The organism is Marinobacter iranensis (assembly GCF_029207565.1).
Classification (GTDB): domain Bacteria; phylum Pseudomonadota; class Gammaproteobacteria; order Pseudomonadales; family Oleiphilaceae; genus Marinobacter; species Marinobacter iranensis.
This window is the reverse complement of record NZ_JANCMW010000003.1, coordinates 1-55718: the sequence shown is the minus strand read 5'-3', so window position 1 is coordinate 55718 and position 55718 is coordinate 1. Positions and strand designations below refer to the sequence as shown.

General features: G+C 57.8%; 61 protein-coding genes, 2 tRNA genes and 1 pseudogene. 32 read left to right on the top strand and 32 right to left on the bottom strand.

Translation table 11 applies throughout. The features are described 5' to 3' along the window. Window positions 1-31: 31 nt before the first annotated feature. On the top strand, window positions 32-712 hold the full coding sequence (locus NLU14_RS06715; protein ID WP_275705435.1) for a glutathione S-transferase family protein: 681 nt from the start codon (window positions 32-34) through the stop codon (window positions 710-712). 35 nt (window positions 713-747) lie between these two features. Next, the gene (locus tag NLU14_RS06710) at window positions 748-1080 is read left to right on the top strand and encodes a tRNA-binding protein (protein ID WP_275705433.1); all 333 of its coding nucleotides are present in this window, start codon (window positions 748-750) and stop codon (window positions 1078-1080) included. A 183-nt stretch (window positions 1081-1263) separates the two neighbouring features. Here the strand turns inward: NLU14_RS06710 and NLU14_RS06705 are convergent, their stop codons facing one another. Beyond that, window positions 1264-1500: a hypothetical protein gene (locus NLU14_RS06705; protein WP_275705432.1), complete on the bottom strand. Its 237-nt coding sequence runs from the start codon at window positions 1498-1500 to the stop codon at window positions 1264-1266. Between the two features lie 340 nt (window positions 1501-1840). Here NLU14_RS06705 and NLU14_RS06700 point away from each other — a divergent pair, with 340 nt between their 5' ends. After that, on the top strand, window positions 1841-2335 hold the full coding sequence (locus tag NLU14_RS06700) for an SOS response-associated peptidase (protein WP_275705431.1): 495 nt from the start codon (window positions 1841-1843) through the stop codon (window positions 2333-2335). Then, window positions 2248-2511 carry an SOS response-associated peptidase family protein gene (locus tag NLU14_RS06695; RefSeq protein WP_338040785.1) on the top strand — a complete coding sequence of 88 codons (264 nt, stop codon included), beginning with the start codon at window positions 2248-2250 and terminating at the stop codon, window positions 2509-2511. The genes NLU14_RS06700 and NLU14_RS06695 overlap by 88 nt, the downstream gene beginning before the upstream one ends. 203 nt (window positions 2512-2714) lie before the next feature. Here NLU14_RS06695 and NLU14_RS06690 read toward each other — a convergent pair whose 3' ends face one another. The 4 genes from NLU14_RS06690 to NLU14_RS06675 form a co-directional block, all read right to left on the bottom strand. Beyond that, the gene (locus tag NLU14_RS06690; protein WP_275705428.1) at window positions 2715-3269 is read right to left on the bottom strand and encodes a hypothetical protein; all 555 of its coding nucleotides are present in this window, start codon (window positions 3267-3269) and stop codon (window positions 2715-2717) included. Window positions 3270-3340: 71 nt separating this feature from the next. Beyond that, window positions 3341-3433: transfer RNA gene (locus tag NLU14_RS06685), tRNA-Ile, on the bottom strand. A gap of 152 nt (window positions 3434-3585) precedes the next feature. Further along, window positions 3586-3711, bottom strand: a complete 126-nt coding sequence (locus NLU14_RS06680; RefSeq protein ID WP_275705427.1) for a hypothetical protein — start codon at window positions 3709-3711, stop codon at window positions 3586-3588. 543 nt (window positions 3712-4254) lie between these two features. Then, window positions 4255-4530, bottom strand: a complete 276-nt coding sequence (locus tag NLU14_RS06675) for a hypothetical protein (RefSeq protein WP_275705426.1) — start codon at window positions 4528-4530, stop codon at window positions 4255-4257. A gap of 136 nt (window positions 4531-4666) precedes the next feature. Here NLU14_RS06675 and NLU14_RS06670 point away from each other — a divergent pair, with 136 nt between their 5' ends. The 12 genes from NLU14_RS06670 to NLU14_RS06615 all read left to right on the top strand — a co-directional run bounded on the left by NLU14_RS06670 (window position 4667) and on the right by NLU14_RS06615 (window position 12043). Continuing rightward, window positions 4667-4828, top strand: a complete 162-nt coding sequence (locus NLU14_RS06670; protein WP_275705425.1) for a hypothetical protein — start codon at window positions 4667-4669, stop codon at window positions 4826-4828. Then, complete coding sequence (locus NLU14_RS06665; protein ID WP_275705424.1) at window positions 4825-5103, top strand: hypothetical protein; 279 nt, start codon at window positions 4825-4827, stop codon at window positions 5101-5103. The genes NLU14_RS06670 and NLU14_RS06665 overlap by 4 nt, the downstream gene beginning before the upstream one ends. Continuing rightward, the gene (locus NLU14_RS06660; protein ID WP_275705423.1) at window positions 5100-5408 is read left to right on the top strand and encodes a hypothetical protein; all 309 of its coding nucleotides are present in this window, start codon (window positions 5100-5102) and stop codon (window positions 5406-5408) included. Before NLU14_RS06665 ends, NLU14_RS06660 begins: the two co-directional genes overlap by 4 nt. Next, complete coding sequence (locus NLU14_RS06655) at window positions 5405-5671, top strand: hypothetical protein (protein WP_275705421.1); 267 nt, start codon at window positions 5405-5407, stop codon at window positions 5669-5671. Before NLU14_RS06660 ends, NLU14_RS06655 begins: the two co-directional genes overlap by 4 nt. A gap of 331 nt (window positions 5672-6002) precedes the next feature. Continuing rightward, window positions 6003-6299: a hypothetical protein gene (locus tag NLU14_RS06650; protein ID WP_275705420.1), complete on the top strand. Its 297-nt coding sequence runs from the start codon at window positions 6003-6005 to the stop codon at window positions 6297-6299. 20 nt (window positions 6300-6319) lie between these two features. Continuing rightward, window positions 6320-6529 carry a hypothetical protein gene (locus tag NLU14_RS06645; RefSeq protein WP_275705419.1) on the top strand — a complete coding sequence of 70 codons (210 nt, stop codon included), beginning with the start codon at window positions 6320-6322 and terminating at the stop codon, window positions 6527-6529. 9 nt (window positions 6530-6538) lie between these two features. Further along, the gene (locus NLU14_RS06640; RefSeq protein WP_275705418.1) at window positions 6539-6739 is read left to right on the top strand and encodes a hypothetical protein; all 201 of its coding nucleotides are present in this window, start codon (window positions 6539-6541) and stop codon (window positions 6737-6739) included. A gap of 57 nt (window positions 6740-6796) precedes the next feature. Next, window positions 6797-8263, top strand: coding sequence for a hypothetical protein (locus NLU14_RS06635; RefSeq protein WP_275705417.1), 1467 nt, complete (start codon window positions 6797-6799; stop codon window positions 8261-8263). Between the two features lie 2 nt (window positions 8264-8265). Beyond that, complete coding sequence (locus tag NLU14_RS06630) at window positions 8266-8538, top strand: hypothetical protein (RefSeq protein ID WP_275705416.1); 273 nt, start codon at window positions 8266-8268, stop codon at window positions 8536-8538. A 3-nt stretch (window positions 8539-8541) separates the two neighbouring features. Further along, entirely contained in the window at window positions 8542-9699 is a 1158-nt protein-coding gene (locus tag NLU14_RS06625; protein ID WP_275705415.1) for a zonular occludens toxin domain-containing protein, read from the top strand. Window positions 9700-9815: 116 nt separating this feature from the next. Continuing rightward, window positions 9816-11081 carry a hypothetical protein gene (locus tag NLU14_RS06620; protein ID WP_275705414.1) on the top strand — a complete coding sequence of 422 codons (1266 nt, stop codon included), beginning with the start codon at window positions 9816-9818 and terminating at the stop codon, window positions 11079-11081. Beyond that, entirely contained in the window at window positions 11078-12043 is a 966-nt protein-coding gene (locus tag NLU14_RS06615; protein WP_275705413.1) for a phage integrase, read from the top strand. The genes NLU14_RS06620 and NLU14_RS06615 overlap by 4 nt, the downstream gene beginning before the upstream one ends. Before the next feature lie 9 nt (window positions 12044-12052). Here the strand turns inward: NLU14_RS06615 and NLU14_RS06610 are convergent, their stop codons facing one another. The 6 genes from NLU14_RS06610 to rpsU form a co-directional block, all read right to left on the bottom strand. Next, entirely contained in the window at window positions 12053-12388 is a 336-nt protein-coding gene (locus NLU14_RS06610; RefSeq protein WP_275705412.1) for a hypothetical protein, read from the bottom strand. Window positions 12389-12446: 58 nt separating this feature from the next. After that, window positions 12447-13031 carry a DUF6036 family nucleotidyltransferase gene (locus tag NLU14_RS06605; RefSeq protein ID WP_275705411.1) on the bottom strand — a complete coding sequence of 195 codons (585 nt, stop codon included), beginning with the start codon at window positions 13029-13031 and terminating at the stop codon, window positions 12447-12449. Window positions 13032-13175: 144 nt separating this feature from the next. Continuing rightward, window positions 13176-13252 (bottom strand) — tRNA-Ile (locus NLU14_RS06600). Window positions 13253-13367: 115 nt separating this feature from the next. Further along, window positions 13368-15215, bottom strand: a complete 1848-nt coding sequence (rpoD, locus tag NLU14_RS06595; protein ID WP_275705410.1) for an RNA polymerase sigma factor RpoD — start codon at window positions 15213-15215, stop codon at window positions 13368-13370. 181 nt (window positions 15216-15396) lie between these two features. Continuing rightward, window positions 15397-17130, bottom strand: coding sequence for a DNA primase (gene dnaG / locus NLU14_RS06590; RefSeq protein ID WP_275705409.1), 1734 nt, complete (start codon window positions 17128-17130; stop codon window positions 15397-15399). A gap of 153 nt (window positions 17131-17283) precedes the next feature. Next, complete coding sequence (gene rpsU, locus NLU14_RS06585; protein WP_007153483.1) at window positions 17284-17499, bottom strand: 30S ribosomal protein S21; 216 nt, start codon at window positions 17497-17499, stop codon at window positions 17284-17286. Window positions 17500-17738: 239 nt separating this feature from the next. On the opposite strand from rpsU, the gene tsaD reads away from it, so the two are divergent. Next, on the top strand, window positions 17739-18794 hold the full coding sequence (gene tsaD, locus NLU14_RS06580; protein WP_275705408.1) for a tRNA (adenosine(37)-N6)-threonylcarbamoyltransferase complex transferase subunit TsaD: 1056 nt from the start codon (window positions 17739-17741) through the stop codon (window positions 18792-18794). On the opposite strand, the gene plsY is transcribed toward tsaD, so the two are convergent. Next, complete coding sequence (gene plsY, locus NLU14_RS06575) at window positions 18791-19384, bottom strand: glycerol-3-phosphate 1-O-acyltransferase PlsY (RefSeq protein ID WP_275705407.1); 594 nt, start codon at window positions 19382-19384, stop codon at window positions 18791-18793. The genes tsaD and plsY overlap by 4 nt on opposite strands. Before the next feature lie 160 nt (window positions 19385-19544). Here plsY and folB point away from each other — a divergent pair, with 160 nt between their 5' ends. Together folB and folK (NLU14_RS06565) are read left to right on the top strand one after the other, a co-directional pair. After that, entirely contained in the window at window positions 19545-19901 is a 357-nt protein-coding gene (gene folB, locus NLU14_RS06570; protein WP_275705406.1) for a dihydroneopterin aldolase, read from the top strand. Next, window positions 19901-20419, top strand: coding sequence for a 2-amino-4-hydroxy-6-hydroxymethyldihydropteridine diphosphokinase (gene folK, locus NLU14_RS06565; RefSeq protein WP_275705405.1), 519 nt, complete (start codon window positions 19901-19903; stop codon window positions 20417-20419). Before folB ends, folK (NLU14_RS06565) begins: the two co-directional genes overlap by 1 nt. 15 nt (window positions 20420-20434) lie before the next feature. Here the strand turns inward: folK (NLU14_RS06565) and pgi are convergent, their stop codons facing one another. The 10 genes from pgi to dksA all read right to left on the bottom strand — a co-directional run bounded on the left by pgi (window position 20435) and on the right by dksA (window position 32450). Beyond that, window positions 20435-22099: a glucose-6-phosphate isomerase gene (gene pgi, locus NLU14_RS06560; protein ID WP_275705404.1), complete on the bottom strand. Its 1665-nt coding sequence runs from the start codon at window positions 22097-22099 to the stop codon at window positions 20435-20437. A gap of 31 nt (window positions 22100-22130) precedes the next feature. After that, complete coding sequence (gene panC, locus NLU14_RS06555) at window positions 22131-22979, bottom strand: pantoate--beta-alanine ligase (RefSeq protein WP_275705403.1); 849 nt, start codon at window positions 22977-22979, stop codon at window positions 22131-22133. After that, window positions 22976-23770 carry a 3-methyl-2-oxobutanoate hydroxymethyltransferase gene (gene panB, locus NLU14_RS06550; RefSeq protein WP_027830833.1) on the bottom strand — a complete coding sequence of 265 codons (795 nt, stop codon included), beginning with the start codon at window positions 23768-23770 and terminating at the stop codon, window positions 22976-22978. Before panB ends, panC begins: the two co-directional genes overlap by 4 nt. A gap of 119 nt (window positions 23771-23889) precedes the next feature. Further along, window positions 23890-24405 carry a 2-amino-4-hydroxy-6-hydroxymethyldihydropteridine diphosphokinase gene (folK, locus tag NLU14_RS06545; RefSeq protein WP_275705402.1) on the bottom strand — a complete coding sequence of 172 codons (516 nt, stop codon included), beginning with the start codon at window positions 24403-24405 and terminating at the stop codon, window positions 23890-23892. Between the two features lie 2 nt (window positions 24406-24407). Then, entirely contained in the window at window positions 24408-25751 is a 1344-nt protein-coding gene (gene pcnB / locus NLU14_RS06540) for a polynucleotide adenylyltransferase PcnB (protein WP_275705401.1), read from the bottom strand. Between the two features lie 742 nt (window positions 25752-26493). Further along, window positions 26494-27900, bottom strand: a complete 1407-nt coding sequence (locus NLU14_RS06535; protein WP_275705400.1) for a sigma-54-dependent transcriptional regulator — start codon at window positions 27898-27900, stop codon at window positions 26494-26496. 7 nt (window positions 27901-27907) lie between these two features. Continuing rightward, window positions 27908-30868, bottom strand: a complete 2961-nt coding sequence (locus tag NLU14_RS06530; protein WP_275705399.1) for an ATP-binding protein — start codon at window positions 30866-30868, stop codon at window positions 27908-27910. After that, on the bottom strand, window positions 30858-31034 hold the full coding sequence (locus NLU14_RS06525) for a hypothetical protein (protein ID WP_007153470.1): 177 nt from the start codon (window positions 31032-31034) through the stop codon (window positions 30858-30860). The genes NLU14_RS06530 and NLU14_RS06525 overlap by 11 nt, the downstream gene beginning before the upstream one ends. A 49-nt stretch (window positions 31035-31083) precedes the next feature. Continuing rightward, entirely contained in the window at window positions 31084-31956 is an 873-nt protein-coding gene (gene gluQRS / locus NLU14_RS06520) for a tRNA glutamyl-Q(34) synthetase GluQRS (RefSeq protein WP_275705398.1), read from the bottom strand. A gap of 53 nt (window positions 31957-32009) precedes the next feature. Then, window positions 32010-32450: an RNA polymerase-binding protein DksA gene (gene dksA, locus NLU14_RS06515; RefSeq protein ID WP_275705397.1), complete on the bottom strand. Its 441-nt coding sequence runs from the start codon at window positions 32448-32450 to the stop codon at window positions 32010-32012. Window positions 32451-32625: 175 nt separating this feature from the next. Here dksA and sfsA point away from each other — a divergent pair, with 175 nt between their 5' ends. Continuing rightward, window positions 32626-33354 (top strand): DNA/RNA nuclease SfsA, encoded by a 729-nt coding sequence (gene sfsA, locus NLU14_RS06510; RefSeq protein ID WP_275705396.1) that lies wholly within the window; start codon window positions 32626-32628, stop codon window positions 33352-33354. A gap of 39 nt (window positions 33355-33393) precedes the next feature. Here sfsA and NLU14_RS06505 read toward each other — a convergent pair whose 3' ends face one another. Continuing rightward, the gene (locus NLU14_RS06505) at window positions 33394-35022 is read right to left on the bottom strand and encodes a bifunctional aminoglycoside phosphotransferase/ATP-binding protein (protein WP_420845047.1); all 1629 of its coding nucleotides are present in this window, start codon (window positions 35020-35022) and stop codon (window positions 33394-33396) included. Window positions 35023-35102: 80 nt separating this feature from the next. Here NLU14_RS06505 and mrcB point away from each other — a divergent pair, with 80 nt between their 5' ends. Both mrcB and NLU14_RS06495 read left to right on the top strand, forming a co-directional pair. Further along, window positions 35103-37427: a penicillin-binding protein 1B gene (mrcB, locus tag NLU14_RS06500; protein WP_275705394.1), complete on the top strand. Its 2325-nt coding sequence runs from the start codon at window positions 35103-35105 to the stop codon at window positions 37425-37427. Further along, the gene (locus NLU14_RS06495; protein ID WP_275705393.1) at window positions 37424-37999 is read left to right on the top strand and encodes a tetratricopeptide repeat protein; all 576 of its coding nucleotides are present in this window, start codon (window positions 37424-37426) and stop codon (window positions 37997-37999) included. The genes mrcB and NLU14_RS06495 overlap by 4 nt, the downstream gene beginning before the upstream one ends. A gap of 67 nt (window positions 38000-38066) precedes the next feature. On the opposite strand, the gene NLU14_RS06490 is transcribed toward NLU14_RS06495, so the two are convergent. After that, window positions 38067-38972: a DUF4382 domain-containing protein gene (locus tag NLU14_RS06490; RefSeq protein WP_275705392.1), complete on the bottom strand. Its 906-nt coding sequence runs from the start codon at window positions 38970-38972 to the stop codon at window positions 38067-38069. Between the two features lie 221 nt (window positions 38973-39193). Between NLU14_RS06490 and NLU14_RS06485 the strand changes: the two genes are divergently transcribed. From NLU14_RS06485 to NLU14_RS06465, 5 genes and pseudogenes are all read left to right on the top strand, one after another. Beyond that, on the top strand, window positions 39194-39781 hold the full coding sequence (locus NLU14_RS06485; protein ID WP_275705391.1) for an RNA polymerase sigma factor: 588 nt from the start codon (window positions 39194-39196) through the stop codon (window positions 39779-39781). 4 nt (window positions 39782-39785) lie between these two features. After that, window positions 39786-39887, top strand: a pseudogene (locus NLU14_RS06480) (zf-HC2 domain-containing protein); the annotation flags it as partial. Between the two features lie 69 nt (window positions 39888-39956). Continuing rightward, window positions 39957-40496: an anti-sigma factor gene (locus tag NLU14_RS06475; protein WP_275705700.1), complete on the top strand. Its 540-nt coding sequence runs from the start codon at window positions 39957-39959 to the stop codon at window positions 40494-40496. Further along, window positions 40493-40867 carry a hypothetical protein gene (locus NLU14_RS06470; RefSeq protein ID WP_275705390.1) on the top strand — a complete coding sequence of 125 codons (375 nt, stop codon included), beginning with the start codon at window positions 40493-40495 and terminating at the stop codon, window positions 40865-40867. Before NLU14_RS06475 ends, NLU14_RS06470 begins: the two co-directional genes overlap by 4 nt. 141 nt (window positions 40868-41008) lie before the next feature. Continuing rightward, entirely contained in the window at window positions 41009-42322 is a 1314-nt protein-coding gene (locus tag NLU14_RS06465; protein WP_275705389.1) for a tetratricopeptide repeat protein, read from the top strand. A gap of 44 nt (window positions 42323-42366) precedes the next feature. On the opposite strand, the gene NLU14_RS06460 is transcribed toward NLU14_RS06465, so the two are convergent. From NLU14_RS06460 to NLU14_RS06435, 6 genes are all read right to left on the bottom strand, one after another. Beyond that, window positions 42367-43287: a lipase family alpha/beta hydrolase gene (locus tag NLU14_RS06460; RefSeq protein WP_275705388.1), complete on the bottom strand. Its 921-nt coding sequence runs from the start codon at window positions 43285-43287 to the stop codon at window positions 42367-42369. 341 nt (window positions 43288-43628) lie between these two features. Continuing rightward, window positions 43629-44909 carry a glutamate-1-semialdehyde 2,1-aminomutase gene (hemL, locus tag NLU14_RS06455; RefSeq protein ID WP_275705387.1) on the bottom strand — a complete coding sequence of 427 codons (1281 nt, stop codon included), beginning with the start codon at window positions 44907-44909 and terminating at the stop codon, window positions 43629-43631. Between the two features lie 3 nt (window positions 44910-44912). Continuing rightward, on the bottom strand, window positions 44913-45626 hold the full coding sequence (gene thiE, locus NLU14_RS06450) for a thiamine phosphate synthase (RefSeq protein WP_275705386.1): 714 nt from the start codon (window positions 45624-45626) through the stop codon (window positions 44913-44915). Continuing rightward, a complete protein-coding gene (gene thiD / locus NLU14_RS06445) occupies window positions 45614-46375 on the bottom strand; it encodes a bifunctional hydroxymethylpyrimidine kinase/phosphomethylpyrimidine kinase (RefSeq protein ID WP_275705692.1) in 762 nt (253 codons plus the stop codon). Before thiD ends, thiE begins: the two co-directional genes overlap by 13 nt. 38 nt (window positions 46376-46413) lie before the next feature. Next, a complete protein-coding gene (gene hemJ / locus NLU14_RS06440; protein ID WP_275705385.1) occupies window positions 46414-46836 on the bottom strand; it encodes a protoporphyrinogen oxidase HemJ in 423 nt (140 codons plus the stop codon). Window positions 46837-46839: 3 nt separating this feature from the next. Next, window positions 46840-48618, bottom strand: a complete 1779-nt coding sequence (locus NLU14_RS06435; RefSeq protein WP_275705384.1) for a chloride channel protein — start codon at window positions 48616-48618, stop codon at window positions 46840-46842. A gap of 133 nt (window positions 48619-48751) precedes the next feature. Here NLU14_RS06435 and argC point away from each other — a divergent pair, with 133 nt between their 5' ends. The 4 genes from argC to erpA all read left to right on the top strand — a co-directional run bounded on the left by argC (window position 48752) and on the right by erpA (window position 51432). Beyond that, window positions 48752-49789, top strand: coding sequence for an N-acetyl-gamma-glutamyl-phosphate reductase (gene argC / locus NLU14_RS06430; protein ID WP_275705383.1), 1038 nt, complete (start codon window positions 48752-48754; stop codon window positions 49787-49789). A gap of 9 nt (window positions 49790-49798) precedes the next feature. Further along, window positions 49799-50539: a DUF6776 family protein gene (locus NLU14_RS06425; protein WP_275705382.1), complete on the top strand. Its 741-nt coding sequence runs from the start codon at window positions 49799-49801 to the stop codon at window positions 50537-50539. A gap of 1 nt (window position 50540) precedes the next feature. Next, window positions 50541-51017, top strand: coding sequence for a bactofilin family protein (locus NLU14_RS06420; RefSeq protein ID WP_275705381.1), 477 nt, complete (start codon window positions 50541-50543; stop codon window positions 51015-51017). Between the two features lie 61 nt (window positions 51018-51078). Further along, a complete protein-coding gene (gene erpA / locus NLU14_RS06415) occupies window positions 51079-51432 on the top strand; it encodes an iron-sulfur cluster insertion protein ErpA (RefSeq protein ID WP_275705380.1) in 354 nt (117 codons plus the stop codon). A gap of 9 nt (window positions 51433-51441) precedes the next feature. Here the strand turns inward: erpA and NLU14_RS06410 are convergent, their stop codons facing one another. Next, window positions 51442-52539, bottom strand: coding sequence for an anhydro-N-acetylmuramic acid kinase (locus tag NLU14_RS06410; protein WP_275705379.1), 1098 nt, complete (start codon window positions 52537-52539; stop codon window positions 51442-51444). 3 nt (window positions 52540-52542) lie between these two features. Continuing rightward, the gene (locus NLU14_RS06405) at window positions 52543-53964 is read right to left on the bottom strand and encodes a peptidoglycan DD-metalloendopeptidase family protein (RefSeq protein ID WP_275705378.1); all 1422 of its coding nucleotides are present in this window, start codon (window positions 53962-53964) and stop codon (window positions 52543-52545) included. Between the two features lie 306 nt (window positions 53965-54270). Here NLU14_RS06405 and tyrS point away from each other — a divergent pair, with 306 nt between their 5' ends. Continuing rightward, window positions 54271-55473, top strand: coding sequence for a tyrosine--tRNA ligase (gene tyrS / locus NLU14_RS06400; RefSeq protein WP_275705377.1), 1203 nt, complete (start codon window positions 54271-54273; stop codon window positions 55471-55473). The last annotated feature ends 245 nt before the right edge of the window (window positions 55474-55718 follow it).

The following is a 55718-nucleotide window of genomic DNA, read 5'->3' as shown; positions in this document are numbered from 1 at the left end:
AATGAATCACCCCACCACAATGGAGACAGGGATGTATACCCTTCATATTGCCAACAAGAACTACTCGTCATGGTCGTTACGGCCCTGGGTCCTGATGAAGGAACTGGGCATTGATTTCAATGAACAGCTTATTGTGTTCGGTGACGAACCCACCTGGCAGGCATACAGGCGCCTGAGCCCCAGCGGCAAGGTACCCTGCCTGATCGACCAGGGAACAACTGTCTGGGACTCACTGGCGATCACCGAATACCTGGGGGAACACCATGAGGGTGTCTGGCCCGCGGATACCAGGGCCCGTGCCTGGGCCCGCTGTGCTGCCGCTGAAATGCATTCCGGTTTCCAACCACTACGGGAACTTTGCAGCATGAACGTAGGCCTGCGTATCCGCATGAACACCATCAGTGAGGGCCTGCAAAAGGATATCGACCGCATCGACAGCCTGTGGTCCCACGGCCTGCAGCAATTTGGTGGCCCCTTCCTTGCCGGCGAACGGTTTACCGCCGTGGACGCATTCTTCGCCCCCGTGGTATTCCGGGTACGCACCTACGGGCTGGATCTGAGCGATGACCCCGCTGCCTACGTCGATAGAATTCTCGCGTTAGCGAGCATGCAGCAGTGGGAAGCCGACGCCCTGGCAGAACCCTGGCGGGACACCGTGCATGAGGATGTCGCGTTCACCGTTGGAACCCTGCTGGCAGATCACCGACAATAATTATTTTGCTTAATTGCAGCGAGGAAACACCAGGCATGATCAGTTGGGAAGACTTTGAGAACGTAGAACTGCGAATCGGCACTATCATCGAAGTGAGCGAATTCCTGGAAGCCCGCAAACCGGCGTACAAGCTGAAAGTTGATTTCGGCCCGGAGGTGGGCATCCGCAAATCCAGCGCACAGATTACAGACCTGTACGACACCGAGTCGCTACTGGGTAAGCAGGTGCTTGCCGTGACCAATTTCCCGCCCAAACAGATTGGGCCGTTTCGTTCCGAGTGTCTGGTGACAGGTATTAAGACGGAGGAGGGTGCAATAACGCTGGTTAGTCCCGATCATGAGGTCAGTAACGGGCAGAGACTAATTTAAGGACTGGGGGGAGTGGTGGGCCCACCTGGACTCGAACCAGGGACCAAAGGATTATGAGAGCCTTGTAGCGGGTATTTGTAGCACCACATAAAACCACAATTCCCGTTAAAACAGATAGTTCCGTAAGTTCAGAACCACAGGAAACCACAGATAAACGCTAGCGTGTCGACAGTTTGTTGACACCTAGTCGTCACTATCTCCAGGACCTTTCCAGTTGGGCGCATTCCGATACTTTTCCGCGAAAGATCTTTTGCTCCCTGATCCCCCAGGGAAAGGTTTCTGTACCCTTTTTAAGCTTTGCATCCAGCCGCGTTCGTAGGCATTGAATTTATCTGAGCCAGGCGGGTACGGGTTGGCATAGTGCCCTTTCTGGGTGAAGTAGTCGTCCTTGCCTTGACGGATGATGTCTTCATGATCCATTTAGTGAGATCTCCGTTTTCGGTCATCAATACCGCTTGATAGTTTGCAAGATAGTCACCCATGAACTTACCTGTAAAGTGATGCGACAAGTTCTTGGGGGAATCATGCCTTTTTACGTCATCAATCGTAACGCCCAATTGGATACAAATGATCGCGAAGTACATGAGGATAATTGCGGGTGGATCAAGAACTCCGATAACCTAGAACAACTCGGTTTTCACACCACTTGCCACAGTGCAGTAGATGAGGCAAAACGCAGGGGCTATTTTAGTGCAGATGGCTGCCTTTATTGCTCCAGTCCTTGTCATAATAGTTGATAACTAGTTGAAAGGCGTAAGCCATGTGCGGACGCTACAACGTAATCGACGACCCAAAAGTCCAGGATCTACTCGAAATCCTGGGCATTCCCATACGCGTCCAAACCCGCCTCAACATAGCACCAGGTGCAAAAGGCCAGATCGTCTACGAGACAACCCAGGGCAGAACCCTGGAAGACGCTATCTGGTCACTACTCATCGAACCCAAACCCGACGGCAGCGGCTACCGCCCCTCACCCAAATACAGCACCTTCAACGCCCGATCGGGAAGCCTCGGAACCAGCCCGCTCTGGAAAAAACGGTTTCACTCTCAGCGGGCTATTATTCCGGCCAGTGGCTTCCATGAATGGACCGGAGAAAAAGGGCATAAACAGTGCTACAACATCCATCCAGTTAACGGCGCTATCGCCTTTGCTGGCCTATACGAGCTTTGGGACTTCCAAGGCGACATAGTCCCATCATTACCTTGCCATCACACCCCAGGTTCAGCCACATCCACCCAAAGAGCATTCCCCTGATGCTTAAACCGGAAGACTTCGACATGTGGCTCGACCCACACCTGACCAACACAGACCCACTCCAACACCTGCTGAAAACCAGCATCAGGGAACCGTTATTAGTAGAGCCAATAAAGTCACCAGCGAACCTGGAGAAAGCGGAGGAGGGTGAAAGGATCGAAGCGGACGTAGCGTAACCAGGAAATACGGTGTAAGCGTTCTCTCACACTACTTTAAGACAAGTCCTCTAAGAATCAACACCAGGAACAGTAAACTGGCATCGAGCTGTTTGGTCAGGAAGACCGGAGCTCACCGCCGGCAAGGATGTCTGGCAAGCGCGACACCTGCATAGTGGTGTGACTTCAGCGAGAGTTCTGACATGATCTTCAAAAGTGGTCTTTTACTCATAAAACTCTTCTTGGTCGATAGCCTCTTCCCTTTTTTGCTCAGAGGGTTCTTTCGATGTAGTAACAGGCTTGGTGGAATAAACACCTTTCCGTCCGGGGACAGAGAAAACGGCATCTTTCTGAGCCATCCGGTAAAGCTTCGAAGTCATGCTTGTGCGCTTGTGGATCTCTCCTGTTTCTTTGTAGAGTGCCACAATGATCTTGTCTAGAGAGGCCATTCCACCATTTTCATCGATTATTTTCTGAATCTTAAAATCTAGCTTGTCTGATTCAGAAAAGCTCAGTTCTTGGAGGAGTTCTTCTGGCAGGCCTTCGACGTCTTCATAATTTAGCTCAATCTGAGGGGAGTCAAGAGGTGCGGAGCCGCTAGATCCATCCAGCTGTTTCTGGAGAGTCAGTAAATCGTCATACAAGTCGCTAAACTTTTTGGCTGAGCCCAAATGTAGGTTTTTTCTGTACTCTTTGTTGCCAAATTTTTCGGCAAGCTTTTCTTGGATCTGAATTTGTTCCTTGACAAAATCCAAGTGCTTCTCAATAATATCGGTCACAGACTTAGCTCCAGAGCTGAGTTTACAACAGGAGGCTCTCAAGCTTATATCGAGAACCCCGTCATATTATGTGGCGGTAGGCGAGGGATTCGAACCCTCGGAGGTGGGTCTAGCACCTCTTCCGATTATAAGTCGGACGCTTTAAGCCGCTCAGCCAGCCTACCTGTACAACCCGGTAACCGGGATTTTGCTTATAAGATAGGGCTGCCTTGAGAGGTGGCCCTTTCTTATTATTAACTATACATAAGATGCGGGGTTGTTGCAACCCTTCTCAGTAAAATTATTTGATCTCTCTGCTATTAACTTTTGTGACCCGTCACGGAAGTCTCAGTATTACAATTCCCGGGTTTTCCCGCATTTCCCGCATTTCCCGCATTTCCCGCATTTCCCGCATTTCCCGCATTTCCCGCATTTCCGCTATTTCCCCGCATTCCCTCCCCATTGAAGCCTTTGTTCCTCACCACTATCATTTTTCGCATTACACTCCCTTTCCCGTGCAGCTAGTATTATCTCGCTTTCCTGTCATTCCTACTGCATTGCTTTCAGCTTCTCCGATCGTTACTAATTCACGGTCCATCGCTACATCACTATTCTATTCGTCCAACGAATCGTGGCCTCGTTCGTCAATGCAAAACGATCCAATTACCTATTAATGCCCGCATCTTTGGGGAGGGCACATTAGCTTGTAGAGCCTTTGAATTCGGAAATATCGGGAGTCAGACTGTTGATCGGGGGGCAGGTATGCGTAATGAAGCGAGTTTGACATTAATGTCAATCTACCACCGGTGGATGGCTGGGAGCTTATCTATGGAAGTGCTTTCTTTTGCTGAGGCTTGATTCTCCTATTTTATGCTCGGTTGTAGTTTTCCTATAACCATGCCTGAAACCGTCACCACACACTTCGACGGCCAGCCCTTTTATTTTTATCGTTCCCCTCGTCGGTCTCCATACCAGGAACTGGCGATTCTTGCCGCCAGGCTGAAACCTATCCTGTTTTCAGGCTGTGTTCTCTTCTAGCAACTTCTGTTTCGGGATCGATCTGACCGCATGATTCGTCGGTCTTGCCGGTCATAAGCCAAAGCGTGTACTTCGGCCAGGTCTGACAAACCCTCTCCAGTAGATCCCCTCTCGGTATTCGCCCTGTTTGCTCCATCCCTTCGAGCGTTTTTTTCGCAACGCCAATGATCTCGCAGAACTCGGCTCTTCCGCTCGTCTCGGCCTCACGAATCAGTCGAACTTTTTTCGCTAATTCGCTTGACATGTACTTAGTTCCAAGTATCCTTAGAAATAAGGTGTGCCCATATATAAGGTCACCATAAATGAGTGTGTAATTCAGTGTAGCAGAGTGCAAAACAGTGGACGAGCAAAAACAAATCATCTTGCTAGCAACCCCGGTCATGACCCAGGACCGCTACGCCCAGCTGACCGGGCTCACGGAAGGGCAGGTCAGGGGCCAGATCGAAAAGGGCCACCTACCATCCCTAAAGATTGGCCGGGTTCGCATGGTCAACATCGCCGCACTGTCCCAGCAGGCGATGGACAAGGAGGATTGGCAATGACCCCGGCCCTCCGTCAGCGCAAACAGCAAAGCATCCAGTCCGTCGTCAATGTCGCCGTGCACCTCTACAACACCGGCGAATGGGATGCCTACTGCGACAGCATCACCAAACTGCTGGGCATGGCCGACGCCTTCAACGAGCTCGACAACGACCTGTTCAACTTCGCCATGGACTGCGTCAACGCCCTGAGCCGCTTCACGCTCCAGAGCACCGTCACCGATTTTAACACCTGGGCCGCCACCCACGCGGCCGAACACGTGAGGGCACAGGCATGACACACCGGAACCCGAACCCCAGTTTTGCCTTCCAGGGTCCAAGCCCGTCCTCTGCACTCACCCCGGATGCCCTGGAAGGCCTTTTAGACACCCTCCTGCAGCGCCTCAACCACCTGCAGGACGTTCGCACCGACTACCCGTGCGACTACCTGGCCCGCTGCAAAGCCGGCTTTACCGACGCCCTGATCCACGAACTGGAAGCCAGCAACCACCACAGCCCGGCCTTCGATCGCCTGATCCAACTGCGCGACGCCTGGGACTGCGGAACCCTGGACCTTCCCAACGTCACGGAGACCGACCTATGAGCCACATCCCCCCGAGAAAAACCAAACCCGACGACAAGGAACGCCGCTTCTACGTCAGCGCCCCAAGCTCCTGTTACCTCCAGCTGCAACAGGAAGCCGTCCAGAGGGGAACAGATCTCTGGACCCTCGGTGGTGCGGTCCTGCGCTCCTGGCTAGAGGCCGGCTGCCCGGATCTTGGCTTTCAGGCCCAACCCCCTGAACAGCCTTCGAGTCCGCCCCCGTCATCGTCACCACTCGCGCACGATCAGGGGGCCGGACAGTGAGCGCTGCAAGGCTGGCGCGCAGCGCCAGGGCCAAAGGCCCCCTGGCCTTGTGGCGGTCACTGGCTGGTCCACAGTGCGCACAAAGAGTGGTGAGGATGTCGGGGGAGGACGGCCGCCCCTTGATTCCGAGCCATGAGCACAAGAGGCAAGCGGAGCGCGGCAGGCGACAGGGATCGTCACCCGTAAGGGTGGGCACCTTAGTGCCCAGGAGCGCAGCGAGTAGAGCCCGCCCCGGAAGGGGTCGCATCACCCAGTTTTAAACCGCCCGGAGCACCCGGGATTCACAACCCAAGCAACAGCAACACGAAACCAAAACCAGAGGACAAACACCATGGAAAACTACCTGAACCTGATGATCATCGGCGCCACCCGCTACGACATCGACGGCAACCGAGGCGGCTCCCTGTGGGCTTACTCCCCGGCAGAGGCTGACGACGACAACCGCGTCGGCAACGAAGTCATGAAAATCGCCTGCGACTGGAAACACATCGACCAGCTGCGCAACCACGCCGAACGCCTGCCGGCCATGTTCACCGTCAAAGCCCAGATGAAAGCCGGGCAGGGCGGGAAGATCACCTTCAAGGCCCTGGACATGAAACCCCAGGACGTCACCAAGAAAACCGCGTAACCGGAAAAGGAGACTGACCGGTGAGCAAAGCAATCCTGTGTGACGGCGACTGGACACTCACAGCTACTGGCTGGGACTGCACCGGCGCCATCACCCAGGTGGTGTACACGGCCCCCGTCGAGTACACCCCGGCAATGATCGCCGAGGCCATCTTCCATGGCTTCAGCGTGACCTTGCCCTTAATGGCGGTCGCATGGGGCGGCCGTCAACTCCTGAAAATGCTGAAGTGAGGTAATGCCATGAAAAAGCACCTGATTACCCTGGCCGCAATGGCCTTCACCCTGGTAGCCGGCCCCGCCGCTGCCGCCGACTGGTCCACCATGACCGGCGGCCTGGACTTCTCCGGTGAAATCACCGGCGTCATCGCCGTGGTCGGTGTCCTGGCCGGCTTCTACGTGGTCCGCAAAGGCGGCCGCCTCCTGCTGAGCATGATCAAGTAGGAGAGCACCAATGGCAGAGCTATGGGATTGGACATTCTTCATGATGGGGGCCGCACTATGCGTCTATCTGTTCAAGGATGTCTGATCCTGTGGCTCTGCCTCCTTTCAACCGAAGCCTTCTCGGCCTGGGATTATCAATACGGCCGGGACCAGTATCGTTATGGAACCGCCCGCGAATCCTGTGAAGCCTGGCTGACCGACGTCGGCCAGTCCTACGACCATATCGACATGCACGACCCCAGCGAACCCAATGCCGAAGGCCGCTACTCGCAAGGTTGTACCGCTAAGGACCAGTTCGACCGCTTTCTGGCCCAAGTCACCAACTACTACAAGCCCGAACAATGCAACGAAGCTTGGCAACACGAAAAGAACCCCATCACCGGTGAACAACCCCTCGAAACCTGTACCTGCGCGAACGGCTGGGAAGACGCCGGCGAAGACCAGAACCCCCGCTGCCAACTCCCGGACCAGACGCCCGAAGAATGCAAGGAAAACGGCCAGGTGCATAACCCCAGCAACGGCCTGTGCGAACTGGAATGCGAACACGGCCAACTGAACGGCGCCTGCCTGCCGCCGCCCGAAGAACCCAACGAGTGCAACAGCGACAGCCCCGACTACCGCGGCCAGATCGTCCAGGGCTACGGCAAGAGCCCCATCAACTTCTGCGGCGACATCGACCAGTGCTCCGGCGACAAGCCTGGACAGATCGGCCTGGTGAATGGCGAGCTACGCTGCATCGCCGAAGACTACGGCGTCCCCAAGTGCAAAGGTGACTCCATCAGCGTGGTCGATGACTACGGCTTCGTCTGCGAGCCCCTGACCAACAAACCTGAAGAGCCGGAAGAAGAAGAGAACCCACCCAACACCGACACCGACGGGGACGGCGAACCCGACGAATACCAGCGCGAGAACGACCCCGACGCCGTCAACAAGGGTCTCGACAAAGTCGTTGACGCCATCAACGAAGGCAACCGCAAAACCGACACCTCCAACCAACACCTGGGCAACATCGAAAACGCCGTCAAGGACATCGCCAATAACGTCGGCGCCTTAAAGCAAATGGGCGAAAACGGAGAACTTGGCGGCGGTGGAGGCGGTGGCTCCGGAGGTGGCGGCGAAGGCCTCAAGAACGACCAGGGCGAGGATTACCTCAGCGACCTGGCTGACATCAAAGAAAATACCAAGAACACCGCCGACGGCATCGCCGACCTGAACGAACAGTTCGAGGCGCCTGACGAGGGGTTCAACACCGAAGGCCTGCTCGGCATACCGACACTGACCGAAACCGCATCAAGTTTCAGTTCCGCCGTTCTCGGCCATGAACTGATCCAGTCCGTCAGCGGCCTGACAGACATCCCATCGCAAACCACCTGCCCGGTCTGGACCATCCCGGCCACCGATTACTGGCAGGCCATACCGATGAACATCCACTGCGACATCCTGGAAGAATATCGGGGCACCTTCTCCGTGATCTTCATGTTCTTCTGGACCGGCATCGCCATCTACGCATTCCTGAGGGCTTGATCATGAGTGACATACTCCAATCCGTGATTGATTTCTGGATCGAAGTGGTTCTTCTCGTGCCGAGAATCATCTTCTGGGCCGCGTTCGAGGTATTGGAGCTGGCGCTCGACATGCTGCCGCCCATCGACATCGTGGACCCTCAAACGCTCAGCTCCGGCTTCACCGGCGACATGCTGTACTTCCTCACCATCATGGAATTCCAGTACGGACTCGGTGCGGTCACCTCCGCCCTGGTTGCCCGGTTCCTGCTCCGTCGCATCCCGTTTATAGGCTAAGTCATGTCCATTGTCGGATACGCCGGCCTGCCAGGATCGGGCAAAAGCTACGGCGTCGTCGAGAACGTCGTCATCCCCGCCCTGGAATCCGGCCGCCACATCATCACCAACATCCCGCTCAAGCTCGGCCGACTCTCGGACGATTTCCCCAAAGGGCGGGTCACCCTGTTCGACAACAAAGACGCCGAAGACGACCCCGGCTTCTTCGACCTGGAACGCCACCCCGCCGGCGTCATCTGGATCATCGACGAAGCCTGGCGCTTCTGGAAGAGCGGCATGAAAGCCACCAACATCCCCCAGCACGAAAAGGAGTTCTTCACCGAACACCGCCACAACGTCGGCGAGGACGGCCGCACCAACGAAATCGTCCTGGTCACCCAGGACCTGGCCCAGCTCTGCGCCTTTGTCCGGGGCCTGGTGGAAGAAACCTACCGCGCCGTCAAACTGACCGCCATCGGCCAGAAGAACAAGTATCGAGTGGATGTCTACATGGGCGCCGCCACCGGCCAGAAACCCGGCAAACCCATGCGCCAGCTCTACGGCAGCTACAAGCCGGACATCTACCAGTACTACAAGAGCCACACCAGGAACAAAACCGACTTCGCCGCCGGCATGGAAGAGAAAGCCGACGACCGCGCCAACGTCCTCAAGCACCCGCTGATCAAGTTCGGTGTCCCGGCTGCCATCCTGATCATGGCGTTCGGCGTCATGAAAGTCGTGGCCTACTTCAGCACCGGCGAACCCGACACCGAGCCAACACCCGATACACCAACACAACAATCATCAGCGCAAACCGTCCGAACCGCCGACAACACCAGCGCGCGGATACAACCATCCACCCGAGTCCGGGCAACCTCCAACCAGGAAGCCCGCGCCACCCACCAGGTGGCTTTTGAAATCGAACCCGGCTGGCTGCCGGTCTCCGACAAGTGGCGCATCGTCGGCAAGGTCAACGGCGTGTACTGGATCTGGGGCGAGAATGGCACCCGCAAGATCCACAGCCGCATCTGCGCCAAATTCCAGCGCACCGGCGAACCCTACTGCGTCATCGAGGGCAAGCTGGTGACCTACTACAGCTACAAGGAACCCCAGCGCGAAGGGGAACGGACCGAAAGAAGGAGTTACCTGGACACCACATCAACGGAAGGCGACGGCGCGTGAGTGCGAGCGGAGCGACCACCACGCGCCGCGCCAGCGGCAGAGACGTCCCTGTAACACGTCTCATGGAAAACGACGACAGTCGATTTATGACCACAGACAACCACAGAAGGCCACAGATGAAAATCAAAGACTTTGAACGCATGGACATCACCACCGGGGAAATCGGAAAAGGGGATCTGTTTGTGGGTCCCGAAGGTCAGCAAGTGAACCTCCAAAACGTCAACGTCCTCTGGACCGGTGTCGATACCGTAAGACAACTCTTCGAGGGACGATTGAAACCCGAACCCCTGGCCGAAATCGTCACCGCCTACGAATCCAGCTTCGACGCCACCATCACCGTCAGAAACATACCCTTCCGCGTCCAGTCCGGCAGGCGAGGGGGCTTTAAGTACATCCTGCAAAACCGGGAATACGGCTTAACGATCCTGCTCCAGAACTTCTACGCCGAAGCCGACAGCCAGGGCACGCACGTCAAGATCGAAACCTCCCCCAGGTGGCTCTATGAACGTTCCAGCCACCAGATCCACGACGAACTGACCGAATGGGGTATGCACTTCCTCAAGGGCATCAAACCGGTCGGTATCGCCTTACACCTGGCCGTGGATTTCCAGGGCTGGGAACCACCCCAGGACTTCGCCCAACACTTCGTCACCCGTGCAAGAACCATCAGCGTCCACAACGGCATCAGCGACCTGCATTTCAAAGGCCTGGAAGGCAGTACCGTCAACGGACGGGGCGAAACCTACACCTTCGGCAAGGCCAACAGCCTCCAGGTGTGCCTGTACGACAAATCCAAGGAAGTGGACGTCTCCGACAAGCGCGCCTTCATGGAAGGCATCTGGGAATGTGCGGTCAATGAACAATCCTTTCCGGACACCTGCTATGACCCTGAAAAGCCTGTCTGGCGCCTGGAAATAAGATTTCATCACCGCATCGTGAATGAGATCTCCCAGGGCACCCCCGGCATGAAACCGATTTACACCTACATGGATGCTGTCCCGCACCTCACCGGCCTGTGGCAGTACGCCCTTCAGGGCAACCGCTACGAGGTGAAACGGGAATGGGTCCACCCCATCTGGACCAAACTCCGCGAAGACATCGGCTTCGGCTACTCGGCACCCGACCTGATGTACAAACGCGTAAAAAAGGAACCCGGTTGCGGCAACGAAAAGAACGTCTCCCTGGCCTTCGGCAATCTGCTGAGCATATATGCCCGCAACCGGTTTAACGCACGCCAGGCCTGGGATTGCCTCAAGAAATCCGGCCTATGGGAGGATCTCTGCGCCTACTACCGACGACGGGAGATCTATGAAAACGAGCTGTTCCAGCTCGTCCAGGATGGACTCACAAAACGACGACTGCTGACAAAGGTGGCGGCATGATCAGGAAGCTACCATCGGGACGGTGGCAGGTAGACATACAACCAGGTGGCCGAGGCCAGAAGCGCGTCAGGAAATCGTTTGATTCGAAAGCCGATGCTCAACGGTTCGAGCGTTGGGTGATGGCTCGTAACGATGCCGGGGATGAGTGGAACCCGAAAAAAGACAGGCGAACGCTCCTGGAGCTCATCGACCTTTGGTATCTGCATCACGGGCACGCGCTGAAAGACGGGGAATCGAGAAAGCGAAAACTGGTCGCCATCTGCGAAAAGCTCGGGTATCCAAGGGCTGCACAGGTAACCTCGGGAGACTTTGCCGCTTACCGGCTTGTCCGCATCCAGGAAGGCATGTCACCCAACACCCTCAACCACGAACAGGCCTACCTGACAGCCGTATACAACGAACTGATACGCCAGGGCCTATGGAATGGTGAGAACCCTCTGGCAAAGCTCAGGCGGCTAAAGATCGACCAGACAGAACTGGCCTTTCTGGACCAGGAACAAATCACCCGGCTCCTGGATGAATGCAAGGCATCTTCCAATCCATCGGTTTACTACGTGGCTATTCTCGCGCTCTCCACGGGTGCACGTTGGTCAGAAGCGGAAAGCGTAATCCAGGCGAACTTCACCCCGTACAGAGTGACCTACAACGCCACTAAGTCCGGCAAGAGTCGGTCGGTCCCGCTTTCCAAAGAGATCTACAACCAGGTCATCGAAGAGCTGCCATTTCAATCCTGCTACAGCGCCTTCAGGTCAGCATTGGAAAGGGCGGAAATAACATTGCCGAAAGGCCAGTTAACCCACATCTGCCGGCATACCTTCGCCAGCCATTTTGTGATGAATGGTGGCCACATACTCACGCTTCAGAGGGTCCTGGGTCATTCAGATTTAAAGCTGACAATGCGGTATGCGCACTTGGCACCGGACTACCTGAATGAGGTCACAGAGAAAGGGCCGTTAGCCTGAATGATTGGTTCAGGCTGCGGTTTTATCGAGCCCGCGCTTGTAGTGCCGTGTTTGGAAGGGGAGCAGGGCTTTCATAAACGGACGCAGATCGTAATCCAAGCCCCAGGACCGTGCCAGACCATCGACCCGTTCCCGAGACACACGTTCAGGCAGGTTTGCCTTTGCCTCAGAGGCAACGGCCTGTAATTCCTTCTTCTGCGCGGCACTAAGGCAGTTGAACCGGGATAAGCGGTCAACGAGGTAGCCAGCCAGGCGCCGCTCTTCCAGGGGTAACCCCGAAAGCGTAGGGACATAACCCTGGTGCCAGACCTCAAGGGCTGCTTTTACAACCTCTTGGTCTGTCACACGGTTGAGTCCTTTGTGTGCGACGTTGAGTAAGGAATTCATAAAAGATCCATGTTGATCACTTTGTATACGTTTTTATAACGTGAGTGATATTCCCTGTCAATCTATCCATGTTGCCGGGGAAGTACTTACGGGCCTCTTCAGCCCTGTATTTGAAGTCATCGATGGACAGCCCGTGATCAAACAGCGTGTGTATATCATCGATGTCCTGGTCGCCATAGCGCCCGAGTTTTGAGACGGCCAGGTCCACTTTCTGAACCAGGTAGACCCAGATCGGTGAGTCTTCCTCGTTGCGGTTCAGCCAAATGGCGTCTTCCTGGTAATCCTCATGCAACGGTGCGAGGGTCGGAGTGAAATTCGGATCGAATACGATAGATGAAGGACCGGTTTCCGGATCGTCAAAGAAGACTTCATCCAGGGCAAGGACCAGCTCATCCGGCGAAATCCTCTCCATCGCTTCAAGCTCTATATCCAGGTCACTGCTACCACGAGCGTTTGTGTGGAGATGGAGAGCACACCCGCCGAAAATATACGCCTTACAGCTACCAGGCTTGGCCCCTCGATCTTCCAGGAAGTCAGCCAGGTTATCGAACATTTCAAAAATGGCTTTCGCCATCGGTGTGTCAGTGTAGATTTCGCTCATGGGTTCCTCCGGCATTACAGCCGGAAAGCATAACAGAACCTTGGTGGCGGATCGTCTCTGGCAACAACAGAAAAAGAGCCGTTGACGTTTGGTTGACACCTGAGCTGGTGTTGACGGTTTGGGGAGGCGTAAGTTATTGATAAATGGTGGGCCCACCTGGACTCGAACCAGGGACCAAAGGATTATGAGTCCTCTGCTCTAACCAACTGAGCTATAGGCCCTTTCGTCAGCGGATGCTGCTTAAAGGATTGCTTTTCGGGGTGTTGCTTCCGGAAGGGAGCAACAAAGCGGGCGCCATTATACCGGTGAGGGATGGCGCCCGCTACTGTTGTGGTGTTATCCGTTGCCCTGGTCGTCAATGAAGCCGCGCAGGTGGTCGGAGCGGGAAGGATGGCGCAGTTTGCGCAGGGCCTTGGCTTCGATCTGGCGGATTCGCTCACGGGTTACGTCGAACTGTTTACCCACTTCTTCCAGGGTGTGGTCGGTGTTCATTTCGATACCGAAGCGCATGCGCAGCACCTTGGACTCGCGCGCGGTCAGGCCGGAGAGCACGGAGCGGGTGGCTTCGCGCAGGCCTTCGGCGGTGGCGGAGTCGACGGGCGACAGGGCCTGGATGTCTTCAATGAAGTCGCCCAGGTGGCTGTCTTCGTCATCACCGATCGGGGTTTCCATGGAGATCGGTTCCTTGGCGATCTTCAATACCTTACGGATCTTGTCCTCGGGCATTTCCATGCGCTCGCCGAGCTCTTCCGGGGTGGGCTCGCGGCCCATCTCCTGCAGCATCTGGCGGGAGATGCGGTTGAGCTTGTTGATGGTTTCGATCATGTGCACCGGAATACGGATGGTGCGGGCCTGGTCCGCGATGGAGCGGGTGATGGCCTGACGAATCCACCAGGTGGCGTAGGTGGAGAACTTGTAGCCACGGCGGTACTCGAACTTGTCGACGGCCTTCATCAGGCCGATGTTGCCTTCCTGGATCAGGTCCAGGAACTGCAGGCCGCGGTTGGTGTACTTCTTTGCAATGGAGATAACCAGACGCAGGTTGGCTTCCACCATTTCCTTCTTGGCACGGCGGGCCTTGGCTTCACCGATGGAAACGCGGCGGTTGATTTCCTTGATGTCGGAAACGTCCAGGTCCACTTCGGTCTGGATGTTGGCAATACGCTTCTGCAGGCGGACGATTTCGTCGATGCGCTCGGCAATCAGCGGTGCGTAGGGCTTCTTGCCCTTGGACATCTTCTCGGCCCAGTCCAGGCTGGTTTCGTTGCCCGGGAACGACTTGATGAAATCCTTGCGCGGCATCTTGCACTCGCGCACACAGATTTTCATGATGGCGCGCTCGTTTTCACGCACCAGGTCGTTGGTGGAGCGGACCACGTTGACCAGTTCGTCAAACGCCTTGTTGCCGAGCTTGAAGGGTGCGAACACCTGGCCCAGCTCGTTCAGGGCTTCTTGGGTTTTCTTGTGACCACGGCCGTATTTGGCCAGGCACGCGTCGGCGGCATCAAGCTTTTCTTTCAACAGCTCGAAGCGCAGGCGGGTTTCTTCCGGATCCGGACCGCTCTCGGTTTCTTCTTCGCTGTCGTCACCGTCATCGTCGTCGGATGAATCGTCGGAGCTGCTTGACGTGTCCGGGGTATTGTCTTCGTCCATGAACGGCTCGGCGCCGTCCGGGTCGAGGAAGCCGGAGACGATGTCGCTGAGGCGGCCTTCGTTTTCGATGATGCGGTCGTAGGCCTGGATAACGGTGCCGGTGATGCCGGGGAAGTGCGCAACGGCTGCCATCACATCGCGGATACCTTCCTCGATGCGCTTGGCAATGACGATCTCGCCTTCACGGGTCAGCAGCTCCACGGTGCCCATTTCCCGCATGTACATGCGGACCGGGTCGGTGGTGCGGCCGGCGTCGGATTCAACGGCAGCGAGTGCGGCGGCGGCTTCGGCGGCAGCGGCTTCGTCTGCGGTGGAATCGCCGTCGGTCATCAGCAGCGTGTCTGCGTCCGGTGCAACTTCAGACACCTGAATGCCCATGTCGTTGATCATGCGAATGATGTCTTCGACCTGGTCCGGGTCAGCAATGTCTTCCGGGAGGTGGTCGTTTACCTCGGCGTAAGTCAGGTAACCTTGTTCCTTGCCTCGTGCAATGAGGTCTTTAAGACGTGATTTCTGCGAATTGCCTGACATAGACACCCTGTGAACTCGCTGGTAAAAGGAAAAAAGTGAAACAGCCATTATAGCTGTCGCTCGGTTGCTCTGCCACCGGATGGTTAGATGGTGATCAACACTGCAAGTTTCAAGTGCAGTGCCGTTTCCGGCTGCAGTTATTGCGGTTTATGGCCCGCCGGCCCTGTATTCCTGGCGTTGCTCAGTCGTCGTTCTGGCCGGTCAGCGCCTTCAGTTCCTGCCGCTCTTCGGCGGTAAGGTCTGCAAGGCTGCGTTTTTCCGACAGCAACGACGCCAAACGCTGTTTGCGTGCCACTTCCCGGTTCGGGTTCAGCATTTCCCGGGCGCCTGCCAGGGTCTGTTCCCGGGCCGGCACATGTTCAATACCGTCGAACAGGTTGTAGAACTGTTCCCTGGCACGGTTGTCCGTTGCCAGTTGGCGGACCAGGGAGCGCCGGTCTTTAATGGCGTTCTCCAGAATCCAGCCTGCAAAATGGCCGGCCTGCCGGTACTGGCGGCTGCTCCTGCACAGTTCCGTCATTTCACTGGCCATGTCCGGCGCTTCCAGCAGGGCCAGGCAAAGCTGGGTATCCTTGCTGAGTTTTACGTCAATCCGTTGTTCCTGTACCCGGCGCTCGCCGTAGCGGCCCCTGTCGTTCTGCTGGCGGCGGCTTTGCCAGTCACCCCGGTTGTTGCCACACAGCCGCAGCATCTCGTGCCACATGGCATCCCTGAGAGTGCTCCGGGGCATTTTCTTCAGCAGCGGTTCTACCCGCGCCTTCAGCTCGCCCCGGTCTTCCGGCAGCGACAGGTCCAGCCCTTCGCTCTGCCGGTTGAACAGGTAGCGGGAGAGCGGCGTGGCGCCGTCTATGCGCTTCTGGAAAGCCTCCGCGCCTTCCTTGCGCACCAGTGTGTCCGGGTCTTCGCCGTCCGGCATCATCAGGAACTGCAGATGCAGGCCGTCGGTCAGCAACTCCAGGGCGTTTTCCATGGCCTTGTCTGCGGCCCGGTAACCGGCCTGGTCGCCATCGAAGCAGAACACCAGGTGCCGTACCTGTTTCAGCAGGGCGGACAGGCTGTCCTGGTTGGTGGCGGTACCGAGTGTCGCCACCGCAAAGTGAATGCCGTTCTGCGCCAAGGCAATGACATCCATATAGCCTTCCACCACCAGCAGCCTGTCGAGTTGGCGGATTGACTGTTTGGCCTCATAAAGGCCGTAAATTTCGCGGCTTTTATGAAATACATCAGACTCCGGAGAGTTGATGTACTTGGCCTTGTCGTCACCCAGGGTGCGCCCGCCAAAGGCGATGGTCCGGCCGCGGCTGTTGCGGATCGGGAACATCACCCGGTTGCGGAACAGGTCCCGGGGCCGCCCGTAACGGTCGGAGACGGTGCCGGTTTCTACCAGCGGCCCCTGCAGGTCCTTGCTGGCGCTGTCGAACAGCGCCGTTCCCGTGCCGGGCGCATAGCCCAACTGGTATTGTTCAATAATGCTGTCGTCCAGGCCCCTCTGCTTGAGGTAGTCCCGGGCGAATTCGCCTTGCTGGCCCTTCAGGGCGGACTGATAGAAGCTACTGGCATAGTCCAGGGCGTCCGTCAGTGTTCGCGCCTGCTGCATTTCCTGGCGCGCGCTCTGGTCGTAGGGCACTTCCATGCCGGCACGCCGGGCCAGCTCTTCCACGGCGTCGGTAAACCCGAGACCGTCAAACTCGCGGACAAAGCTGATGGCATCGCCATGGGCGCCACAGCCAAAGCAGTGGTAAAAGCCCTTGTCCGGCCGAACGTTGAAAGACGGCGTTTTCTCATCATGGAAAGGGCAGCGGGCCTTGTAGTTTCCGCCGGCCTTTTTCAGGGTGATGCGTGATCCGATCAGCTCGGCCAGGTCAATCCGGTCGAGCAGGTCTTCAACGAAGCGTTGTGGGATCAGTCCACTCATGATGTCTCCGGTCGCGCGAAAAGTGCCGGGGCTGGAAGTACAGCCAAAAATGCCGCCGAAGCCAGGCCTCGGCGGCATTTTGGTATCGCTCTGTGCAGCCTGTGGCTTTACAGGCGATTATAGGCTTGCAGTCAAGCGGCGTCCGGGTAAAGCTTAGTACAGACGCTCGAACTTGCGCTGTTCCCGCTGAAGCTTCTTGAGATGACGCTTGACGGCTGCAGCTGCCTTGCGCTTGCGCACGGCTGTCGGCTTCTCGTAGTGCTCACGGCGACGTACTTCCGACAGAACACCTGCTTTTTCGCAGGAGCGCTTGAAGCGACGAAGGGCTACGTCAAACGGTTCATTCTCTTTCACTTTAACAGCTGGCATTCGAAAATCACCTACCTGATTGATTCGGTTTCTGTTTTGTCTGATCGACCTGTCTGTCAAATCGACTCGATACCTGGTCAGATTGGCTAAAACTCGACCAGTGCTTATTTAAGGCCGGCAATGATAGCCCCTGCCCATGGCCAAGGTCAATGTTTGTTCGATGAAACTGACGGAGGGTTTCGGGTTTCTGCTAAAATGCTCCGCTGACTTTCACCAACGAAGAGTTGTGGCCCTTATTTATGCTGATTCTCGGTATTGAAACCTCCTGTGATGAAACCGGCGTTGCCCTGTATGACAGCGAGAACGGGCTGCTGGCGCACGCGCTGTTCAGCCAGATTCACATGCATGCGGACTACGGCGGGGTCGTGCCGGAGCTGGCCTCCCGCGATCACGTCCGCAAGCTGTTGCCGTTGTGTGACCAGGTGCTGGCAGACGCCGGCAAGGTTCGTGGCGATATCGGGGGAATTGCTTACACGGCTGGCCCCGGCCTCGTGGGCGCGCTGATGGTGGGCGGCTCGGTGGCCCACGCCCTGGGATTTGCCCTGGGGGTGCCGGTGTTGGGTGTTCACCATATGGAAGGCCATCTGTTGGCACCGATGCTGGAGGACAATCCGCCGGCGTTTCCCTTCGTGGCTCTGTTGGTGTCGGGTGGGCATACGCAACTGGTGCTGGTGAAGGGCATTGGTGAATATGAAATGCTGGGTGAATCCGTGGACGACGCCGCTGGTGAAGCTTTCGATAAAACCGCCAAGATGCTGGGCCTGGATTATCCCGGTGGGCCGAGGGTGGCTGCGCTGGCGGAGAAGGGCACGCCGGGGCGCTATCGTTTTCCGCGCCCGATGACGGACCGGCCCGGGCTGGATTTCAGCTTCAGCGGCCTGAAAACCTTTACCCTCAATACCGTGACCGCTGCGGAAAGCGCTGGCGGGCTGGATGAGCAGACCCGTGCCGATATTGCCCTGGCCTTCGAGGCCGCCGTGGTGGATACGCTCACCATCAAGTGTCGCCGCGCCCTGGAGCAGACTGGCTGTAAACGGCTGGTGATTGCCGGCGGTGTGAGCGCCAACAAACGGCTGCGGGCGGGGCTGGAGAAGATGACCGAAAAACTCCGTGCCGGCGTGTTCTACGCGCGCCCCGAGTTCTGTACCGATAACGGCGCCATGATTGCCTATGCCGGTTGCCAGCGTATGAAAGCCGGCCAGCAGGATGGCGACCGGATCGTGGCGGTGCCACGCTGGCCGATGAACACCCTGCCGCCGGTGGGTGAGCCGCGGGCGAATGGCCTTGTAGACTAGAAGCCAGGCTCCCGGCCCTGGGCCATACGGATCAGGTTGTTGCGGTGACGTACCACGATCAGTATGGCCAGAAGGCCAAACAGCGGCAGTGTATCCGGTTCAATCAGCGCACTGATGATCGGGCCGCTGATGATCGCAACGATGGAAGCCAGCGCGGAGATTTTCCAGCGCCACATGACAACTGCCCAGATGGCCGCCAGCATCAGCGTGGTCACCGGCGCCAGTGCCAACCCCGCCCCCAGTGCCGTCGCCACGCCTTTTCCACCCTTGAAGCGATAGAACAGTGGAATCATGTGCCCCGTTACCGCGCACAGGGCCACCATGGCCTGGGAGAGAATCGTCAGGTCCGCCTGGTGGGCAAGCCACACGGGTATCCATCCCTTGGCCGCATCCAGAAACAACGTCAGTGCCGCCGGTGGCCATCCGCCAGTACGATAAACGTTTGTGGCGCCGGGGTTGCCGGAGCCCAGGGCGCGTGGATCCGGCAGGTGCCAGGCGCGGCATACCGGCAGTGCAAACAGCACCGAGCCCGCCAGGTAGGCCAGGGCGCAGAGCAGGACTGTCAGTACCGGATCGCTCAGATAATTCATCGGCGGTGTTCGCTGGCAAAGTGAAAAAGACGCAAAGACGCGTACTGGTCATTTATGAGAAAATGCCGGCCCCGCGACGTAGCAGGTCGGAATTTACACAGTATCCGCTGCCTGCACGTTATTCAATCAGCAAAGAGTGTAAGTCGGGGAGTGCCCTACGTTGACAGATAGTGTACTGATCGAAGGTCTGGCGGTTGAAGCGATTATCGGCGTGTACGACTGGGAGCGGGAGGTCAGCCAGAGGTTGCTGGTGGATCTGGAGATGGCCTGGGACAATCGGGTACCTGCAGCCTCGGACGATGTTAGTGATGCACTGGACTACGCAATGGTCAGTGAGCGGATTTCGGCTTATCTGGTCCAGGCGCAACCACAACTGCTGGAAACCGCCGCTGAGGGCATCGCCAGCCTGTTGCAGGACGAGTTCGGCGTGCGCTGGTTGCGCCTGACCCTTCGCAAGCCCGGTGTTGTGCCGACTGCGGCAGCCGTTGGTGTAAAGATTGAACGGGGGGGCCGCTGATGGCACGGGTATATGTCAGTATCGGCAGTAACATTGACCGCGAGCGTTACATCACGGCGGCGCTGGATGCCCTGGATGGCTGGTTTGATGAGCTGATCATTTCTTCCGTCTATGAGAGCGAATCCGTTGGCTTTGACGGTTCGCCCTTTTACAACCTGGTGGTGGGCATAGACACTGGGCTGAGCGTGGCGGATCTGTCAGCCCGCTTCAAGCAACTGGAAGCGGATAACGGCCGTCGGCGGGATGTACCGAAATTCAGCCCCAGAACCCTGGACCTGGACATACTGACCTACGATAACGAGGTGGGCCGGGTCGATGGCGTGGAACTGCCACGGGGCGAGATTCTGAAAAACGCTTTTGTGCTGCGACCACTGGCGGAAATTGCGCCGGCTGATATTCATCCGGTCTGCGGCGAACGTTACGACGCGCTCTGGCGTACCTATGACCGCGACCAGAAACTCTGGCCGGTGGATTTCACCTGGCGGGGCCGGTTGATTTCCCGGGCCGCTGCCAGATAGGTCACCAGCCTTTCCTCAGGAGGAGTGGTGTGAACGGAACAGCCGGATCAGGTTGTCCGTAGAGCTGTCGCTGGGCTCGGAGCCTTCGGCGGTGTCTACGGTAAGACGGTCCAGGATGCCCTTACCCATCTGTTTACCCAGCTCTACGCCCCACTGGTCGAACGAATCCACGTCCCAGATAATGCCCTGCACGAAGGTGCGGTGCTCGTAGAGCGCAATCAGGGCACCTACGGTTTCCGGTGTCGACTTGTCCATCAGCAGGGTATTGCTGGGCTTGTTGCCGGGGATGACCTTATGGGGCGCCAGCTTGTCGATTTCCTCGGGGCTCATGCCTTCGGCTTTCAATTCGGCTTTTGCTTCGTTCAGGTTCTTGCCGGACATCAGCGCCCGCGACTGGCTCAGGCAGTTGGCGAACAGGGTCACGTGGTGGCTGGCTACTTGGTTGTGGGTTTCCAGGGGGATAATGAAGTCCGCCGGAATCAGCCGGGTGCCCTGGTGCAGTAACTGGTGGAAGGCGTGCTGACCGTTGGCGCCCACGCCGCCCCAGATTATCGGGCCACTCTGATAGGTCAGTGGTTCACCCTCCTGGGTGACGCTTTTGCCGTTACTTTCCATATCCAGCTGTTGCAGGTGTGCGGGCAGGCTGCGCAGGTAATGGTCGTAGGGCAGAATGGTATAAGTCTCGGCGCCCCAGAAGTTATTGTACCAGAGCCCCAGCATGGCCATCACCGCCGGCAGGTTCTGTTCAAGCGGCGTGTTGCGGAAGTGCTGGTCCATGGCGTTGGCGCCGGACAGCAGGGCACGGAAATTGTCCATGCCGATAGTCAGTGCCACAGGCAGGCCGATGGCAGACCATAGCGAGTAGCGCCCGCCAACCCAATCCCACATCGGGAAGATATTATCCTCGGCAATACCGAAGTTGACCGCTTCCGGCGTGTTGGCGGTCACCGCCACGAAGTGCTTGGCGACCTGGTCCTGGCTGCCACCGTTGTTCAGGAACCATTCTCTGGCCACCTTGCTGTTCTCCAGGGTTTCCTGGGTGCGGAAGGATTTGGACTGGATCAGGAACAGGGTGGTCTCCGGGTTTACCCGTCGCAGTACCTCGGCAATCTGGGTGCCGTCAATATTGGCCACGTAGTGGCAGTTCAACTGGCCGTGCCAGTAGGGGCGCAGGGCTTCCGATACCAGTTTGGGGCCGAGGAAGGAACCGCCAATGCCAATGCTGACAACATCGGTAAAGGCCTTGCCGGTATGGCCCTGCCATCGCTTGCTGAGCACGTCATCCACGAACTGCGCCATGCGGTTCAGTGTGGTTTCCACTTCCGGCGTAATATTGGTGCCGTCCACATGAAGGGGGGCACCACTGGTATCTCGAAGGGCGACATGCAACGCCGGACGCTTTTCCGTGACGTTGATGTGGTCGCCACGAAACATCGCTTCGATACGCTCCGGTACACCACAACCCCTGGCCAGCGCCATCAGCTTTGTCACGGTGTCGGCAGTCATGCGGTTGCGGGAATAGTCCAGTGACAGGCCTCCGCCGCTGATAAAGAAACGACTGGCCCGGCTCGGGTCATCACGGAACATGTCCCGCATGTGGGTGTTTTCCAGTTCCGTCTTATGGCTTGTCAGCGCCTGCCACTCGGGCCGGCTGGTGAGTGGAACAGAGCCCTGGGACATAATGGAATCCTTTCTGTCAGTGGGTGGATGTCTAGCGTGTGATAGACAGGTTGTCGATCAGCCGTGTGGTGCCCAGAAAGGCCGCCACCAGCAGCGTCAGTTCGGTATCGTCGGTGTTGGCCGGTTTCAGGGTCAGGCTGTTGGCGATGTTGAAGTAATCCGGGCGCAGGCCCGCTTCAGCCAGCGCCTTGTTGGCTTCCGCTTCCAGTGTGTGGAAGTCGGTGCGGCCCCGCCTGATCTGCTCGGCAGTTTGCTGGAGCGTGCGGTACAGGACGGGGGCCACGGCGCGCTGCTGTTCCGTCAGGTAGCCGTTGCGGGAACTCTTGGCCAGGCCGTCTTTTTCGCGAACAGTGGGGGCGCCAATTACCTCCACGGGTATCATCAGGTCGCGTGCGAGCTTGCGTATAACCGCCAACTGCTGGAAGTCCTTTTCACCAAACACTGCGATATCCGGGTGGACCATGTTGAACAGTTTGGTGACAACCGTGGCTACGCCCTCAAAGTGCCCGGGCCGGCTGGCGCCGCAGTGACCCTCGCTGACCTCTGGAACGACGATCCGTGTATGGCGTGCCAGCCCCTCGGGGTATATCTCATCATTGGAGGGGGCAAACACCAGGGTGCTTCCTGCCGCTTCCAGGCGCTCCTGGTCTTCAATCAATGTGCGTGGATAGGTGTCCAGGTCTTCGGCAGCGCCAAATTGCATGGGGTTCACGAAGATACTGGTTACGACAATGTCGGCGGCCTCCCGGGCCTTGCGTACCAGTGAGATATGGCCCTCGTGCAGGTTGCCCATGGTCGGCACCAGTCCTATGCGCTTGCCCTGCTGGCGATAGCTGCGAAGCATGGCACGGAGTTCTTTCAGTGTATGTACGGTTCTCATGCCTTGAACGTATGCTCCTCGGCGGGGAATGAGCGGTCGCGAACGGCGGCCACGTAAGCTTCAATGGCACCTTTGACGGAACCGGACTCCGCCAGGAAGTCCTTCACGAAGCGCGGTTTGCGGCCGGTGGTCATACCCAGCATATCGTGGACAACCAGCACCTGACCGTCTGTGTCCGCACCGGCGCCGATACCAATCACCGGTGCCTGGACGGCCTGGGTGATACGGGCTGCCAATGGCGCGGGTACGCACTCCAGCAGAATGACATCCGCTCCGGCGGCGACCAGTTCACACGCGTGTTCGATCATTAACTCGGCGTGCTTTTCATCCCGGCCCTGTACCTTGTAGCCGCCAAACTTGTTGACGAATTGTGGGGTCAGGCCCAGATGGGCACACACGGGAACGCCGCGCTCACTGAGGGCATGGATGGTGTCTTTCATCCAGTCGGTGCCTTCCAGCTTGACCATATGGGCCCCGGCGCGCATCAGTTCGGCGGCGTTCTCAAGGGCGGCTTCGGTGGTGCCATAGGTCATGAACGGCATGTCCGCCATGATCAGCGAGCCGCGGTTGCCCTTGGCCACGGACGACACGTGGTACACCATCTGGTCCATGGTGACGGGCAGGGTGCTGTCGTGCCCCTGAAGTACCATGCCGAGGGAGTCGCCAATCAGGATGACATCAACGCCGGCTTCACTGACGATTTGAGCAAAGGTGGCATCGTAGGATGTCAGAACGGAGAAGGCTTCGCCCTTCTGCTTGTAGTCACGCAGAGTATTGATGGTAACAGCCATAGGATCCTTGCCTTGTGGGTGGATGGGCCAGACCGGGCCGGGGGGTGTGCCGGCATTCAGGCCTTTAGGGTAATCCGGGGGTGTGTTCGTGGCAATAGCCGCACGCTGAGCCGTTGGTTTCAGCCGGGCGGGAAGGGCGCCCGCGCCACCGGATTGAGTTTTCTCAGGTTGTTATCCGGGCATTGTTGTCGCAGTTGCGCAACGGTGCGGCCATCCGGCAGTGTCAGCCCGGGCTCAAGGTCCAGAAGCGGTTGCAAAACAAAGTCGCGGTTGGCGAGTTCCGCATGGGGAACGGTCAGGCGTTCGCTGGAGATGGCTTCATTGCCATACAGGAGCAGATCCAGGTCCAGCGTTCTTGGTCCCCAGTGCTGTACCCGCTCGCGGCCATGGGCTTTTTCAATGGCCTGCAGTTGGTCCAGCAGTTCCAGGGCGGAGAGCTCCGTGCGCAACCAGGCCGCGCCGTTTACGAAATCGGGCTGGTCCTGTGGGCCAACCGGTTTGCTGCTGTAGAAGGGGGATTGCGCCACCAGTTCTGTTTTCGGCAGCGCCGCCAGTCGGGCCACAGCTCCAGCCAGTTGCGCGGAAGGGTCGGCCTGGTTGCTGCCGAGCCCAACGAAAGCATTCGTGGCCGCCATGGTCAGGCCTTTTTTGCCGGTTTCTTGCGGCGACGCTTCTTGGGGCCATCACTGCCGAGCTGGGTTAACATGCGCTCCTGGCCACGCTCATCCGCTTCCTGGAACTCGGTCCACCACTGGCCCAGCCCCGGTTCGATTTCGCCGGATTCCTCCCGTACCAGCAGGAAGTCATAGGCCGCCCGGAAGCGGGGGTGTGACATGGTCGCGAAGGCACGCTTACCCTGGCGTCGGGGCAGGCGCATCTGCAGTTCCCAGATTTCCTTCATGGGGCCGGAGAAGCGTTTGGGAATAGAGGTGGCCTGAACCTGGCGGCTGATAACCTTGGCAATGGCCAGGTGCAGGGCCGGCTGTACCGGCTCGCCATTATCCTGGCGTTTGCGCCATTCCGCCTGTAGGGCGGGCCAGAGCATGGCTGCAAACAGGAAATAAGGCGTTACCGATTTGCCCTGGGCGATGCGGGCATCGGTGTTGCGCAGGGCTTTGCGGATCAGCTCGTCCGGTTCGCCGTTGTTGATGGCCTGTACGGTTTCCGGGAACAGGGGCGCCAGCAGGTTGTACTCGCTGAGCAGGTCGTAGGTGGCTTCACCATAACCGGCGGAGAACAGTTTCAGCACTTCCTCGAACAGCCTGGCTGGCGGGATGTGTGTCAGCAGTGGTGCAAGCTCCCGGATCGGGGCCTCGGTTTCCGGTTCAATATCGAAGCCCAGCTTGGCCGCGAAACGCACGGCGCGAAGCATTCGCACGGGGTCTTCCCGGTAGCGGGTTTCCGGGTCGCCAATCAGTCGCATCTGGCGGTTTTTCAGGTCTTCAATGCCGTTGGCAAAATCCACCACTGTGAAGTCGCGTATACAGTAGTAAAGGGCGTTAACGGTGAAGTCCCGGCGCAGGGCGTCTTCCTCCTGATTGCCGTAGACGTTGTCCCGCAGCAACAGGCCATGCTCGCTGGTCCTGCGATCATCATCGTCGTCATCGTCTTCCGCTTCGGCAGCGTTGCCACGAAAGGTGGTGACCTCGATGACTTCGCGGCCGAACAGCACGTGGACGATGCGGAAGCGCCGGCCAATCAGCCTGGAATTGCGGAACAGGCCATGCACCTCTTCCGGGGTGGCGTCGGTGGCGATGTCGAAGTCTTTGGGCTTGCCGCCAAGCAGGATGTCGCGAACGCCGCCGCCGACCAGATAGGCTTCGTAACCGGCGTTGTTGAGCCGGCTGAGTACCTTTTTCGCCGGCTCGCTGATTGCCGAGCGGGAGACGTTGTGCTGGTCCCGAGGGATTTCCTGGCGTTGATAGGTACGGGCTTTTTTCTTCCCGTTTCCTGATACGTATGACAATAGTCGTTTAAGCATTGAATTCCGTTATTGCGCTGAGCAAAAGCGAGAGTTTAACGGTTTAGGCGGGATTTGCACACGTTTGGCGCCATAAGCTGACGAAAACAACCGGTGGAAAGGCGAAAACGGCGGGGTTGGAAAACCGTTGGGCCAGATAATCAAAAGGCGGATCCGTTTGCACGAACCCGCCCTGAAAGCGTTGACGATCTGCATTGTTTTTGTTTTTACCGGGATTTTTCTTCGTTTTTCTACCCCACTGTCAATCCCCAAATACAGGGACCTCAGTAGCGCAAACGGAAAGCTTTGAATACATAGAGCAGTCAGAGACATCGGGCGAGTCATTGGGTAAATGCAGTGCCGCCTGGAAGACGATTCTTCTCTACATCTACAACTCACACGTGCCGTGGGACCACTAAAAAGCAAAGTACCCAAAACACTCAGTTCGCTCACGTTCTGTTTTTGTTTTTGTTACCGAACGTCTTCTACAGCTTTTTGTTCTTGTTGTTGGCGCTGCGTCGTCACTGTTGTTTTTGTTGTTGTGCGCCCTATAGAGTGCAGTCCGTGTGCCAGTTTTTGAAAATTGTTTATTAACAGAAGGTTAGTATTTTTAGGTCTTGTTGCGGGGGCGGTCGTAAGACTTAAGTGTTACTGAGGTCGCGTTTTTTAGATCCTGGGTGTTACCGTCAGGAACACAGGGTAACAACTGAGCGCAAATTCACACTTTTTCCGGTAACACCCCGCGCGCATTACCGGAAACACATCAGTTCCCGGAGCTTTTCTTGCGTGGTATGCCCAGGCGCTGCCGGCGTTCCCACAGGGATTTGCGGCTGATGCCCAACTTCTGGGCCAGCTCGGTTTCGCTCATGCGGTCCTGGTTTTCCAGCACGAAATGCTGAAAGTAGTCTTCGAGGGACAGGTCGCTGGTGGCTTCCGCTTCCCGGGAACGGGGCTGTTCGTTGTTACCGTCCACCAGGGTTTCCGGAATATTGACGTCGCCACCTTCACCATCCAGGTCCAGCAGTGAGGGGGTGATCAGGTCGTTGTCACAGAGGATGGTCGCCCGCTCAATGGCGTTCTCCAATTCCCTTACGTTACCGGGCCAGCGGTGCCGTTCCAGTGTGCGCATGGCTTCCGGAGTCAGGTTCAGGCCGGGCTTACCCATTTTTTCGCCCTGGCGTTGCAGGAAGCGCTGGGCCAGGCCAAGGATGTCCGCCTGCCGCTCCCGCAGTGGCGGTATGCGAACCTGCATCACGTTCAGGCGGTAAAAAAGGTCTTCGCGGAAATCACCGGTTCGGGTCATCGCCTTCAGATTGCGGTGAGTGGCGGCGATCATGCGTACGTCTACCTGGCGGCTCTGGGTGGAGCCCACTTTGCGAATCTCTCCCTCCTGGAGTACACGCAGTAGGCGCGCCTGGGCCTCAGCGGGCAGTTCGCCGATTTCGTCCAGAAACAGGCTGCCACCGTCCGCCGCCTCAATCAGGCCGGTACGGGCTGACACCGCGCCGGTAAACGACCCCTTCTCATGGCCGAACAACTCGGACTCGATCAGGCTCTCGGGAATAGCGGCGCAGTTCACGGAGATTAACGGGCGGGTCGCTCGCGGGCTCATCAGGTGGAGCGCGCGCGCGGCAAGCTCCTTACCTGTCCCGGACTCGCCCTGGATCAGCACGGTGGTTTCTGTTGGCGCCACTTTGCGGATCAGGGTGAAAACCTTCTGCATGGCTTCGCAATGGCCATACATAATGCTGGCCGGGTCGCTGTCCGGATCACTGGCGGTACCACGCTCCATGGTATCAGGGCCGGAAACGGCGGTCTGGGTTGTCCTGGCCAGGATGCCTTCCACAGCCTCAAGCATTTCATCATGGTCGAACGGCTTGGCAATGTATTCCACGGCGCCCATCTTCATGGAGTCCACGGCGGAACGGAGGCTGGCGTAGCTGGTCATGATCAGCACTGGCGTGTCCGGTGCGCGCCGTATCAGCTCGGTGCCCGGTGCGCCCGGAAGCCGCAGGTCGGAAATGATCAGGTCAAAGTCGCCGGGGTCGTGGTTGTCTTCGGCCTCCTCCACCGAACCGGCGTCGGCGACCTCATAGCCGGCATGTTGAAGCAGCTTGCGAACCGCTGAACGTATAATCTCTTCATCTTCTACAATCAGAATGCGAGGCATAACAGTTTTACGACCCTTCGTTCTGGCTGATGGTGTTTCCGGTGTCCGGCTCGTAGGCCGGCAACCTCATACGCACGCGGGTTCCGCGGCCGGAGCCGGCATCAGCCGGACTGTCCACCTGAATGTTGCCGTAGTGCTCTTCAATGATGCTGTACACCAGCGATAATCCCAGGCCGGTTCCCTTGTTGGGGGCCTTGGTGGTGTAAAAAGGCTCGAAAATATGGTCCAGCTGTTCTTTCGGGATGCCGGAACCTTCGTCGGTGACCTCGATAATAGCGGAGTAGCCGTCACGGTTTCCACTGATACGGACTTCTCCACCAATGGGGGAGGCGTCGCGGGCATTGGCCAGCAGGTTGATAAACACCTGTACCAGCCGCTGTTCATCCCCCAGGATCAGCAGGCCGTCCGGGCAGTCGTTGCGGTAATGAATACCCATACCTTTGTCACTGAGGGACAGCAGATTGATGGATTCGTCCACGCAGCGGCGTATGTCCACTGGCTCGTAACGATTGGCGTGGGCATGGTTGCCGGTACGGGCAAAATTCATCAGCGACTGCAGGATGGTGGAAATGCGCCGTGTCTGTTGCTGGATCTGGTCAGCGGTGGACAGGATGTCCGGGTCGTCGGTTTCCAGCTTCAGGTTCTGCGCCAGAGAGGAAATGCCGGTAACCGGGTTACCGATCTCATGGGCTACGCCGGCAGCCAGCCGGCCCACGGAGGCCAGGCGCTCGCTGTGCATCAGTTCGTCTTCCAGCAGGCGGGTTTCGGTCTGGTCTTCCACCAGGATAATGCTGCCGCCCTCGGTGTGGTCGGGGCCGCTGAGCGTCGCCTTGTGCAGGTTAAGCCAGTGGGGCCGGCCCTTCAGGTCGAGGCGGTGCTTGTAGCGGTGAAGATCTTCGCCAATATTGAAATCATCCAGCAGCAGGTGCCAGTGCTCCGGTAAAGCCATCAGCCGGGCACCCACCACATCATCAGCGGTAATGCCGGTAAGTTCCTCCATGGCGTTGTTCCACATCAGTATCTCGCCATCATCACCCACCGAGCAGGCGGGGATGGGCAGGTTCTGCAGGGTCTGCCGATAATGGCGGCGCAGGTTGTCCAGTTCCCCCGCCAGCCCGGTCAGGCGGTTCTGGTAGTCCCCCAGTGCCCGTTCGACATAACGGATATCCTGGGCGGTGCCGCCACTGGCCATGGGCTTGTAGCCAAGGTGCCGTTTGACCAGGTCGCGGGCAACCGCGGGGCCCAGCAGCCCGGAAAGGTTCACCTCCACGCGGTCTCGCAGGCGCCGGAGTTGGTAAGGCCGATATTCCACGTTGGGTAGCTTGAGTTGGGTGAGGGCCTTTTCCACTTCCCGTCGTGCAACACCGAACCCTAACGGCACGGCGAGTTGGCGGATAAAATCGGCAGACGACGTTGCCAGCAGTTCTCTGCGTTGGGGGCGGGAAAGCGCACCCAGGGAGCAGGCCTGGGCCGCGCCGATTTCCTCGGCAGTGCTGCTGCTCAGTACCGATATCAGTGTAAAGATGGTCACGTTAACCGTGAGGCTGACGAAGGTGAAGATGTGCCAGTTGCTGTAATCGGGTACCAGGGGTGCCCCGATGAAATCCAGCAGGTTGGCGGTATGGGAGAAGGGCAGCACCAGCGTGACCACCCAGATCACCAGGCCTGAGATCAGCCCGGCAATCAGGCCGCGACGATTACCTTCCGGCCAGTAGATAACCCCAAGGGCGCCCGGCAGTAACTGAAGCATACCCGACAGTGAAATGGCGCCGAGGATCGACAGGTCCAGGTTCTTGCCCAGGGTTTCGTGGAACAGCAGCGCGGCAAAAATGATCGCGGCAATAAGCAGACGCTTGACCCATTTCAGCCAATGATAGATGTCGCCGTGGTCTTTTGGCGTCCGCAGTGGAAGTACGGCGTGGTTCAATACCATGCCCGCCAGGGCCAGGGTGCTGACGATCATCAGGCCGCTGGCGGCAGACAGGCCGGCAATGTACATCATCAGTGTCAGTGCCGGGCTGCCCAGGGCCTGGGCGGTGCCGATGGCGTAGAAATCCGGGCCTGTGGTGGCAGTCAACGCCTGGCCGCCCCAGAGAATCAGCGGAATTGGCAGGCCAAGCAGCAGCAGGTACAGAGGCAGGCCCCAGCTGGCTTTGGCCAGGGCCTTGGGTGACGGGTTTTCGCTGAAAGTCATGTGGTACATGTGGGGAAGCACCAGGGCGCCAGCGAACGACATCAGCATCAGCGCCCGCCAACTGCCGTCATCGATGCTCATGGTCATGGTACTGACCGGCGTGCTCTGGTCTGCCAGCCAGGTTTCCAGCCCTGCCATGCCACCGAACACGCTGAACAGGATCACTCCGCCCAGGGTCAGCAGGGAGAACAGCTTGACCAGGGAGTCGAAGGCGATGGCCAGCACCAGGCCCTGGTGGTTCTCCGAACCCTGGCTGCGCCGTGTCCCGAACAGCATGGCGAACAGCACCACGATGATGCTGAACAGCACGCTGATCAGCCGGGGTGATGTGTCGGGTGCCAACAGGCTGGCGGACGTTGATACCGCCTGGATCTGCATGCTCAGCAGGGCCAGGATGGCGGTACCGGAACAAATGGTGACCAGGGTGCCCGCCCACTGGCTTCGATACCGGTAGGCAAACAGGTCGGCCAGGGAGGTGAGCTGGTAGGCCCGGCCAATCCTCATGACCGGGTTGAGCAATACCGGTGCCAGCAGGAAGGCGCCACTGATGCCCAGATAGTAGGCCAGGAAGCCAAAGCCGGATTCTGCGGCCATACCCACTGCGGCATAGACTGCCCAGATACCAGCGTACACGCCGAGGCTCAGGGTGTAGACCAGCGGATGCCTGACCCAACTGCGGGGCAGCGCGCCCTTTTCGGTGATCCAGGCGATGCCGAACAGCAGGATCAGGTACAGCAGGCTGGCCAGTAACAGGCCGGGTGCACTAAAACTCATTGGGGTCCCGTCGCCATTCCAGCCAGAAGCCAATGGCAATCAGGCCGGCCCAGATAACATAGGGGCTGTACCAGGCATTCCCCGGTGACGTCCACCAGTCAAGAATGTTGGGCGAGAATATGTAGATGGCCAGAACCAGAAGGAAGACCAGACGGTAGATATACATCAGGCATGATATCCGCACTGTCGTTTGTGGAAGGTTTATAACACGTCGTTCACCGGGCTGTCAGGTGAATCCGCTCCGGTGCCCAGTTGGCTGCTGCCCGGTCGAGCAGGGTACCGATGTCTGATGCTCCTGCCAACAAACGTTGGTTCTGGCCAAGGGCCGCCAGGGCCTGTTTCAGGTTGTCTTCTGCAATCCTGTCGTCCAGTGCCGGGGCGTGGTTCTGCTTGCTGAGCTTCTGGCCGGCGTCATTGAGGACGACCGGAATATGCATCCAGTGTGGCGGGTTGGCTCCCAGGGCACGGTAGATCTGCTGTTGCTGCGCCGTCATGTCCAGCAGGTCAGAGCCCCGGACCACATGGGTGATCCCCTGGTCTATGTCATCGGCCACCACCGCCAGTTGGTAAGCATAAAAACCTTCCTTGCGCAGGATAACCGGATCGTCCAGTTCGGCGCGTACCTGTTGCATCTGTGGGCCCAGTAACTGGTCATGCCATTCGCTTTGTTCGTCCCGAAGAAGAAAACGGACAGCGAACGGCTGGTCCCCGAGCCTGGTGTGGCCTTCACGGCAGTGTTGTGGGTGCCGGCCATCATGTTCCCGAAGTTGTTTGCGTGAACAGGTGCAGCGGTAGGCCAGGCCCTGGTCCAGCAGCTGGTCGATCAGTGTGTGGTAGTGGGCGTGGTGTTCAGACTGGAAGCGAACCGGCTCGTCGGAGCGCAGGCCGTGGGCATCAAGGCTTGCCAGTATTCGCTGGGTGGCTTCCGGGGATTCCCTCAGGGGGTCAAGGTCCTCAATCCGCACCAGCCAGGTGCCACCGCGGCTGCGGGCTTCCAGGTAACTGGCAACGGCGGCGACCAGCGAGCCGAAATGGAGTGGCCCGGTCGGGGACGGTGCAAACCGGCCGCGATAGTGGGAATCAGTCATGGCAGACGGATGCCGGCCCCGGTTGAGGAGCCGACACACTCAGAGGCGTGAGATCAGATGCCAGTCTGGCGCTCGCGGATTTCTGCGAGGGTCTTGCAGTCGATGCACAGTGTTGCGGTCGGGCGTGCTTCAAGGCGGCGGATGCCGATTTCAACGCCACACTGGTCGCAGAACCCGTAGTCGTCCTTGTCGATGCGGTCGATGGTCTGGTCAATCTTCTTGATCAGCTTGCGCTCGCGGTCACGGGTGCGCAGTTCCAGGCTGAATTCCTCTTCCTGGGTTGCACGGTCGCTGGGATCCGCGTAATTTGCCGCGTCTTCCTGCATGTGGTGCATTGTGCGGTCCACTTCTTCCATCAGCTCCTGCTTCCACTGCAGCAGCAGATTCTTGAAGTGCTCCAGCATCTCAGCACTCATGTAATCTTCACCCTTCTTCATTTCATAAGGGGTGAAGTTGGTAAAACGTTCGCGTGGTTGTTCTGCAGTCGTTGCCATTGAACCCGGCCTCATGTTTGTACTTCGCAAGAACGCTTTATTTCCGGCGGCCAGCGAATACCGGCCGGTTGTACCCTGGAAAAAGCATTCGTCCTGAAACGGGAATTTGCGGAAAATAGCAGATTAGTCACAGGGGTGCCAGCCTTGTGATGCCTACTTTTGCATGGAGACCAAAATGAAGTTGCCCGCACCACTGATCGAAGGCCGTCTGATACGGCGCTATAAGCGGTTCTTGGCCGATATTCTGTTATCGGACGGCAGTGAGGTAGTTGCCCATTGCCCGAACACCGGCTCCATGCTGGGGTGCCAGCCGGCGGATGCTCGGGTCTGGCTGAGTACCAGTGATAATCCGAAGCGCAAACTGAAATACACCTGGGAGTTGGTTGAAACGGCGCCGGGGGAGGTGGCCTGCATCAATACCTCGCGGCCGAACGCCCAGGCCCGTGAAACCATTGAACTGGGCGGTATCCCGGAGTTGGCGGGCTATGGTACCTGCAGGGCGGAAGTGCGGTACGGCGCGGAAAAAAGCCGGATTGACCTGCACCTGTCTGGCCACAGCAGCCTTGCCGATGCCTGGGTCGAAGTGAAAAACGTCACCTTGTGTGAGAGCGGCTTGGGTTACTTTCCGGATGCCGTGACCACCCGGGGCCAGAAGCACTTGCGGGAATTGATGGCCCAGGCGAGGGCTGGCGATCGTGCGGTTTTGCTGTTTGTGGTCAATCACACGGGCATCGAGAGCGTTCGGCCGGCTGACCATATCGACAGCGCCTATGGCGAGCTGCTGCGTGAGGCGGCGGCGGCGGGGGTTGAGTTGCTGGCCTACCGGGCGGCACTGTCCGGCCCGGAAGGGCCGGATGGAGATATCTCGCTGGCAGAAGCCGTGCCGGTTATTCTGGAAGCCTGACCGCTAATGCGAAGGCGCCCTCCGCCCTTTGGGGCTCAATCAGGAGTCGGGCAGGCCGAAATGCTGGCGGATGCGGTCGGCGACGGCTTCGGCCACGTGTTCCTGGTCGGTATGCAGATGAACGGTGTGAGCTTTTTCCTCGGTGGTGAGGGGCTCAAACCAGGTTTCCTGCTCTTCCAATAATTCCTCGGTGGCCTCGGAGGCATCGCCCGAGCGTTTGCGAATCCATTCCTTGCGACTTTCCAGTGGTGCCTCGCAGTGAATCAGTGCAAACGGCATCCCTCGGCTCTCGGCAACGTCTGTCAGTAACTCGCGTTCTGCCTGTTTCAGGCAGGCTGCGTCGACAATGACTGGCATGCCGCTGGTCAGCAACTCGCCAGCGAGTTCCGCCAGGCGCTGATAGGTGCGCTGGTTGGCGTCCTTGGTGTACAACTTTTCACCGGTTGCCGACTTGCTCTGGTCCAACGGGCCCAGGCCGAAAAGCCGCTTGCGCTCAACGTCCGAGCGCAGCCGGATCAGCCCCAGTTCCGCAGCCATGGAGGCGCTGACACAGGATTTGCCACTGGCGGACAGCCCTGTGGTGGCCAACAGGTAGGGGTTGGGGATGGCGCTGTAGTCTTCAGCCAGTTGCACGTAGTCGCGATAGCGCTGCATCAGGCCTTCACGGTCTGCGTCGGTCAGCGACGGATTGCCCATGGTGAACAGGGTAATCTTGGCACGCACCATGGCGCGGTAGGCCTTATACAGCGGCAACAGCGGCAGGGCCTCAAAGTCGCCCCGGTATTCCAGGTAGGTGTTCAGTACCAGGTTGGCCAGTTCCGGTTCGCGGCGGGACTCCAGGTCCATCAGCAGGAAGGCCAGGTCATTGATAACGTCGATCCAGCGGAAGGGCTCACTGAATTCAATGCAGTCGAACACCGTGACTTCGCCCTCGTAGACCGTGATGTTCGCCAGGTGCAGGTCGCCATGACACTCGCGGACAAAACCGCCCTCGTAACGCTGTGCAATCAGTGCAGACTGTCGTTCGAAGGTGGTGCGGGTCCACTGCTCCAGGTTGTCCAGTTGCAGCAGCAGCGCCTCGTCGTCGAGCATGGGCCGAATCTGGTCGAAGTTTTCCTGCATGGCCGCCTGCACCGCGTCCGGTGTTCCAAGGGGTTTGCCCGGGGTGACAGGTGGCTGCTTTTCATGGAAATCCGCCGCCTGATGGGCCAGGCTGGTGAGAAGTTCCGGCGTCAGTTTGCTGTTTTCCTGTCGTACATCGAACAGTTCGTTCTGGTCGAACTGGCGCATGCGAATGGCGTACTCGAACGCCTCGCCCTCGCCGCCGATCTCCGGAGCATCTGCCGAACCGGTGATGGGTAACACCTCAAGGTACAGGTTCTCCGCAAGGCGTCGGTTCAGGCGCAGTTCTTCCTCACAAAAACGCTGACGCCGCTCCAACGTTGAGAAATCCAGAAAGCCAAAATCCATGGGCTTTTTGATTTTGTAGGCAAAATCGCCAGTCAGGATAACCCAGGAGATATGCGTCTCGATAACCTGAAAGTCTTTCACCGGATGGTCATACAGCGCCGGATCCTGCAGTGCCAGAATCAGGTTGTCGGAAGTTGCATCGCTCACGGTTCTCTCCTTGGGTTCCTTGAACTCATTGATTTCTATCGCCGCTATCATAACGAGCATAACGGGCAGATTACAGAAATAACACACGGATGATCTGCCTCACCGCGCCCCGGATTCGTTATAATCCGGCCATGAAAAAATCTGCTTCTCCCCGCAAGTCTCCGAAGAAAAGTGCCCGCAAGGGAAAGTCTACCCGCAGGCCCTGGTTCTGGCGGCTGTTTCTGCGTGTATTTTTCGTTGGCATAGTTCTGCTGGCCGGCTGGACGGTCTACCTTGATGCCGTGGTGACCTCCCGTTTTGAAGGCCGCCGCTTTGAAGTGCCATCGCGGGTCTATGCCAGGCCGCTGGAGCTATACGACGGCGCCAGTGTCAGCTCGGGCGCGCTCCAGCGGGAGCTTGAGCTCTCTGGCTATCGTGCCGGTGATGGTAACCAGGCAGGCACCTATCGGCGGAATGGCGGTCATTTCATCATCAGTACCCGGGGCTTCCTGTTTACCGATGGATTAGAGCCTCGCAGGCGCCTGTCCCTGACTATTTACGGAGACCGGATTCAGGATTTCCGGGTGCTTTCCGGTGACCCGTCGCCGATTGTGCGCCTGGAGCCGGCCCAGATCGGCGGCATTTATCCGGCTCACAAGGAAGACCGGGTGCTGGTGCAACTGGCTGACGTGCCGAACCTCTTCACCGACGCATTGCTGGCGGTCGAGGATCGCAATTTTCACGACCATTTAGGCATTGCTCCGCTGTCCATCGCCCGGGCAATGCTCGCCAATATCCGGGCCGGCGAGATAGTGCAGGGCGGCAGCACGCTGACCCAGCAACTGGTGAAAAACTTCTTCCTGACGAGAGAGCAGACGTTGTTGCGAAAGGGCAACGAAGCGTTGATGTCACTGTTGCTGGAACTGCATTACGAGAAGAGCGATATACTGGAAACCTATCTTAACGAGGTCTACGTAGGGCAGGCGGGAACCCGGGCCATCCACGGGTTTGGTCTGGCCAGCCAGTTCTACTTCGGGGAGTCCATTCGAGATCTGGAGGCCCATCAGATTGCGTTACTGGTGGGACTGGTAAAGGGGCCGAGCTACTATAATCCCCGCCGCCATCCCGAGCGCGCGCTTTCACGCCGCAACCTGGTGATTGACGTGATGGCTGAAACCGGCCTCATTGTCGAAGAAGAGGCCGCCAGGGCACGTGCACAGCCGCTTGGTGTGACGAACCGGGCTTCCTATTCGGAAAACCGGTACCCGGCCTACATCGACCTGGTTCGTCGCCACCTGGCAAGGGATTACAAGCAGGAAGACCTGCAAAGTGAAGGGCTGCGCATATTCACCACGCTAAACCCGGCGATCCAGTATGCAGCGGAATTTTCCGTCAGGGATATGCTCAACCGGATGGAGGGCGGTTCCGATGCCACTCTGGAATCCGCCATGGTGGTGACCTCCCGTGACAGTGGTGAGGTGCTGGCCCTGGTGGGCGGTCGCGATCCCAAATACGCCGGTTTCAATCGCGCCGTGGATGCGAGCCGTCCCATCGGTTCGCTGATCAAGCCCTTTGTTTATCTGACAGCATTGCAGCAACCGGACCGCTATACCCTGATCACGCCGGTTGAGGACAAGGGGTTCTCTCTTGTGTTCGATGACGGGCGCCGATGGGAGCCTCAAAACTATGATAAAGAAGAGCGAGGCCAGGTGCCGCTGCATGAGGCGCTGTCCCACTCCTATAATCTACCTACCGTGCGTGTGGGGCTGGACGTGGGTATCGATTCAGTGAAGTCCACCCTGCAGGGTTTTGGCGTTACCGGGGGGATTTCCGAGTACCCGTCAATGTTGCTGGGCTCCGTTTCCATGACGCCAGTAACCGTTGCCCAGATCTACCAGGGGCTGGCAACCTCCGGCTTCAACACGCCGCTGAGGACCATACGGCAGGTCACCGATGCGGAAGGCGAGGCCCTGTCCCGTTACAGTTTGAAAGTGGATCAGGTTGCCGACCCCGCAGCGGTGCATCTGGTGCAGTACGTGATGCAGGAAACCATGCAGGAGGGAACCGGGCGCTCGGCATACCGCACAGTACCCAGAGAGCTGACCCTTGCAGGCAAGACCGGAACCACCGATGATGGCCGCGATTCCTGGTTTGCCGGTTTCAGCGGGGACCTTCTTGCGGTCACCTGGGTTGGCAGGGACGACAACGGGCCCACCTCATTGACCGGCGCCACTGGTGCGCTACCAGTCTGGTCACGGTTTATGAGTCAGGTTCCGCAACACGGATTTTCGCCGGTGGTGCCGGATGGCGTGGAGTACCACTGGGTCAATCCCGAAGAAGTCGCCCTGACCGACGAACATTGTGAAAATGCACGCCTTATGCCGTTTATCACCGGCAGTGAGCCCGATGTGGAGGTTTCCTGCAGCGGTAACCTTGAGCGGCGGATACGGGGCTGGTTTGAAGGACTGTTTCAATGAAAGTGAATGCGTTCAGACATGCAGGATTGATTGCCGTGGCAATCACGGTGGCCGGCTGTGCTTCCGGCCCCGGTGGTGGTTCCATCTATGTGCCTGCTGGTGGGGAGCACTCGCGTGATGAGGCGCCTCAGCCGCCACAGACGAGTGAAAGGGGTGATGAGCCAAGGGTGGAGCGCAAAAGCGAGCAGCCCGAAGAACCCATGCGTCAGCCGGAACACAGCACACCGAGTTATCAGGATGAAGGCGATGCGCTCTCTCCAGCCGCCAGGAGCCTTATCCGGCGTGCGGACGGCCTGATGGCATCCGGCGACACCCAGGCGGCGGTTGCTCAACTGGAGCGGGCGCAGCGAATTTCTCCGCGCTCGGCGCAAGTCTACTTCAAGCTGTCCCAGGCATACGTGGCGCTGGATCAGTTGGGTTCGGCGGAGCAATTTACCCTGAAAGGACTATCGCTGGCAGGTAGTGATTCCTCCCTTCAGCGCGCAGGGTGGTTGCTGCTGGCGGATATTCGGCGAGCCAGAGGGAACGTTGCGGGGGCGGATCAGGCTGAAGCGCGGGCGTCTGCCTTGTAGATTTTACTGACCGTGGCTGAAATGGCCGGGACCGCTAAGAGGCAGTCCCGGCAAGGTTCTGAAAACCTTACAGCTGTACCTGGAGTTCGAAGTCGGCTGTTGTTGTTTCGTCGGCTACAACAGTGACATTCTGAGCGCCTGCAAAGTTTATGTTGTCGTCTGATGGCTCTTCCTGATCATTTTCGATCACATCATTACCACATGTATAGCTGACGGTGTAATCGCCCGCCGGGATGAACGCCGCTGTGTAGGTGTAGTCGCTGTTTTCCCTGACTGGAACAGCAACCAACGGCTCGTTCGCGCTGCCGATATCATCCGGCTGGGAGTTTGCGCCTTCATGGACGTAAACGTTGCCTGCAAATTCCGGGGTCAGCGCATCACCACACTCCTCGGTAATCAGTTCGCCAGCGACTGTTCCCGTGATAATACCGGTTTCGGAGTTGTCGACAAGCCTGAGTACTGGCTTGAGGCGGTAGCTGTTCTGCCCCACCGGGTTAACCAGTGATTTGCGCACATCGAAGTCAATGGTAAAGCTGACTTCTCCCCCGGCAGGTACTGTAAAGCCTGACGTTTGAACGCCCCTGGCAGACGGGGTGGTAAGCTGGTGAATGCCTCCATCAACAACAACGGTGTTGTCGTCGCCCAGCTCGATCCGCATCCAGTTGTAGCCGCCTGCCGGGACCTCCTCATTGGTAATCAGGCTTTCAAAGGCGCCACCTTGCAGATCCAGGAGGTTGATCGGCTCAGGGAATTCCAGTTCAAACCTGCGGCGCTCACCATCCGAGGGTTGCAGCACCAGCGCCGTTACCTCGATATTGACTTCCTGCGCGCTGTCCACCGGCGCGTCGGTCAACCCAACGCTTACGCTGCCCGTTTCACCTGAGGCGATGCTGCCGCTGCTTCCGTCACCACCGCAAGCCGCCAGTGCACCGCTGAAACCAATTACTGTCAGGTATCTGAGAGACTGATTCATTACAAACCTCCATTGTGAAGATGTCGGCCGGTCAGAAGAGTGTTATATGGCCACAAACCCCAAACGTCCGGGATTCGCCAAAAGTTCCACTCGTTCTGTTAACCTTTGCTCATGTCGAGAGTTGCCCTGGCTATTGGTGGGCCCAACCAATACTTTGCCTCTGGTTGTGTTATAAACTGCCGTTTCTTTTTGGCGACTAAACAAACATATGAGTACCGGTTTTGGCATTACTTCCCTTTAAATCCTCCCGGCCCACGCGGTTTGAGAAACTGGTTCAGCCCCACCTGGAGCCCATGTACCGTTTTGCTTTCCGGTTGGCGGGCCAACAGCAGGACGCAGAGGACCTGGTGCAGGATGTGGTGGTCAAACTTTACCCCCGCCTTGACGAACTGGAATCGATTGAGCAACTGCGGCCGTGGCTTAACCGGGTGCTGTACCGGCATTTTATTGACCAGGTGCGGCGCAAGGGGCGGCGTGCGGATCGACTGGTCAGCGACGTAGCCGAGCCGGACCAGCAAGCTAGGTTCCTCGATTCTTATGCGGCAGATGTCCCCGAGCTCGTCGACCAGATCAGTGCGGAGCGCCTGAAGCCCGTTATGGACTCTGTCATCCGGGAGCTATCGCCGGATCAGCGCACTCTAATGCTGCTTCACGATGTGGACGGCTGGAGTCAGGATGACATCGCACGTGTACTTGAAATACCGGTTGGTACTGTGAAATCGAGGATTCATCGTTGCCGGGCAGCACTCAAGAAAAAACTGCTGGAAAAGCCGGAACTTTTCCAGCAGGCCGGGCGTGTGGAACAATGAGGTGATGGAAATGCTTTGTAACGAGTGCAAAGAAAACTTGCGATCCTGGCTCAGGAACGAACTCTCTGCGGCGCAGACTGATCGTATTGAGCGGCATATTGCCCTATGTGAGGGCTGTTCCATCGCCGCATACAACGAAAAAGCGATCCACAACTCGTTGCAGGATAGTCAGGCTGTGCCTGCTCCATCCTCTGATTTTGAGGAGCGGGTTTTAGCGGCAGCCACCGGAAGAAATGGAGAGACCCGCGGTGGTGCGTCCAGCCATGTCTGGAGTTTACCCCTGGCTGGCGGTGCCGTCGCAGCTACCCTGGTTATCGGTATTGCATTGGGCTTCGGGTGGAAATCAGGCCTGGAGCCTGAAGCTGATCCGGCGCTTTTCGGAGCGGAGCAGGTGGGCAGTAGCAAGAGCCCGATAGTTGAGCCCGTTGCTCGCAATGTCCGGCTTGCATTCAGCTCCAGGGAGGCCCTGGAAGGGGTTACCCTGACGGTGGAATTGCCCCCCCATGTGGAGGTTTCCAGTTACCCCGGCCATCAAAGGCTGAGCTGGAAAGTGGATTTGGATAAAGGCGAGAATGTGGTGAACCTGCCGCTAAACATACTGTTTCCTGGCGAGGGCGATCTGGTTGCTCATCTCGACGACGGCCGCAGAACGAAGACATTTCGAGCCAGCCTTGATGGCCCTGCAGTGAATGGGGACCCGGAGCCTTCATCATGACCTCCGGAATTTGGCGTAAGATTGTTGTTGGTGGCTGCCTTGGATTGCTGTTGGCAGCGCCTTCCCTGGGCGTTGCCAACGATGACCTGGATGTGACCATGCGAATGGTCACAGACGATGATGACCTGACAGAATCCGTCGTCCGCGAGATAAAACTGCGTGAACCGGTTGCCCTTGGACGCCGAGGGGACAAGGCAGGCGAACAACCCTCGGATAAGGCTTATAAGGCGCAGGGAAGTGCTCGTGAAGCGGCCCGATCTGCGGCAGAGCGCGCCCGGGAGGTTCGCGAAAGGAACAAGCATCGCGGGCGCCCGGAGGTGCCGGGTAAGCCAGCCAAGGCCGAACGCCCCGAACCGCCTGGATTGGACTGACCCGGGCACTTATCTTCATTGTAATTTCCCCCTTGCGACGAATCACGTCGTCCCTTGCTATACTCGCGGTTTTGTCGGCCTCGTGTCTGACGGTTTGTCGGCGCGGGCATCGACCACCACAGTGTATCTCCGGAGCATGGTTTGCGGCGTTCAAGGTTTGCCACATTTTTTATCGGACTGATGGTCTTTGCCGGTGTTTCATTGGCAAAGGAGCCAGTCAGGGATCCGCGATTTGAGGCCGGCGTTGAGGCGTTCAATGAGGGTAAGTTGGCAGAGGCCCGGGTTCATTTTGAGCGAGCCAGGGCCGGCGGTCTGAACACCCCGTCGCTGCTATACAATCTCGGCGTTGTCTACTTCCATCTCGGGCAATATAAGTCGGCGGAAGCTGTTTTCGTGGAATTGCTGGGCACGCCCCATGCGCCTTTGGCCCGCTACAACCTCGGACTGGTAAAGCGGGAATTGGGACAGGACCTGGAATCCCGTCAATGGTTTGAACAGGCCGCCGGCCCGGATTCGCCGGATAAAGTGCAGGCGCTGGCTCATCGCCAACTTGATGGGGCTGCAGTGAAATCCCCATTCGATAATGTCCGTGGCAATGGGTATCTTTCGGCGGCTGGCGGTTATGACGATAATATCGCAGGAACACCGGATGATGCGTCGAGTAATCAGGCCGGTGGGTTTGCGGATCTGCTCGCTGCCGGGAATGTTCACATCGGCACTGGGGCCGTGGGCCTGCATGGTGTTGCCTACACTCGTCAATATCCCAGCAACCCGGCATTTGACAACAGTTATCTCAGCACCGGCGTGTCCTGGTTGAGCGGTGTTGGGCCGGGGGAATTAACGTCTACCCTGAGCCTGGCCAGTTCCTGGTTTGGGGGAGATGCCCTTGAGCGTGAAGTGCGGGTCGATGCTGTTTATCGCCCTGACCAATGCGTTTTCAGTTCCATGTTGTCCGGGATTGAATGCAGTGCGAGTGGTTCGATTTCCACCATCAAAGGAGGAAATGGTTACAGCGCCTATGACGGGGAAATGTTGCGGTTGGGTGCCAGCGCCGAGAAGGGCTTGGGGAACTGGGTGTTGAATGGCCAGTATCGGTTCGAGGTCAACGATCGCGAGGACCTGACGACACAGCAGGAATTCTTTAGTGTGTCACCTTTGCGCAATCTGGTGTCGGCCGAAGCCCGTTATTATCTGTCAGGCCGGTTTTCCCTGGGGGGCAGGGCCGATGTCCGTTATTCCCGCTACAAGGATGATCATCGGTTGGTCTCGGGTGCGAATGTTGTCGCTGAACGCCGGACAGACAATCGCCTGCGAGGTGTATTGTTGGCGGAGTACAGCCTGACACGCCAATGGCTTTTACTGGCGGAATGGAGCACGTTGAACAACCGCAGTACGATTGAACGATATGATTACAGCCGCCGTGAAGTCATGGTCGGTATTGAGGCGGTGTTTTGAGGCTCATGGCGGGGAGTCCCATTCCCGGCCATGTTGCCCTGAAATCAGAGGCCGGCGTTCCTGAGCCGATTGGCTTGCTGTTGGAACACGGTCTTTGGATCGGTCTCGAACAGGCTATGCAGGCCAAGGGCCTGGTTTACCTCGTCCAGATGGTTCATGAAATAGTTATCGCGAATCACCTTTCCGAAATGGTTGCTACAGCGGCCCACCAGGCCGTCGTTGGCGCTGAATGTAAACGCCAGGCTGGTGGTTCCCAGAAGTACATCTGACGGATCCAGCGCATTGGTCAGTACGCCGGTACCGCCCCAGGAGTAGAAGCGCACACCGTTATTGGAATAGGCGCCTTCACCACAGGCACTGGCCGGAACGCCCGCTGGCGCGAAGTTGTTGAATTCAGCACTGCCTGCTGTGGTCAGTGAATACAGGCTGGACTGGAGATCCTGGTTATAGCCACCACCGGAGAGCAAGTCGATCAGGCCGCCCAGTGCGTTACCCAGTGATGCGGCCAGGCTTTCCGCCGGTGATCCGTAAATCAGGTCCGCCACCGGCGAACCTTTGTGTGGCGAGCCCACGGAAGTCACTGATGCCACCAGGTCCGGCCTTACGCGGGCCACGTATCGCGCGGTGGGCCCACCATGGCTGTGGCCAATCAGGTTCACCTTACCGTGCACAGCCGCGATTGAGGCAATCTGGGGAAGTAATGCCTCACCCCGGGCAATCGTGCTGTCCAGTGCGGGTACCTGGGTGGTGTAAACATCAGCACCGTACTTGCGCAGGTCTTCGGCAATGCCGTACCAGTAATCGACACCGGCAATCGAGTCGAAGCCGAACATGCCGTGAACCAGTACCACGGGGTAGCGGGTGTCGGTGTAGTTGGATGGGGTGGAATCCCACCACCAGGCCATTGAGGGCGCCGACCATGCCAGAGTAACCAGCATGGCCATTGCCTTGATCCATTGTTTCATTGTTGCACCTACAGTTTGCTGTTGTATTTGTTGTCAAACTGCGGCTCGACCTAACAGGTTGTGCCGATTACTGCTTTGCAGGCAGCCCAAGGCAGTACTGCATGGCTTCCGTGCGCTGACTTCTGTCTTGTGATTGTTAGATGGTCGCAGTCAGTGCATCTCTTGGTAGAGATCTGACCATAATTTGACCGGGGGTGTGTTAAGTCAACGGCAGGAGGGGCCTGACTGCTCCGGGTTTCTGGAAGTGTGACAGGGGTCACTGGCGTGGCCCCGAAAGACATGCTTTTGATGCTGACATTCTTCCCGGGGCCTGAGATTGGCTCTGCGTTATCGGCGCAGGTTCAGAGTGTGGCCATGACCCGGCGCGCGGCTTCTATGGTCTGGTGAATGTCGTCATCGGTCAGGGCGGCACTGGTGAAGCCGGCCTCGAAGGCAGATGGCGCCAGGTAGACGCCCTCCTTGAGCATGCCCTGGAAGAACTTCTTGAAGCGCTCCGCATCACAGGCCATCACCTGGTCGAAGCGGGTAATGGTGGGTGCATCGGTAAAGAAGAAGCCGAACATGGCGCCGGCACTTTGTACCGCCAGGGGAATGCCGGTGCTGTCCGCCGCTTCCTTGAGCCCGTCACGAACGGCATTGGTCTTTTGGGTCAACCGGTCGTGGAAGCCGGGTTCGGAAATGGCGTTCAGTGTTGCCAGCCCGGCGCACATGGCGAGCGGGTTGCCGCTGAGTGTGCCGGCCTGGTAAACCGGCCCCAGAGGCGAGATATGCTCCATGATTGCCCGCTTGCCGCCGAAAGCGCCCACCGGCAGGCCGCCACCAATCACTTTGCCCAGCGCCGTCAGATCCGGAGTTACGCCATAGAAGCCCTGAGCGCCACCCAGGGAGACCCGGAAGCCGGTCATGACCTCATCGAAAATCAGTACGGTGCCATGCTCGTCACAGACTTCCCGCAGGCCTTCCAGGAAGCCCGGCACCGGCGGGATGCAGTTCATGTTGCCGGCCACCGGCTCAACGATGATGGCGGCAATCTCGTCACCCATTCTGGCGAAGGTTTCCCGTACGCTATCGATATCGTTGAAGGTCAGGGTCAGCGTGTGTTCTGCGAGGCTTGCAGGAATGCCCGGTGAATTGGGTACCCCCAGGGTAAGGGCGCCAGAGCCGGCTTTCACCAGCAGGGAATCCACGTGGCCGTGGTAGCAGCCCTCGAACTTCACGATCTTGTCCCGGCCGGTATAACCCCGGGCCAGGCGCACCGCACTCATGGTCGCTTCGGTGCCGGAATTGACCATACGTACCAGGTCAATGGATGGCACCAGCTCGCAGACTTTCTTGGCCATCTCGGTTTCGATGGCGGTTGGCGCGCCGTAGCCGATGCCCTGGTCCACCTGGGCGTGGAGTGCATCCTTGATGGTCTGGTTGCCGTGGCCAAGGATCATGGGGCCCCAGGAGCCAATGTAGTCGATGTAGCGGCGGTCGTCTTCATCGAACAGATAGGCACCTTCAGCGTGCTTGAAAAACAGCGGTGTACCGCCGACTCCCTTGAAGGCCCTGACCGGGGAGTTGACCCCTCCGGGAATGTATTTCTGAGCCTGCTCGAATAGGGTTTCGGACTGGGTCATGGTTCAGGACTCCTGATGTGCGGAAGATGAAAAAAGTGGGTGATGGGACGCGAACAACCGGGTAAACCGGCGTGCACGCTCTTCAATGGTGGCAACGTCGCCATCGAACAGGCCGCCAACAACCGCCAGCAGGTCGGCACCGGCGCGGATCAGGCCCTCGCCGTTGTCCGCGGTGATGCCTCCGATCGCGGTCACCGGCTTGCCAAAGCGCCTCGCCCGGGCCAGTACTGAGGGTTCGGCAATGGGTGCGTCAGGCTTAGTGGTTGAGTTGAAGAAACGTCCAAACGCCAGGTAGTCGGCGCCGTCAGTGTCAGCGCTGGATGCCAGGGCAAGGTCGGCGTGACAGGTCGCACCGATGATCGCCTGTTCGCCAAGTAACCGCCTGGCCGCAGCCAGGGAGCCATCGGATTGTCCCAGATGTACGCCTGCGGCGCCGCAGCGCCTGGCCAGTTCGGGGTCATCGTTAATAATCAGCGGTACGTGGGCATTGTGACACAGGGCAGCCAGGTCCTGCGCCTGTTTGAGTCGCTCCGTTTGTGGTGCACTCTTTTCCCTGTATTGTACCAGCACCGCGCCACCCCGGAGGGCAGCTTCAACGGACGCCAGCAGCCGGTCGCCGGGTAGTAACTGACTGTCGGTAATCGCGTAGAGGCCGGGGCGTAGCCCCTTCGCAATGGCTCGGGTGTTGAAGGTGCCGGAAGGCGTCAGCTCTGCCATGGGATACCCCGGTCGGGTACCGGTTGGCCATGACCGACCCGCAACGCGTGCCGGATGGCGTGCAGCACATAATTCTGTGCCTGGGAAATCGATGCTCGGGCTGACAGGCCGGACGCCCTGCCGGCGGCGATTGAGGCCGCCAGGGTGCATCCGGTGCCGTGATACTCACCTCCAATGCGTTCCACGTAAAAGTGGGAAGGTTCCTCGTTCTGATGGTAGAGCGTGTTGATGATGTCTTCGCCTTTACCATGGCCACCCGTGGCCAGGACCGATTGGCAGCCGGTGTTCAAAAGATTGCGGACTGCTCTTTCCGGGTCTTCGCTGGCTCCCAGTAACGCCAGTTCGATGCTGTTCGGCGTGATCATCTCCGCATGACGGAACAGGCGCTCTTTCATGCGCGCAATCAGTGCCTCGTCAGCCAGATCGCCGCCGCCGGCGGCCTTGATCACCGGGTCGGTAATCAGCGGAATATCCGGATGTGCGCTAAGAAAATCCACCAATACATCCACCACCTCGGCGTTGCCGAGTGCACCGGTTTTGATGGCGTGGATAGGGGAGTCTGCCGCCAGGCATTCCAGTTGCTGGCGAACAATATCAGGGTCCGTTGCGGTGGCGTTGTAGACATTGCGGGTGTCCTGCACTGTCAAGCAGGAAAGTACTGGCAGGGGATGGCAGCCCAAGGCGGTGACAGCCTGTATATCTGCCTGTATGCCGGCGCCGCCAGAAGGGTCCAGGCCAGAAATAATCAGAACGTGAGGACGGCTTTGAAGGTTGATAGTCGGGCTCCTCAGAACGGTTTTACAACAGCAAGAATGACAACGGCAACCAGCACCAGAACCGGAAGTTCGTTGAACCAGCGATAGAACACGTGGCTGCGGGTGTTCTGGTCGTCACGGAACACTTTCACCAAGTGGCCACAATAGAAGTGGTAGCCAATCAACAGCACGACCAGAAGCAGTTTGGCGTGCAGCCAGCCCTGGCTCATGTAGCCCTCGACATTGTAACTGATCAGCCATAGACCAAAAACTACCGTTGCTACCATGGAGGGTGTGGTGATCCCGCGATAGAGCTTGCGCTCCATGATTTTAAAGCGTTGTCGGCCGGGCTCATCCTCGCAGGCAGCATGATAGACAAACAGCCGTGGCAGGTAAAAGATGCCGGCGAACCAGCACACCATGGCAATAATATGCAGGGCTTTGACCCAAAGCATCCATTAACTCCGTCGGTATTGGTAATAGCTCTCAATGTCCGATTTCAGCACAATGCCGTAAACGCGCTGGATCATCGGGGCCACGTGACGCTGCACGTAGAGGGCTTCTACGTTGGTCTGGTCGAATTCGTTCAATGCTTCTTCCAGGGTAGCCTGGTACTGTACTGGTGCGATGTCCCGGCGATTGGCGGGGATTTCCATCAGGTCGATCTGTTCCGGTGTCGTTTCTTCTTCGGTGTCCTCCGCCGGTGCTTTGGTGTCTTCCATATAACGTGCCAGATCGACCGCCGGCAACAGACCGGTTGGGCCGCTGCTGCCTTCCACCACCAGCCACTTCGGTTCGGACTTGAGAATCTTCCTGGCTTCATCACGTGACAGAAATCGCTCTGTGCGCAGTATATTGCGGTCCATGATGGCGCCGACGGACACTCGCCTTAGCGCCTGGATGACCGGCGAGTTCTGGTAACTCAGGCCCTGGCTCTTAAGTATGGTCAGAAACAATGACTTTTTCCCAAAGGCTTCGCTGGTCACCAGGCTAGCAGTAGTTATGATCAGCATACCAGGAAGGATGATATGCGGGTTCCTCGTCAGTTCCATCAGAGCCATGAGAGCCGCCAGTGGCGCCTGGAGTACCGCTCCCATCATCGCTCCCATGCCCAGCATGGCATAGAAACCGACCGATGATGCTGTATCCGGGAATACGTGGGCGCCAATCAGGCCCATGGCGCCCCCCAGAGTTGCACCCATAAAGAGGGTGGGGCCGATAACGCCGCTAGGCATGCCAAGGCCAAGGGTAATGGAGGTGATCAGAAGCTTGGCAACGCCGGCGCCGAGCAACAGCCAGAAGGGTAATTGATTGTCGATGGTGAACTGTACCGTGTCATAACCGATGCCCATGACCTCCGGTACTAAAATGGCGAAAGGCACCATGAGAAGCCCGGCGATGGTGAGTCGCAGTAGTACCGGGCGGTGGTGATGCCGGCCGGTTGTATCGACCAGTTGAATGAACGCCGCCGCCGCAACCCCGATGATAATGGCGATGGCGATAATCCAGGGAATTTCGAGAAGGGAATTCATGGTCAGCGGCGGCACACTGAACGCGGGTTCTGAGCCGTAGGCGGCCTGGGTGACGACTGCTGCGGTTACCGACGCCAGGATAATGGGCGTAAAACCGGCGATGGTGTATTCCATCATGACCACTTCCATGGCAAAAATAACGCCTGAAATGGGGGTGTTGAAAGAGGCGGAAATTGCAGCAGCACAGCCGCAGGCAACCAGGGTTCGGATGCTGTTGTTGGGCAGTCGCATCCATTGGCCCATCAGGCTGGAGAATGCGGCACCAAGGTGCACAGCCGGGCCTTCCCGGCCGGCGGACTGGCCGGTGACAACGGTGCCGACACCGGTGACGAACTGGACAAGGGCGCTGCGGACTGAAATGTAGCCCTGGTGGTAGTTCAGGCGCTCCATGATGTGCACGATGCCGACCTTACGATCATGGGTTGCCAGGTTGTGCATCAGTAGGCCCAAGGCAACGGCGCCTGCAAGTGGCAGGACGGCTCGAGTAAGAATGTCCAGTTCCTCAAAAGATTCGGAACCATCGCCTGGCAGGAAATATTCAAGTGGCCATTCGATGGCAAGGCGAAAAGCCAGGATCACACCGCCGGTAAACAAACCGGATAGAAGCCCCAGGACAGCCAGCTGCGGTAGCGCATCGACACCGGAAAGCCGGCGGCGGAAAACCGGGATCAGGTTCTCGGTGGTCTTTTTCCAGAGTTTACGCATGAACGCCGGCTTTCCAGAGATGAATGTTTTCCTGACGATATTGTAACCAGCGCCGGTGGGGCTGCAATAAGTCATTGGTTTATCATGTTAGACTATGTGGGTTTCGAGAACCCGATTTGAGCTGGAGAAACTGGTGATAAAAGTAGGCATTGTAGGTGGAACCGGTTATACCGGTGTTGAGCTTCTGAGGATTCTTTCGGTTCACCCGGATGTGACGGTGAGTTGTATTACATCGCGCTCGGAGGCAGGCATGCCGGTCGCTGATATGTTCCCGAACCTGCGCGGTCACTATGACCTTGCTTTTTCCGAGCCGGACGTGAAAACCCTGGCAGCCTGTGACCTGGTTTTTTTCGCCACGCCTCATGGGGTGGCCATGCGCATGATGCCGGAACTGATGGCTGCCGGAGCCCGCGTCGTGGATTTGTCGGCTGATTTTCGCCTGAAGGACCTTGATGTCTGGGCGACCTGGTATGGCATGCCCCACGAGAGTCCCGAATGGGCCGAGAAGGCAATTTATGGCTTGCCAGAGGTGGTGCGGGACCAGATCCGCACCGCACAGTTGGTCGCCAACCCGGGCTGTTATCCCACCGCCGTTCAACTGGGTTTCCTGCCACTGCTGGAAAACGGGCTGGTCGATCCGTCCAGGCTGATTGCCGATGCCAAGTCAGGTGCCAGTGGTGCCGGGCGGCAAGGCAAGATTGGTATGCTGCACGGTGAAGTAGGCGAGAGCTTCAAAGCCTATGGCGCTTCGGGGCATCGTCATCTCCCGGAAATTCGTCAGGGCCTGTCGCAGGCGGCTGGTAGCGGTGTCGGTGTCACCTTCGTGCCGCACCTGGTTCCTATGGTCCGGGGGATCGAAGCCACACTATACGCAGAGCTTCGTAACCCGGCGGACTTTGACCGTCTTCAGGCACTGTTTGAGGACCGGTTCCGGGATGAGCCTTTTGTAGATGTGATGCCATTTGGCAGCCACCCGGAAACCCGCAGTGTCCGTGGTGCCAACAACTGCCGTATGGCTCTTCACCGGCAGGAGCAGAGCAGCATTGTTATTGTTTCCTCGGTCATTGATAACCTTGTCAAAGGTGCCGCAGGGCAGGCGGTCCAGAACATGAACATCATGTTTGACCTCAAGGAAACGCTCGGGCTGGAAGCGCCCGCGCTGCTACCATAGGCTTGACCGGTGAGTGAATCCAGAAGACCTGCTGAAGAATACGTTGTCATCCGGCATCGCCCGGGGTATCGGTTGCGCCGTAGCTTGATATTGCTGGCGTTTTCTATCATCGCCGCAGTGCTGGGGTATGTTACGGGCATGGCCCAGGGTGGATTCCGTTTTTCAACCGCCGAAGAGTCCCGTGATCGGCTGGAAGAGCAGGTTGAAGATCTTCGGGAGCAAAACCGGAAGGCCAGTCAGCAACTGATCAACCTTGAGCGAGGGCGAACCATTGATGCCCAGGCGCTTAACCAGGCGCGAAGAGCCATCGTGGACCTGGAAACACAGATTGCCTCACTGAAAGCAGACCTGACATTCTATAAAAACATCATGGCACCCTCGGAAACCAGCAAGGGACTGCAGGTCGACCGTTTCACGATGCAGCAGGGGCGCCAGGACGATACGTATGGCTTCAAGCTGGTGTTGACCCAGATTGGTGACAACAAGAGCTATATTTCGGGTGTGGTTGCAGTGAATGTTATCGGTATGCGGAACAAAGAGAAGGAAGTCATCGCCCTGCGCGATCTGTCTGAGGATATTGACGATCTGGGCGTAAAGTTCCGCTTCCGGTACTTTCAGGATATCGAGGGTCTTTTGCGAGTGCCGGATGGTTTTGAACCGATTGAGCTGCAGGTAGTAGCACGTGCTGAAGGCAAAAAATCTTCCCAGGCCGAACGAACTTTTGATTGGAATGAATTGACGGAGAACTGACATGCTTGGCAAAAAGAAGCAGAAACCACGGCGCCCCACGGGGCATTTCGATACCTTGGTTTCATCCCGCACGACAGTTGAGGGAGACGTGCATTTCTCCGGCGGGCTGCATGTGGATGGAACCATTCGCGGCCGGGTTATTGCGGAGGAAGGTGGCGACGCGGTGTTAAGGGTGTCTGAAGTCGGCTCTGTTGAGGGAGACATCGTTGCCCCCCATGTGATCGTTAACGGTACGGTTCACGGCGATGTATATGCATCGACGCACCTTGAACTGGCTGAGAAAGCCTCCATTCATGGTAATGTCTATTACAATCTTATCGAGATGGCCATGGGGGCTTCGGTTAACGGAAGCCTGGTTCACCAGAATGAACCAGTGGGCCTGCTGGGTCGCGATAAACGCGCTGAAACCGAGCGTGTCACCGAGGCTGACGATTCGCTAGGGCAGGGTGAGGCCGAAGTGCCGAGCAGGAATAGTTGATTGTTTTAGTCAGGAATATGATAATCAGGTCAGATCTATTTTTGGCAAACCGGAGGCGGACTTGAGTGTAGTTCAGCAACAAGCAGTCACACCGCTGTTTTTCAGTGACAGTGCGGTATCCAAAGTGCGCGAACTGGTTGAGGAGGAGGGCAATTCCGATCTCAAGCTTCGTGTGTTTGTGACCGGTGGTGGCTGTTCCGGTTTCCAGTATGGCTTCTCATTTGATGAGGCTCAGGATGAAGAAGACACCATCATTGAAAGGGATGGTGTGATGTTGCTGGTGGATCCCATGAGTTACCAGTACCTGGTTGGGGCAACCGTGGACTATCAGGAAGGGCTGCAGGGCTCCCAGTTTGTGGTGCAGAACCCCAATGCCAGTTCTACCTGTGGTTGTGGCAGTTCCTTCTCTATCTGACGCGCGCCATCAGACGTAGTAGACCGCACCCAGAATTCTCTTCCCTCTTGCACCGGTCACTTCTGGAAGATTGCCCGGCTTGCCGGACAACGTCTGGCTTGCGAGCCAGGCAAAGGCGGCCGGTTCCACCCACTGCGGGTCCAGGCCCAAGTCCGCAGTTGACGCAATTCGGGCCGGGCCGCATGTGCGTTGCAGTGCCCCCATCAAAGCTCGGTTCTTTGCTCCGCCTCCACACGCGAAAATCGTCATGCCCGTAGCCTGCGGCAGTTGTTGGGCTACAGATACGGCTGTCAGCTCAAGTAGGCTCCTCTGTACGTCGGCGCCGGAAAGTTCCGAGTGACGGCGCAATTGGGTCTTGATCCACTCCAGATTGAATTTTTCCGTGCCCGTGCTCTTTGGCGGCTGGCGTAAAAAATAGGCATCCGAGAGCATATCGCCTAGCAGAGCCTGATTTACCTCGCCTTCTTCCGCCCAGCTTCCATCCTTGTCAAAAGCGCGGCCTGTCTGGTCCAGACACCAGGCATCCATCAGTGCGTTGGCAGGACCAGTGTCGAAACCGGTAACGGGCTCATTCTTGTCTGCAGGCAAGTGGGTAATATTGGCGATGCCACCAAGATTGAGGATGCATCGGTCTTCACCTGCGACGCTGAAGAACGTTTTGTGAAATGCCGGAACAAGTGGGGCGCCTTCGCCACCGGCGGCCAGGTCTCGCCTTCTGAAGTCAGCAACAGTGGTTACGCCAGTTCGCTCAGCGATAATGGTGGGGTCACCGATCTGCAGGGAAAAGGGAGTTGCACTGTCGGGGTGGTGTCGCAATGTCTGGCCATGGCTGCCGATGGCTGTGACAGAAGAGGCCTGGAAACCGGATTTCTCAATCACCGTTGCCGCTGCCAGGGCGAATAGTGAACCTACCGTGTGATCCAGCTCTCCGATGTCGTCCGGCGTACCCCTGTTCTGGCTCAGATTGAACAGCCGTTGGCGTATATCGTCCGGGTAGGGGGTGGTATGGGTGTTGTGGACCTGGATTTTCTGGCCATCAAATGACACCAGTATGGCGTCAATACCATCCATACTGGTGCCGGACATGAGTCCAATCCAGGTTTTCATGTTTTACTCGTCTGCGGCCAGCGCCAGATGCTGGTAGTCCTGGCGGAACAGTTCAAGCTTGGCAACTCGCTGATTGGCAAATTTTTTGAAGCGGGCCATTTCTGACTTGGGAACCGGTTTGGCATCCGGAAGTTTCACTGTCCGCGAATTTCTCGGGGCGCCATTCACCCTGAATTCATAATGCAGGTGGGGCCCTGTCACCATTCCTGATGAGCCAACATGCCCGACGGTGTCGCCCTGTTTGACGCGCGTGCCTGCCTTGATGCCCTTGCCAAGGCGGCTCATGTGCGCATAAAGCGTGGTTATGTTGTCGCCGTGCTTGAGGATAACGGTGCGGCCGTAGCCACCTTTCCAGCCGGCGAACTGGACCCTGCCGTGGCCGGCTGCCTTGATCGGCGTTCCCGGAGGCGCAGCGTAGTCCGTGCCTTCGTGTGGGCGAACCACATCCAGCACTGGATGACGACGCTGCAGGTTGAAGGAAGAGGATACCCGGGCATTAATGGGTGTTCTCAGGAACGCCTTGCGCATACTGCTACCGTCCGGGCTGTAATAGTCAGTGTCGCCATTGCTGTCTGTATACTGCAGGGCAATGACTTCTTTCCCCTGGTTTACAAAACGGGCAGAAAGAATGTCGCCGGTGTCGAATTTCTCACCGTCCAGATACAGCTCTTCGTAAACCACCTCAAATCGGTCGCCTTTACGAACGTCATAAACGAAGTCGATGTTCCATCCGAAGATGCCAGCCAGTTCCATGGAGAGCCTGTCGGTTATTCCCGCTTCGCGGGCTGCGACATAAAGCGAACCGTCAATAACGCCCGAGGCAAACGCGGGTTTCACATCAGGCTCGCGTACAATGGTTTCTCCGGTGAAGCCACCTTCGGTCCTCTCTACGTGGAGGGTTTCAAGGAGATTGCGCTGAAGGTCAATGGCCGAGAGTTCGCCTGCGTCATCAGTTGCGAAGGCGATGGTTTCACCCGCATAGAGCTTTTGCAGTTTGTCGGCCTCGCCGTCGCCATGGATAACGGACAGCATAATGCCATCGTTAAAGCCGGCCTTGTTGAACAGAGACGACAGGGTGTCACCAGACTTTATTTTGTATTCCTGCCATTGCAGCTCAGGCTCGCTGACTTCCGCCATGGCTGCCGCGGTATCAAGCGCCTCGGGTAATTGGGGCGCATCGCCGAAAGATGCGATTTCAGGCGACGCCGCTTCCCTGTTGTCTGTTACCTTGCTGGCTGCTGCTTTTTCGGTCTGGCCGGGAGAAGGAGAGGCTGACTCTGTGGCGGTGCCTTCATCGAGATCCAGTGCATAGGCCATTCTGTTAGCCTCTACATTGGCACTGGGGCTCATCAGAATAGCAGCCACGACAACAACACTGGTCGCAGCAGCAATGGTGATATGGGTTTTTGGAAACATTTTTAGCACGTGTCGCATCCGTTTTAATCGGTATTCCGGTAGGTTGTACTACCTAATTAAAGCTGTTGTTCAAGTATAGTCCAACAGATTACCGTATAAAATGCGCTCAGGACAGCATCAAACATTACCGTTACTGGCATGCTAGCCGGATTTCTCAGGCCGGGATTGTTATAATCCCCGGCCTTAAATGCGCGGCTTTGTTCGAAAACTGAGCAGGTACACTTTAACAGGGGTGCCGGTAACGCACAGATTTCTTTTGTAGATGTCTGTAACTGTCTCCCGGCCCCAATGATCAGAATTGAGGATGTGTGGTACATGGCATCTATTGATGAGGCGCTGGCCCTAGTCAAGCGCGGTATGGACGAGTTGATCCCCGAGGAAGGGCTGATTGAGAAACTTCGGGAGGGGCGCCCTCTTCGAATAAAGGCCGGGTTTGATCCCACGGCTCCGGATCTCCATCTTGGGCATACCGTCCTGATTAACAAGTTGCGTCAGTTCCAGGACCTGGGGCATGAGGTGATCTTCCTTATAGGAGATTTCACCGGAATGATCGGTGACCCCACGGGCAAGAGCGCAACCCGGCCTCCCCTGACGGAAGAGCAGGTTGCCGCCAACGCCATTACCTATAAAGAGCAGGTGTTCAAGATTCTGGATCGGGAAAAGACCCGGGTGGTCTTCAACTCCGACTGGATGAGCAAGCTCTCCGCTGCAGACATGATTCGCCTGGCAGGGCAGTACACGGTGGCCCGGATGCTGGAGCGGGATGATTTTACCAAGCGCTACCGGGCCGAACAGCCCATCGCCATCCATGAGTTCCTTTACCCGCTGGTACAGGGATACGACTCGGTGGCACTCGAGGCAGATGTGGAGTTGGGTGGTACTGACCAGAAGTTCAATCTACTGATGGGGAGAATTCTCCAGAAGCAATATGGTCAGACGCCCCAGGTTGTCCTGACAATGCCACTGCTGGAAGGGCTGGACGGTGTCCAGAAGATGTCGAAGTCATTGGGCAACTATGTGGGTGTTAATGACTCGCCGGGCGAAATGTACACCAAGCTGCTGTCCATGCCGGATGGTCTGCTGTGGCGTTACTTTGAGCTGTTGAGCTTCCGGCCGCTGGCGGAAGTGGAGGAATTCCATGCCGCTGTGGATAATGGCGTCAATCCCCAGGAGTACAAGAAGCTACTGGCGGAAGAGATCATTACCCGTTTCCATAACGCCGAAGCGGCCGCGACCGCCCACAAGTCGGCGGGCAACCGCGTTGGCCTTGGCGAGATTCCAGAGAATGTGCCTACAGTTGAGGTGTTCCTGGGCGGGCGCAATGAGCTGCATATCGTGTCTTTGCTGAAAGAGGCAAATCTGGCGAGCAATGGTAAGGCTGCCAAGGATGTGTTCGGTCGCGGCGCTGTGTATATCAATGGTGAGCAGGTAACGGATGAGCGGATGTTTGCGGCCGGTGATGACTGCGTAGTCCAGGCTGGTAAAAAGAAGATTGCCCGTGTTCTGGTCAAGGATTGAACGGAATCAGGGGTTTTTGAGAAAATTCTGAAAACCTCGTTGACACTTCAAGTGAGCTCTGTAGAATACGCATCTCTCTCGAGGGGCACGCCGGTAAGGCGGGCCGGAAATCGAAAGACAACCGTTTGAATTGATTGAAGATTTCGAGTGTTCAAATTCTTCAGAAAGCGGTTGACAAGGCGGTGATTCGATGTAGAATACGCCACCTTGATCGGGCAAGCCCCGACTGCTCTTTAAAAAGTTGA

Coding starts and splice junctions, on each gene's coding strand:
- NLU14_RS06715 (WP_275705435.1), top strand. CDS start 32: ATGTATACCCTTCATATTGCCAACAAGAACTACTCGTCATGGTCGTTA.
- NLU14_RS06710 (WP_275705433.1), top strand. CDS start 748: ATGATCAGTTGGGAAGACTTTGAGAACGTAGAACTGCGAATCGGCACT.
- NLU14_RS06705 (WP_275705432.1), bottom strand. CDS start 1,500: ATGGATCATGAAGACATCATCCGTCAAGGCAAGGACGACTACTTCACC.
- NLU14_RS06700 (WP_275705431.1), top strand. CDS start 1,841: ATGTGCGGACGCTACAACGTAATCGACGACCCAAAAGTCCAGGATCTA.
- NLU14_RS06680 (WP_275705427.1), bottom strand. CDS start 3,711: ATGGGGAGGGAATGCGGGGAAATAGCGGAAATGCGGGAAATGCGGGAA.
- NLU14_RS06675 (WP_275705426.1), bottom strand. CDS start 4,530: ATGTCAAGCGAATTAGCGAAAAAAGTTCGACTGATTCGTGAGGCCGAG.
- NLU14_RS06670 (WP_275705425.1), top strand. CDS start 4,667: ATGACCCAGGACCGCTACGCCCAGCTGACCGGGCTCACGGAAGGGCAG.
- NLU14_RS06665 (WP_275705424.1), top strand. CDS start 4,825: ATGACCCCGGCCCTCCGTCAGCGCAAACAGCAAAGCATCCAGTCCGTC.
- NLU14_RS06660 (WP_275705423.1), top strand. CDS start 5,100: ATGACACACCGGAACCCGAACCCCAGTTTTGCCTTCCAGGGTCCAAGC.
- NLU14_RS06655 (WP_275705421.1), top strand. CDS start 5,405: ATGAGCCACATCCCCCCGAGAAAAACCAAACCCGACGACAAGGAACGC.
- NLU14_RS06650 (WP_275705420.1), top strand. CDS start 6,003: ATGGAAAACTACCTGAACCTGATGATCATCGGCGCCACCCGCTACGAC.
- NLU14_RS06640 (WP_275705418.1), top strand. CDS start 6,539: ATGAAAAAGCACCTGATTACCCTGGCCGCAATGGCCTTCACCCTGGTA.
- NLU14_RS06635 (WP_275705417.1), top strand. CDS start 6,797: ATGCGTCTATCTGTTCAAGGATGTCTGATCCTGTGGCTCTGCCTCCTT.
- NLU14_RS06630 (WP_275705416.1), top strand. CDS start 8,266: ATGAGTGACATACTCCAATCCGTGATTGATTTCTGGATCGAAGTGGTT.
- NLU14_RS06625 (WP_275705415.1), top strand. CDS start 8,542: ATGTCCATTGTCGGATACGCCGGCCTGCCAGGATCGGGCAAAAGCTAC.
- NLU14_RS06620 (WP_275705414.1), top strand. CDS start 9,816: ATGAAAATCAAAGACTTTGAACGCATGGACATCACCACCGGGGAAATC.
- NLU14_RS06615 (WP_275705413.1), top strand. CDS start 11,078: ATGATCAGGAAGCTACCATCGGGACGGTGGCAGGTAGACATACAACCA.
- NLU14_RS06605 (WP_275705411.1), bottom strand. CDS start 13,031: ATGAGCGAAATCTACACTGACACACCGATGGCGAAAGCCATTTTTGAA.
- rpoD (WP_275705410.1), bottom strand. CDS start 15,215: ATGTCAGGCAATTCGCAGAAATCACGTCTTAAAGACCTCATTGCACGA.
- dnaG (WP_275705409.1), bottom strand. CDS start 17,130: ATGAGTGGACTGATCCCACAACGCTTCGTTGAAGACCTGCTCGACCGG.
- rpsU (WP_007153483.1), bottom strand. CDS start 17,499: ATGCCAGCTGTTAAAGTGAAAGAGAATGAACCGTTTGACGTAGCCCTT.
- tsaD (WP_275705408.1), top strand. CDS start 17,739: ATGCTGATTCTCGGTATTGAAACCTCCTGTGATGAAACCGGCGTTGCC.
- plsY (WP_275705407.1), bottom strand. CDS start 19,384: ATGAATTATCTGAGCGATCCGGTACTGACAGTCCTGCTCTGCGCCCTG.
- folK (WP_275705405.1), top strand. CDS start 19,901: ATGGCACGGGTATATGTCAGTATCGGCAGTAACATTGACCGCGAGCGT.
- pgi (WP_275705404.1), bottom strand. CDS start 22,099: ATGTCCCAGGGCTCTGTTCCACTCACCAGCCGGCCCGAGTGGCAGGCG.
- panC (WP_275705403.1), bottom strand. CDS start 22,979: ATGAGAACCGTACATACACTGAAAGAACTCCGTGCCATGCTTCGCAGC.
- panB (WP_027830833.1), bottom strand. CDS start 23,770: ATGGCTGTTACCATCAATACTCTGCGTGACTACAAGCAGAAGGGCGAA.
- folK (WP_275705402.1), bottom strand. CDS start 24,405: ATGGCGGCCACGAATGCTTTCGTTGGGCTCGGCAGCAACCAGGCCGAC.
- pcnB (WP_275705401.1), bottom strand. CDS start 25,751: ATGCTTAAACGACTATTGTCATACGTATCAGGAAACGGGAAGAAAAAA.
- NLU14_RS06535 (WP_275705400.1), bottom strand. CDS start 27,900: ATGCCTCGCATTCTGATTGTAGAAGATGAAGAGATTATACGTTCAGCG.
- NLU14_RS06530 (WP_275705399.1), bottom strand. CDS start 30,868: ATGAGTTTTAGTGCACCCGGCCTGTTACTGGCCAGCCTGCTGTACCTG.
- NLU14_RS06525 (WP_007153470.1), bottom strand. CDS start 31,034: ATGTATATCTACCGTCTGGTCTTCCTTCTGGTTCTGGCCATCTACATA.
- gluQRS (WP_275705398.1), bottom strand. CDS start 31,956: ATGACTGATTCCCACTATCGCGGCCGGTTTGCACCGTCCCCGACCGGG.
- dksA (WP_275705397.1), bottom strand. CDS start 32,450: ATGGCAACGACTGCAGAACAACCACGCGAACGTTTTACCAACTTCACC.
- sfsA (WP_275705396.1), top strand. CDS start 32,626: ATGAAGTTGCCCGCACCACTGATCGAAGGCCGTCTGATACGGCGCTAT.
- NLU14_RS06505 (WP_420845047.1), bottom strand. CDS start 35,022: ATGATAGCGGCGATAGAAATCAATGAGTTCAAGGAACCCAAGGAGAGA.
- mrcB (WP_275705394.1), top strand. CDS start 35,103: ATGAAAAAATCTGCTTCTCCCCGCAAGTCTCCGAAGAAAAGTGCCCGC.
- NLU14_RS06495 (WP_275705393.1), top strand. CDS start 37,424: ATGAAAGTGAATGCGTTCAGACATGCAGGATTGATTGCCGTGGCAATC.
- NLU14_RS06490 (WP_275705392.1), bottom strand. CDS start 38,972: ATGAATCAGTCTCTCAGATACCTGACAGTAATTGGTTTCAGCGGTGCA.
- NLU14_RS06470 (WP_275705390.1), top strand. CDS start 40,493: ATGACCTCCGGAATTTGGCGTAAGATTGTTGTTGGTGGCTGCCTTGGA.
- NLU14_RS06460 (WP_275705388.1), bottom strand. CDS start 43,287: ATGAAACAATGGATCAAGGCAATGGCCATGCTGGTTACTCTGGCATGG.
- hemL (WP_275705387.1), bottom strand. CDS start 44,909: ATGACCCAGTCCGAAACCCTATTCGAGCAGGCTCAGAAATACATTCCC.
- thiE (WP_275705386.1), bottom strand. CDS start 45,626: ATGGCAGAGCTGACGCCTTCCGGCACCTTCAACACCCGAGCCATTGCG.
- hemJ (WP_275705385.1), bottom strand. CDS start 46,836: ATGCTTTGGGTCAAAGCCCTGCATATTATTGCCATGGTGTGCTGGTTC.
- NLU14_RS06435 (WP_275705384.1), bottom strand. CDS start 48,618: ATGCGTAAACTCTGGAAAAAGACCACCGAGAACCTGATCCCGGTTTTC.
- NLU14_RS06420 (WP_275705381.1), top strand. CDS start 50,541: ATGCTTGGCAAAAAGAAGCAGAAACCACGGCGCCCCACGGGGCATTTC.
- NLU14_RS06410 (WP_275705379.1), bottom strand. CDS start 52,539: ATGAAAACCTGGATTGGACTCATGTCCGGCACCAGTATGGATGGTATT.
- tyrS (WP_275705377.1), top strand. CDS start 54,271: ATGGCATCTATTGATGAGGCGCTGGCCCTAGTCAAGCGCGGTATGGAC.